The sequence below is a fragment of the Streptomyces sp. NPDC001002 genome, assembly GCF_053599215.1.
Genome location: NZ_JBSFLV010000047.1, coordinates 1 through 55,252, shown reverse-complemented (window position 1 = coordinate 55,252; position 55,252 = coordinate 1). Strand labels below are relative to the sequence as shown.

The window sequence follows — 55,252 nt, the reverse complement described above, 5'->3', positions numbered from 1 at the left end:
AACGCACGGCGGCGCAGGAACGGTTGATCGTGAGCTACGCCGACCTCGCGGACTCGGTGCTGCGGCTGGTCGACGGCAACATGTCGACCCGCTCGGACCGCTTCAGCCCGCACGGCTTCACGTCCCTGGACGAGGCGCTGCGCTGGCTGGACGACGAGTCGAGCTTCATCACCTCGACGCTGCGGCACGCGGAGGGCGTGGACCAGGGGGCGGTGCTGAACCTGCTCGGCGCCCTGTGCGACTACTGCCTGCTGCGCGGCGACCTCTACCGCCTGGGCGAGATCAGCGACCTGGCGCAGGCCGTGGACCAGGGGCTGCTGGTCCGCTCGGTGCAGTGGCGCACGGGCATCGCGGCCCGTCAGCTCGGCGAACTCGACAAGGCGCGGACCACGCTCGCCTCCGTCGTCGACCTCTACATGGAGGCCCATCACGACGCGGGCGCGGCCCGCGCCCTGTGCTCGCTCGGCATCACCCTGCACCACCAGGGCAACCTCACCGAGGCCGCCGCCAAGCTCCGCGAGGCACTCGCCCTCCAGGCACCCGCCGAACTCGCGACCGACCGCGCCTGGACGATGCACGCGCTGGCGGCGGTGGAACGCGACCGCGGCCAGGTCGCCGAGGCGATGCGGCTGCTGACCGAGTCCCTGGTCCTGCACCGCGCCGGCGAGTCCGTGCACGGCGAGGCCTGGGCCCACTTCCAGCTCGGCCAACTCGCCCTGCGCATGGGCGACGTACCGCGCGCGGAGACCGAACTGCACGCGGCCCTCGACCGGTACGGCCGCACCCGCGACGCCCGCGGCGAGGCCTGGGCGCTGACTCAACTGGCCCGGGCCCGGCTGGTCGACGGCGACCCGTCCCCCGCGGTGGAGGGCCTGCGCCAGGCGGCCGCCCGGCACCGCGACAACGAGGACGCGCGCGGTGAGGCATGGACGGTCTACTACCTGGGCCAGGCCCTGGAGGAATCGGGCGACCTGGACCGGGCGGTGCGCGAACTGGAGCGCTCCCGCACGATGTTCTCCCGGATGCGGGACGTCTACGGCCTGGCCTGCGCCCGCCACCACTCGGCCCGCGTCACCCGCGACCAACGGGCCGCCCAGACCGGCTCGTTGCGCAACTCCGGCTTCGCCCGCCAGCTCCTGGTCGACGCCCGCGCCGACTTCCAGCGCATCGGCGTCACCCACGGCGAGGCCTGGACCTGCCTGGAACTGGTCGTCGTGGACGCCGGCAACAACCGCACCCAGCAGGCCCTGGCCCTGTGCGACGAGGCGATCGCCCTCTTCACCTCGTACGCGGACCGCCGCGGCGAGGACTGGGCCCGCTTCCTGCGCTGCACCCTGCTCCCGTACGCGGCCCCCGGCGGCGTCGACGTCGGCACGGCGGTAGCCCAGGAGGACCTCGCCCAGCTCTCCCGCACCGGCCACCCCCTGCGCGACGAAAAGCTGGACGACTACGTCGACACGTACCAACTCCTGCTGGAACGAGGCATCAGCCTGGAGACGGGCTGGCAGGCATGGCGATTGGGGATGGTCCCGAGCCGACATGCGCGGGAGGTCATGGGGGTGGCGGTGGGGGCGGCGAAGTGACGGCCGTCGGCTGACAGGAGTGAACGGGTGACGGCTGGAGCGGGCGGTGCAGGGCGACGGCGGGCCTGCCCCGGCCCGCCCGGCCAGCCCGACCCCGTGCCGCCGACGCCGTCGCGGGCGGGACGGCGGCAGGTCTGGCGGCAGCTGCCACCGGTCCCGTCCCGTTTCCGCACCGCCGTCTGCCCGGCAGGGCCATCGGCTCCTCGGCGGCTACGCCTTGTCCGACGTCTTTCCGGTCGCCCCAGCCGGCGAGGCCTCGGCCGTGGTCGGGTCCGCCTCCTCGCCGGAGGCTGACGTCTCCTTGAAGTCGACCTTGCCCATGTGCTTGCTCATCGACTTCATCAGGGCCCACACCGCCAGGGCCATCACCGCGAAGACGATGAAGCCGAGGACACCGGGGGTGACCTTGTTCTCGTCCACCTCGGCGAGGGGGACGAGGTGTGTCATTGCCAGGCTCACGCTTGCGCTCATGTCAGGCATTGTCGCGGATGCCCGCGAAGAGGTCGTCCTCGGGGAGGGAGGTGTCCACGAGCGACTTCGCGAGCTCGTACTCCTCCGTCGGCCAGACCTCCCGCTGAAGCTCCAGCGGCACCCGGAACCAACCGCCGTCCGGGTCGATCTGCGTGGCGTGCGCGAGCAGCGCCTTGTCCCGGATCTCGAAGAAGTCGGCGCAGGGAACGTGCGTGGTCAGCGTGCGCTCCGTGCGCTCGAACTCGCTCCAGCGCTTGAGCCAGTCCTCGTACGGCGACTCCATGCCGCGCGCCAGCAGCGCGTTGTGCAGCGCCTCGGTGCGCGGGCGGTTGAAGCCCTGGTTGTAGTAGAGCTTCTGCGGCTGGTACGCCGGGCCGAACTCCGACTCCGGGTAGGTCTCGGTGTCCGCCGCGCCCTCGAACGCCACCATCGAGATCTTGTGGGTCATGATGTGGTCGGGGTGCGGGTAGCCGCCGTTCTCGTCGTAGGTGGTGATCACCTGCGGACGGAACGCGCGGATCTTCCGCACCAGCTCCCCGGCCGCCTTGTCCACGTCCTCCAGGGCGAAGCAGCCCTCGGGCAGCGGCGGCAGCGGGTCGCCCTCGGGCAGCCCGGAGTCGATGAACCCGAGCCACTCCTGCTTGACGCCGAGGATCTCGCGGGCCTCGTCCATCTCCTTCTTGCGTACCTCGTGGATGTGCTCCTCGATGTACTTGTCGCCCTGCAGCTTCGGATTGAGGATGGAGCCGCGCTCCCCACCCGTGCAGGTCACGACCAGCACGTCCACCCCCTCGGACACGTACTTCGCCATGGTGGCCGCGCCCTTGCTCGACTCGTCGTCGGGGTGGGCGTGCACGGCCATCAGTCGCAGCTGGTCAGTCAAGACTCAATCCTTGGTCAGTCGGCGCCCCCGGTGTCTTCGGGCGCGATCGGCGGCTTCTATAGTGACCGAATCGGAGGGCGAATAATTCCGGTGCCGAGAGGACGATCATGAGTACGGCGAGTACGCGACTGCCGGAGGGCCGCTACGGCCGCTCCTCGGACGAGCGCGCCGACCACAAGCTCAAGATCGCCGGGGCCGTGCTCGGCGCCCTGCTGCTCGCCCTGATCGGCTACTTCGCCTACCACTACGTCGCCGAGAGCAAGATCAGCGGCGAGGTGATCGCCTTCGACGCGGGCGCGGACTCGGTGCAGGTGCACCTGGAGGTCCGCAAGGACGCCGACGCCACCGGGTACTGCACGATCCGCTCGCAGGCGGCGAACGGCTCCGAGGTGGGCCGGGCCGACTTCCGCTTCACCGGCCACGCCACCCGGATCGACAAGGTCGTCACCCTCCGCACGACCTCACGGGGCACCACGGCCGAGCTGCTGGGCTGTCACCCGAGCTGAGACCGCGGCCCGGTTCTCCCCCGGCGCCGGCCGACGCCGCCCGGCGTCACCCTGAATACGTACCGCCTGACCTGCGTTGACGTGATTCTGATGGTTTATGTCCTCCCCCTTGCGCCGCTGAATTGTTAGGCTCGTGGTTTCGCCCTTCCATGAAGGAACATTCTTCTGGGTAGGGCGATGCTTTGTATTCCCAGTACCTACGAGGAGCACCTGTGACCCAGACCAGCGAAGACGTCACCTGGCTCACGCAGGAGGCGTACACCAAGCTCAAGGACGAGCTGGAGTACCTGTCTGGTCCCGCGCGCGCCGAGATCACCGTGAAGATCGCGGCCGCTCGCGAGGAGGGCGACCTGCGCGAGAACGGCGGGTACCACGCGGCCAAGGAGGAGCAGGGCAAGCAGGAGCTCCGCATCCGCCAGCTGACCCAGCTTCTGGAGAAGGCCAAGGTCGGCGAGGCCCCGGCGTCCGCGGACGGCGCGGTCGCGCCCGGCATGGTCGTGACGATCGCCTTCGACGGTGACGAGGACGACACCACGACCTTCCTGCTCGCCTCGCGCGAGTACGCGAGCTCGGACGTGGAGACCTACTCGCCGCAGTCCCCGCTGGGCTCCGGCGTGATCGGCCACAAGGTCGGCGAGGTCGCGCAGTACGAGCTGCCCAACGGCAAGATGGCCTCGGTGACCATCCTCAAGGCCGAGCCGTACAACGGCTGACCCGGCCGACCCGCCCTTTGCCGAACGTGAGCCCCCGGCGTCCCCGCGACGCCGGGGGCGCTGTCATGCGGTCGCCGAGCGGTACTTGCGTACCGCGAGGGTCCGGAATATCACGATGATCACGGCCGAGTAGATCAGCGAGGCCCAGACCGGGTGCACCATGGGCCAGGCGTCCGACGGGGACTGGCCCGGGTTGGCGAACAGCACCCGGCTGGCCTGGACGGTGGCGCTGAACGGGTTCCACTCGGCGACATGGCGCAGCCACGGGGTCATGTTGCTGGTGTCCACGAACGCGTTCGAGATGAAGGTGACCGGGAAGAGCCAGATCAGTCCGCCGGAGGTGGCGGCCTCGGGGGTCCGCACGGACAGGCCGATCAGGGCGCCGATCCAGGTGAACGCGTACCCGAGCAGGAGCAGCAGGCCGAAGGCGCCGAGCACCTTGCCGGCGTTCGTGCCGCCGTCCGAGCCCACCCGCCAGCCGACGAGGAGCGCGACGACGGCGAGGACGAGCAGGGTCAGCGCCGTCTGCACCAGGTCGGCGAGCGTCCGCCCGGTGAGCACCGCGCCGCGCGCCATGGGCAGCGAACGGAAGCGGTCGATGAGCCCCTTGTGCATGTCGTCGGCGATGCCCGCACCGGAGCTGGCGGTGGCGAAGGTGACGGTCTGCGCGAAGATGCCCGCCATCAGGAAGTTCTTGTAGTCGGTGGCGCTGGTGCTGCCGCCGATCTGCATGGAACCGCCGAAGACGTAGGTGAACAGCACCACGAACATGATGGGCTGAATAAGCCCGAAAATTACCATTTCGGGAATTCTGGACATGCGAATCAAGTTCCGCTTTGCCATGACCAGCGAGTCGCGGACCGACTGGCCGAGCGGGTTGCTGGGAGCCGCGATCGGGGCGGCTTCGGTGACGGCGCTCACTGGTCGGTCTCCTTCTGCGGGCTGCTCTGCCGGCTGTGGTCCTTGGCGTCGGTCTGCTTGCGACCCTTGGCGTCCGCCTTCGCGCCGTTCTCCTCGTCCTCGACCTCGGCCGCGTGGCCCGTCAGGGAGAGGAAGACGTCGTCGAGGGTGGGGCGGCGCAGTCCGATGTCATCTATCTCGATGCCCCGCACATCCAGTTCGCGGATGACCTCGGCGAGCAGCTTCGCGCCGCCGGTGACGGGGACGGTGAGCTTGCGGGTGTGGTCCTCGACGGTGACGTCGCCCTTGCCGAAGCCGGTCAGGACCTCGCGGGCGGTGGGGATGTGGTCGCGCTCGTGCACCACGACCTCGACGCGCTCGCCGCCGGTGCGGGCCTTGAGCTGGTCGGAGGTGCCGCGGGCGATCACCCGGCCGTGGTCGACGACCGCGATGTCGTGCGCGAGGTGGTCGGCCTCTTCCAGGTACTGGGTGGTCAGCAGCAGGGTCGTACCGCCGGAGACGAGCTGCTTGATGACCTCCCACAGCATCTGGCGGTTGCGCGGGTCGAGGCCGGTGGTCGGCTCGTCCATGAACATCACGGGCGGCGAGAGGACGAGTGCCGCCGCGAGGTCGAGCCGGCGGCGCATACCGCCGGAGTAGGTCTTCGCGGTGCGGTCGGCCGCGTCCGTGAGGCCGAACTGGTCGAGCAGTTCGTCGGCCCGGGCCCGCGCGGCCTTGGACTTCATCTGGTAGAGCTGGCCGACCATTTGAAGGTTCTCGCGGCCGGTCAGGTACTCGTCGACCGCGGCGAACTGTCCGGACAGGCCGATGGAGCGCCGTACCTCGTTGGGTTGCTTGAGCACGTCGAGCCCGGCGACGACGGCCTTGCCGCTGTCGGGGCGCAGCAGGGTGGTCAGGCAGCGGACCGTCGTCGTCTTGCCCGCGCCGTTGGGCCCGAGCAGGCCGAGGACCGTGCCCTCGGGGACATCGAGGTCGACGCCGTCCAGTGCCTTTACGTCTCCGAAGGTCTTGACCAGGCCTTCGGCATAGATGGCGCCTGGCATATCAGTCTCCACGTCGTCGGGGATTCTTCGAGAAGCCTAGTTTTGCGTTTTTCGTTCCGCCTGATGGCCGACACGAGACACACCATAACGCGATGTATCGCGTCTCTCAACGGGATTTCCCCGATCGAGTGACGAAGGATTGATGAACCGAGCGTTCCGCTTGAGGCGGCCTCAGTCGATGACCGTGTAACCCGCCTCGCGCAGGGTCCGGCCGACCTCGGCGCAGTGCTCGGGCCCCTTCGTCTCCAGGTGCAGCTCGACCTCCGCCTCCGTGAGCCCGAGCCGGGGATCGGTCCGTACGTGACTCACATCGAGGACGTTAGCGTCCACCACTGACAACGCCCCGAGAAGCGAGGCGAGGGCGCCGGGACGGTCCGTCAGACGCAGACGTACGGCCAGGTAGCGGCCCTGCGCGGCCATGCCGTGGCGCAGGATGCGCTGGAGCAGCAGCGGGTCGACGTTGCCGCCGGACAGCAGCGCGACGACCGGTCCCTCGAAGCCGCGCGGATCGCTCAGCAGCGCCGCGACCGGGCTGGCGCCGGCCGGTTCGACGACCAGCTTGGCCCGCTCGAGGCAGAGCAGCAGCGCGGCGGACAGCTCGTCCTCGGTGACCGTGCGGACCTCGTCCACCAGATCGCGGACGATCCCGAACGGCACCTCGCCGGGACGCCCGACCTTGATGCCGTCGGCCATGGTCGCGGGCTGCTCGATCGACACCGGGCAGCCGGCCGTGAGCGAGGGCGGGTACGCCGCCGCGCCCGCCGCCTGCACGCCCACGATCCGCACGTCGGGTCGCAGGGCCTTCACCGCCACCGCGAGCCCGGCCACCAGGCCTCCGCCGCCGATCCCGACGACGATCGTGCGCACCTCCGGGCACTGGTCCAGGATCTCCAGGCCGACGGTGCCCTGACCGGCGATGACGTCGGGGTGGTCGAAGGGGTGGATGAACACCGCGCCCGTCTCGGCCGCGTACGCCTGGGCGGCGGCGAGCGTCTCGTCGACCACGTGCCCGTGCAGGCGCACCTCGGCGCCGTACTCACGCGTGGCGCTGATCTTGGGCAGCGGGGCGCCCTTCGGCATGAACACCGTCGCGCGCACGCCGAGCAGGGCGGACGCGAGGGCGACGCCCTGCGCGTGGTTGCCGGCGCTCGCCGCGACCACCCCGGCGGCCCGCTCCTCGGGCAGCAGCCCGGCGATCCGCACGTAGGCGCCGCGCAGCTTGAAGGATCCGGTCCGCTGGAGGTTCTCGCACTTGAGGTGCACCGGGGCGCCCACCAGTTGGGACAGGTGCCTGCTCCCCTCCATCGCCGTCACCCGCGCCACGCCCGTGAGCATCTTCTGGGCGCCGCGCACATCGTCGAGGGTCACGGGCCGAAAGGAGTCAGCCGTGCTGTAGCTCATGACTCAAGCATCGCAGTTCACAGCCTCACGCCGTCTCTGTGACCAACCTCCGAGACTGGTTTGCGCAGCGCCGGTACGACCCGCGTCCCGGCCGCGTACTCTGTCCCCCAATCCAGCGCCCCTTTCATGAAGCGAGCCTCCGGCCATGCCCACAACACCTGAAATGTCGATGGACATGACGACCGTCGGTGACATCGGTCTCCTCGACACGTTGCAGCACGAGGTGGCGGTCTTCGCCCGCCGTGCCGAACAGACCCGGCTCGGTGGGGTCGGGCAGGTGCGCAACTCCATGGACCGCGCCGCGTATCTGCTGCTCAACCGCCTCGACAAGGAGGGGCCCATGGGCGTCAAGGCACTCGCCGCGAGCATGGGCATCGACTCGTCGACGGTCACCCGGCAGGTGGCTCCGCTCGTCGACACCGGGCTGGTCAAGCGGACCTCGCACCCCGAGGACGGGCGTGCCGTGGTGCTCCAGCTCTCCCCGCGCGGGCTGGCGCGGCTGGACGAAGTACGGTCCTCCAGGCGTCAGTTGATGGCCGAGCTGACACACGACTGGGCACCGGAGGAGCGCGAGGCGTTCTGCACGCTCCTCACGCGCTTCAACACCGCGCTCTCCACCCGTATGGCGACGCAGGGCCTCCCGGGCGCGGACGGCCCGTCGGAGGCGTGACGTCCTCGCGCGCGTGCCGCACGGTTTCCTCCGGATCACGCGGGTGTCCGCCGAGCCCTTGACCGATGGGCCACCGCTGGCCTCATATGAGACCGGGTCCCGTCGCAGGCGGGTCGGCATCCCGTAGGCGACCGGGCCCCTGTCCTCAGGGTCGCGTCAGGGCGGGAGGCGCGGTGCGACAACGGCAGGCGTCCCAAGGCGCCCGCCGGGCCCGGGAGTTCGAGGCATTCGTCGCGGGCGCGGCAGGGCGGCTCCTGCATGCCGCCACGCTGCTCACGGCGGAGGCGCCCGACGACAACCCGCGCGCGCGGCGCCTGCTGACGCTCGCCCTCGCGCACACGTACGCGCGCTGGCACCGGTTGCGCGGCGAGGACCCCTACGACCACACCCGCCAGTACCTCGCCACCCGTTTCGCCCGCGCGGCCTGGCACCAGTACGGCGCCTTCGGCCGCGCCCGCCCGCACCCCGACAGCGCCCTCGCCGTACTCGCGCCGCAGGAACGCCTGATCCTCGTCCTCAGGCTGTACGAGGGCGTCGCCGAGGCCCAGACGGCGGCCCTGCTCGGCCTGCCGACGGAACGCGTCCGCACGATCTGCGACCGGGCGACGGCGACGATGCTGCATCCGCCGCGGGGGCCGGCACCGACGGTCGGTCCGGCGAAGGTGGTGTCCTCATGAGGGACAGCGGCGACGGGAGACTCCCATGAACCGGGCCCAACGTGAGGCCTCCGTACGGCGGGTCATGGAGCAGACCCCGCCCCCGGTGCCGCCGGAGCTGTATCCGGAGGTGATGCGCCGCGGCGGTCGCATGCTGCGCCGCAGGACCGTCGCCCGACGGCTGTTCTGGCTGCTGCTGTGCTCGGCGGCGGTCGCGTTCTTCGTGTGGGCCATGGTGGCCCGCCCGTGGGTGGAGCCGCCTTCGGAGACGACTCCACCGCTGACGGGGTGGTGAACAGGGCCGGTGAACGGGCGGCCGATCGACCGGGCCGCGCGCCGGCCCGGCCCGACCTGCTATCCGAGCGCCTGCTGCAGATCCCCCAGCAGGTCGTCGATGTTCTCGATGCCCACGGAGAGGCGTACGAGATCGGCGGGCACCTCCAGGGCCGAGCCGGCCACGGACGCGTGCGTCATGCGGCCGGGGTGCTCGATCAGGGACTCGACGCCGCCCAGGGACTCGCCCAGCGTGAACACCTTGGCACGGTTGCAGACCTCGACGGCCGCCTCCTCGCCGCCCGCGACCTGGAACGACACCATGCCGCCGAACGCCCGCATCTGCTTGGCGGCGACCTCGTGGCCGGGGTGCTCGGGCAGGCCCGGGTACAGCACGTTCGTCACGCGCGCGTGCCGGCCGAGCATGTCGGCGACCTTCGTGGCGTTCTCGCTGTGCCGGTCCATGCGCACCGACAGCGTCTTGGCGCCACGCAGCACCAGCCAGGAGTCGAAGGGCCCGGCGACCGCGCCCATCGCGTTCTGGTGGTACGCCAACTCCTCGCCGAGCGTCTCGTCGGCGGTGACCAGCGCGCCGCCGACGACGTCCGAGTGACCGCCCATGTACTTGGTCAGGGAGTGCACGACGACGTCCGCGCCGAGGGCCAGCGGCTGCTGGAGGTACGGCGTGGCGAAGGTGTTGTCGACGACGAGCTTCGCGCCCGCGTCCCGCGCGATCTGCGCGACGGCGGCGATGTCGGTGATGCCGAGCAGCGGGTTGGAGGGGGTCTCCACCCACACGGCCTTGGTCTTCGGGGTGACGGCGGCCCGTACGGCGGACGGATCGCTGGTGTCGGCGACCGACCACTCCACGCCCCACCGCGCGACGACCTTCGCGAACAGCCGGAACGTGCCGCCGTACGCGTCGTTGGGGATGACCACGTGGTCACCGGGGCTGAGCAGCGTACGCAACAGGCAGTCCTCGGCCGCCAGTCCGGACGCGAACGCGAGACCGCGGCGGCCGCCCTCGAGGGCCGCGAGGTTCTCTTCCAGGGCGGTCCGGGTGGGGTTGGCGCTGCGGCTGTACTCATAGCCACCGCGCAGGCCCCCGACGCCGTCCTGCTTGTAGGTCGAGACCTGGTAGATCGGCGGGACGACCGCACCGGTGAGGGGGTCGGCGGTGTTGCCCGCGTGGATCGCGAGGGTCTCGAAGTGCTGACTGATGTGCCTGTCGCTCATGGGTCCCGAGCGTAGTGCGCTCGCGGAACGGATGACGGACGGCGGGGCGTGAGGTGGGGTACTGCGGGGTTTTCCCTCGGTGGGGGGTGGGTTCGCGGGGCGGGTTCGTAGGGGCGCTGCCGGAAGGAGGGCGCGGGAGCGCGGGACGCTGTCGCGGGGCGCGGGGACGCTGCCGTGAGAGCGGCTCGCGGCGTGACCGGCGTCGGCAACCTGCGGCGGCAACCTGCGCGGAGTTATCCACAGGTCCGGTGACCGGTTCGCCATTTGTCGGCGGCGTCTGGAACCCTTGTGGCATGGAGATTCTCTGGGTCCTGATGGCGGCGGTCCTGCTCGGCTTCGTGCTGCTGCCCTTCCTGCGGCGCAGGCGGGGCATGATCGAGCAGGTCCCGGCCGGCCACCCGGACGCCGCCGACCCCGCGAACTACGGCTTCGCGCGGGAGGAGGAGCTGGACGTCCGCATGCCCGGCCCCGACCAGGATCTGCTGGACGTCCTGGACCTGGTGCAGCGCACGCACGACTACCGCGCGGCCCAGCAACTGCTGGCCGGCACGGAGGCGGCGGGTGAGCTGCGCTGGCAGCGGGTGCAGGCGTTCGCGGGGGCGGCCTCGCTGGAGCTGCGGCAGCGGCCGGGCGGGGTCAGCGAGACGCCGGGCGGTCAGTGGCTGCGGGTGTGGCGGGCCGAGCATCCCAAGGATGCAGGCGGCGCGGCGGTGCACGCCGAGTTCCTGGTGCAGCAGGCGTGGCGTACGTCGACGCCGGGCACGGACGAGTTCCGGATCATCATGGAGGAGGCGAGGTCGGCGTGCGGCGACGCGGCGCTGCTCGCGCCGGGCGATCCGATCCCGTACATCGTCGAGTTGTCGGTGGCGCGCGGTCTGGCCTACTCGCAGTCGGAGTTCGAGCAGCTGTGGCTGAAGATCCTGGACCGGGCGCCGGCGCACATGGGTGCGCACCTGGCCGCGCTGCACTACTGGTGCGAGAAGTGGCACGGCTCGCGCACCCTGGCGAACTCCTTCGCGGAGGCGGCCGCGGCCCGCGCACCGCAGGGCTCACTCCTCGCGGCGATGCCCCTGTTCGCGGTCTTCGAGCACCTGCCCGAGGTGAACATGGTCAGCAGCTTCTACCAGAGCGAAGTGGTGACCAAGGCGATACACGGAGCGCTGTTCGCGGTCCACGCCGCCCGCCCCGACGACCCGATGCTGGCGCACGTACGCCACATGCTGGTCTTCTTCCTGGTCCGCGCCGAACGCTGGTCGGAGGCGATGAACCAACTCGTCCACATAGACGGCCACGTGGGCGCACTCCCCTGGACCCTGTCCGCGGACCCGGCGGCGGAGTTCGCGGTCTACCGGGCGCTGGCGGTGGCGGGCTACGAGGCGAACGGCGGGAGCCCGGCGACGCTGCCGCACTGACCTCCGGCGAACTGCCGGGCCACTGGGCTCCTGAGCTACTGGGCTACTGGGCTACTGGGCTACTGGGCTACTGGGCTACTGGACGATCTCCGCGCCGGAATTCCCGCCGCCTGCAGTCCCGTTGGGAGGGATACCCGCTGCGTCGAGGTATCGGTGCATGGCTTCCACGGGCAGGCTCGGATTGCTGAGGGCGCTGGAGGCGATTTCCGGGTTCTCGCAGCAGTCGAGGATGAGATCGACGGGCAGTGCGGCGTGCGCGGCCGCCATGGCACGTACACGATCGTCGTGGTCGGCGAGCAACCTGACCAGCGTGGCGACGGGCGCTTCGGGGTCCAGCGCCGCCAGCCGTCGCTTCTCCGGATCCGGGTCTTCGGCGAAGCGTCGCCCGCTGCCCACGCGCGGGAAGTTCGGGTGGGCCAGTAGAGCGCCCCTGGTGATGACTCGGCATTCCAGATACGTCCGCAGCACCACCTCGCCGTCGACGGTGGGCTGGTTCTCGCACAACAGGAGTCGTACGGGGTGGTCGTCGTCCTTCGAGAGCAACTCGATGGCGTCGGCGGGCAGGTGGGGGCTGTAGGCGGCGCTGCGCCGAAGCAGTGTGTTGGCCGACCTGGCGCACCGGCGCAAGACATCAGCGTCGGCGCAGAGGCGAACCCATTCGACGGGATCGAGTCGGTCGGACGGGCTGATGGTGACGTCGATGGCGCCGCGTTCCGACTCCGTCAGTTCGGGGCGTACCGATATCGCCAGCCGTACGCTGTGCGCGTCGTCCTCCGCCAAGGGCCGGACGATGTCGATGGGAACGTTGAGGTTGGTCGCCAGCGCCCGCCGGTCCTCCGCTTCGGTGCTTGCGGCGAGTTGGACGGCGGTCGCCGTGCTCATGGCGCCGTGACGGATCACATCCCACCGGTGGAGGCCGTCGATCCCTTCGTCGAGAAGACGGTCCGTGGTGGCCGCGTCGTCACGGCAGGCCTTGACCATGGCCGCCCGGCGGACTCCGTCATCAGCGTCCCGGAGCAGACGGCTTCGGGCGTCCTCGGACAGCAGGGCCCACGCGCGGCAGGCCGCCTGACGAAGGTCCGCATCCTGATGGCCGGCGAGCCCGGCGACCAGGTCCGGAGCCGTGTGCCGACAGAAGGCCGCGTTTCGGCGGACCTTCGGTTCCGGATCGGCGAGCAGGCGCCGCTGCGCGGACAGGGGCAGTGGGGGCGTAGGAATGCGGAACCAGTCAGGCCCAATGGCCAGACCGAGGCGGACATGTGGATCGGGATCGTCGACGAGCCTGGCGCGTTGTTCCGCCGGTACCGAGACGTTCTCGGTGAGCAGGCTCCGCACCCTGCGGTCGGGGTGCGCGACGATGATGTCGACCACCTCGTCCGGCAGGGCCCGCCAGGCGAACGCGTCCCGCGCCGCCTCGGCCTCCTCGCACAGCAGCCGGATCAGGACGTCGGCCGGTGCCGCGGGATTCCGCGCGATCGCGACGACGGTCTCACGGTGACCGCGCTCTCCACTCATGGGGTGCCTTCCTGTTCGCCAACGGCCGTCGCGGGTCCGGAGATTGTGCGCGGGTCGGGTATACGGGGTCAATGTCGGTGATCATGTTCTACCGCTCTACCGGCTGACCCGAGTCTGTGACCGGCAGAGGACCGCCGAACGCCGACCGTCACTGCCGATGCGAAATTCAGTGGCCGCCCGACCCGACCGACCCCACGCTGTACGCCATGGAAGAACCGCAACACAGGATCCGCGCGGCCTACTCGGAATCCACGATCACCGTCTACCAGGCGTACTCCCCCGAGATCGGCCTGCCCGCCGCCCGCGAGGGCCGTTTCCCCGGGGCATGGAAGCGGGACAGGATGACGTGGATCAAGCCGTCGTTCCTGTGGATGATGTACCGGTGCGGCTGGGGCGCCAAGGAAGGGCAGGAGACCGTCCTCGCTGTCGAGATCAGCCGTGACGGATTCGAGTGGGCGCTGCGCAACGCATGTCTGTCGAGTTACGTCCGCGGAGTGCACCCCGACCGAGCCACCTGGCAACGCCAGTTGAAGCGCGCGCCCACCCGCGTCCAGTGGGATCCCGAGCGGGACCTGCACCTCCAGCCCCTGCCGTACCGGTCCCTGCAAATGGGTCTCTCCGGTGAGGCTGCACGACGCTATGCGGACGAGTGGACGGTCGCCATCCGCGACGTGACCCCGCTCGCCCACGAGATCCACGCCCTCGTCAGTGGTGGGGACTTGGACTCCGCCGCCCGACTGCTGCCCCAGGAACTCCCCTATCCCGCCGGAGAGGAACCCCTTGCCCACCTCATGGAATGACGGTCCGGCTCACCCGACAGCCGCGAAGATCGCAGAGCTGTTCGCCGCTCTCGGTGCCGAGGACCCTCAGAGCTGGGCGGACTCAGAAGTCGAGGAGGACCTCCCTCAACTGGCCCGGTACCGGCTCCTGCGAGCGCTGTCGCAAGACATCCAGGCCTGGGACACCGCCTCGATCGGCTCCCTTCGCGACGCCATTGATGCCGAAGGAGCCCGGGCCGTGGATCACACGGGGGACATGGAACACATCGCTCGCGCCGTAGCCCGGGAAACGACTTTCCGCGTCCTGTATCGACTGGCGGACCCGGACAGCGACGACCTGCCCGCCGGCCTTCGGAAGCGGATGCCTGGCTGGGTTCTCATGGAGACAACCCCCGCCGGCGAGCTGACGCACCGAGCGATGGATGCCCTGTACGAAGACCTCGACTCCCTGGATTCCCTGGCCGATGCCTCTCGCAGCAGGACCGTCGCGCAGGGCTGGATCTGGGGCGACAACCTCCGCCCCTTCTGTGAATCCCTCGCCGCAGAAGTGGCCTACGACTTCGACGACAGCGACTGGCTGGCCATCGAAACGGCACTCTCCGACACCGACGACGAACAGCCCCGCTCAGCCTGGTACGTGTACCCCCTCGTCGGACACAGCCGCGTGGATCTCCAACTCGCCCGGTCCGTGGGAGGTTCCGAGGTGTCCGTGAGCGTCCAGGGAAACGTGAACAGCCGCGTGCGCGCCCGCCTCGATCTGCTCCTGAACATCATGGCGCGCTACAAGACCGCACCGGCATGAGCGCCAGGCCTCGACGCGGAGCGTGAGTTCCTGTCTCGCTCCAGCGGCATGCAGCCGTATCGCTGCTCCCTCATTCATTCGTTGGAGCAGCCATTGCCACCTCCGCCGCAGCGCGACCCCATGTGACAAACTCGGCGACCAACTCGCCGAGCCAGAAGGGCCGCTGCCTTGTCGGACGTCATGCCCGTGCCGGTTCACCTCGGCAAGGTGGTCGAGGGACTCGCCGGGAACCCCGCCCTGCCGCCCGAGTTCATCCGCCGTCTCTTCGCCCACCGCAGGAGCTTCGGCAGGGTCGCCAAGCGTCCGGACCTGACCGACGACATGATCGCCGAGATCATCGCCATCGACGATCACTGGCTCACGCACTCGCTCGCGCTCAACCCCGGCCTCCCGCACGCCGTCCGGATCCACCTTGCCGAACACCCCGATCCGGGGATACGCGGGGCCCTGGTGATCGGCGCGGGCAGCGCACCGCGAGAGGTGCTCGAGCGGCTGCTCGACGACCCCGATGTGCTGGTGCGTGAGCGGCTGGCGGAGAGCGATCATCTGCCGCCGGATCTGCGCGCACGGCTGGCGGCCGACCCGGAGCCGACCATCCGGGCGACGGTTGCCCAATGCTGGACGCAGGCACCGGAATCGGTGCGCCGGCTCCTGCTGACGGATCCCGAGGACAGGGTGCGCGCGGGAGCCTGCGCGACCTACTTCCGACGGCTTCCCCATCCCGTACCGCCCGCCGACCTGCTTCCGGCGCTGCTGGCCGATCCGGTCACGCGCGCCGGAGCGGTGCGCCACTGCACGATGGACGCCGACACAACCCGCCGACTGGCCGATGATCCGGACGAGGCGGTGCGCCGGGAACTCGCCGAGCACCCCGACCTCCCACCACCTCTGCGCGACCGGCTCGCCGAGGATCCCAACCTGCGGGTCGCGCTCCGCGTCTTCGCCCGTCAGGACACCCCCGAGCCGACCCGCGCCGCGATCCACGCGAAGATCCTGTCCGACGCGCCGCCCGCGGGCTGGCTCACCGACCCCCGGATCCTGGACGACGACACGCTCGCACGGCAGATCACGAACAAGTTGGCGCGCGTGGAACTCGCGACGCTACGCCTGCCCTGGGTGACCTCCGACCCCTTGCCGTACGTGGATTCGCCCTACGCCTGCTTCCGCGCCTCGGCCGCGCGGTCCGGCCGCCTGCCCGCGCCGGTCGTGACCCGGCTGCTCGACGACGAGGAGAGCAGCGTCCGTACGACGACGGCTCTGCACGCCCGTGACCGGATCGACCCCGCCACCGCCGAACGCATCGATCGCACCTACCGCCCGGCGAAGAGGACCCGGTGGCGTCCGGCCGACGAACTCCCCCTCCCGGCGGACGTCCTCCGGCGTCTGGCCACCGATGCCGACCCCAGGATGCGACAGCTGGCCCCACGGGACCTCGACCTCCCGGTGGAACTCGTACGTCGTCTGGCCTGCGATCCCGATGAGACGGTGCGCCGCGTGATCGCCACCCATCCCCGGCTTCCGACCCAGGACCTGACGCAGCTGCTGGCCGACTCATCGGAATGGGTCGCCACCGCGGCAGCCGGCAATCCCGACCTTCCGCCCCGGCACATGCACCAGATCCTCACCCTGGCAGACCTGTGACACCAACGCACGCCAGCCCCAGACTCACGCTCACGCGACCACGCAACGGCAACCCATCGGGGTCCAGCCCATCGGGGTCCCGCCCATCGGGACTCCGCCCACCGCCCTACTCCCCCGGCGGCACCCGGACGAAGCCCTCCGTCCAGCTGTCCTCGTCGAGTTCGCAGGCGTCGAAGTGGAAGCACTCCGGTTCGTCACGGAAGCCCGGAAGCAGTCGGGCCTGACGCACGCGGTCTTCGACCCTGTCGAGGGTTGAGTAGATACCGAGCAGCTTTACGTCGTCGCCGTCCGCCTCGTCGCAGAACACGCCGCTCTCATCGACGTGCACGGTCGAACCGTCGGCGCCGGCTTCGTTCTGGTGGCCGACGTGCCACAGGGGATAGACGATCACGGAAGCCAAGCTAGCGGAACGCCGTCACAGCAGCGCCTCCGGACGGATCGGCAGGTCCGTCAGGCGTTTGCCCGTCGCGTTGAACACCGCGTTGCCGATGGCCGGGGCCACCCCGACGATGGTGATCTCGCCGAGGCCCTTCACGCCGATCGGATCGGCCTGCGGGTCCTCGGTGTTGATGAAGGCGGCGTCCAGGTCGGGCACGTCCGCGTTCACCGGCACGAGATAGTCGGCAAGGCTCGCGTTGATGATGCGGCCGTCCCGGTGGTCCGTGACGGTGCCCTCCAGGAGAGCCATGCCGATACCGCCGACCATGCCGCCGATGGCCTGACTGTGGGCGAGTTTGGGGCTGATCACCCGGCCCACGTCGTACGCCGCGAAGATCCGACGGATCCGGACCAGGCCGAGGAGGGGGTCTACGGAGACCTCGGCGAAGACCGCTCCGTAGCCGTACGTGGAGATCTTCGAATCGGCGTCGCCCGGGCCCCAGTTGCCGGTGATGTCGAGGCTGGGCAGATCGGCGCGGCGCAGGATGTCCCGGTAGCTGTCCCGGGCTCCGCCGGCGGCCGACAGGTAGCCGTCGCTCACGCGTACGTCCGCCGGATTCGCGCCGTGGAGAGGCGAGTTGGCGTCCGCTACCGCCCTGCGGATGAACTCCGCCCTCAGCGCGTTGCACGTCGTGTGCGCGGCCGAGCCGACGCTCGCCATGGTGCAGGCCGCCGCGTGCAGGGGTGCAGTGGGGTAGCTGGAGTCGCCGAGTCTGAAGGTGACCGCCGAGGCCGGCAGGCCCAGCGCGTCGGCGGCGACCTGCATGACCGAGGTGGTGGTGCCGGGGCCCATGTCCGCGGTGGCCGCGAAGACTTCGGCGGTGCCGTCGGCGTGGATCCGGGCCCGCGCGCTGGAGTCGCGTCGGTTGTTGTGGTAGCTCGCGGTGGCCATCCCCATGCCGATGAGGAGGTCGCCGTCCGTGCGCGAGCCGGGCTTGGCGTGCCGCCGGGACCAGCCGAAGCGGCGTGCGCCTGTCTCGTAGCACTCACGCAATTTGCGTGTGGAGAAGGGGAGTTGGTTGACCTCGTCCTGGGTCGGTTCGTTGCGCAGCCTCAACTCGACCGGATCCAGGGCCAGTTCGTGTGCCAGCTGGTCCATCGCCGTTTCCAGGGCGTAGTTGCCGAGCACCACGCCCGGGCCTCGCATGGAGCACGGGGACTGGACGTCGACGGGCGTGACCCGGTAGGCGGTACGGGTGTTGGGGACGCCGTAGAGGAACTGCGGCAGGTCGGTCAGGCCGTCCGTGTAGGTCGAGTAGCGCGCGTTCTCGATACGAACCTCGTAGACAAGGGCGTTGACGCGCCCGGCGGCGGTGCTGCCGAGGGCCATCCGGTGCCGGCTGGCCGGGCGGAACCCGGTGCCGTAGTAGAACTGACGCCTGGTCAGGACCACTTTCACCGGCTTGCCGACCTCGCGCGCGGCGAACGCGGCCAGCATGACATGGTCGTACGTCTGGATTCCGCTGCCGAACCCGCCGCCCAGGAACTCGTTGTGCACGCGCACGTCGCCGACGGCGATGCCGAGCGCGCCGGCCACCGTGCGTGCGGCGCCCTGGGCCCACTGGGACTTGTCCCAGAGCGTCAGCTTTCCGTCCTGCCACTGGGCGATGGTCGAGGGCAGTTCGATGGGGTTGTGGTTCTCGCGGGCGGAGGTGAGGTCCAGGTCCACCTTCACCTGCGCGGAGGCCAGCGCGCCCGCCGGGTCGCCGCGGCTGTAGTCGGGCTCGTCGGCGGGTGTCTGCGAGGGGATGCCGGAGGCGTCGAAGTCCGTTACCGCGTCCTGCCGTTCGTACGTCGCCTCGACCAGTGAGGCGCCGTGGGTCGCCGCCTCCAGGGTCTCCGCGACGACGACCGCGATGGGCTGGCCGTAGAAGGCGATCCGGTCGACGGGGTGGGCGAGGCGCAGGCTGGTGAAGTCGGTCAGGACACGCAGGACGCCCGGGTGGCCGAGCGCCGCGTCCACCGAGATCCGGCTCACCGTGCCGCGGGCCACCGTGCCGTTGACGATCACGCCGTACAACAGGCCCTCGATACGGTGCTCGGCCGCGTAGGTGGCCGTGCCGGTCACCTTGCGGCGGGCGTCGACTCGGGAGAGCCGCTGCCCGACGACGGTCGTCGCCATCACTGTCCTCCGATCGTCAACAGCTGGCGGCGCACGGTCCGTTCGACCAACTGCACCTTGAAGGCGTTCTCGGACAGCGGCTCGGCGCCCTCGGCGGCGAGGGCCGCGGCAGCCGTCCACGTCGCGCGCGCCGCCCGCTTCCCTACGAGCGCCTGCTCCACCTTGGGCAGCCGCCACGGCACGGTCGCCACACCGCCGACGGCCACCCTGGCGCCGCGCACCACGCCGCCCCTGATGTCCAGCGCCACCGCCGCGGACGCGAGGGCGAACTCGTACGACTGCCTGTCGCGGACCTTCAGATAGCCCGAGCGGCGTGTGTGCGGTCCCGCGGGGACGGTCACGGAGGTGATGAGTTCGCCCGACCGGAGCGCCTGCTCCTTCTGGGGTGTGTTCCCGGGGCGGAGGAAGAAGTCCTGGACGGGGATGGAGCGGGAGCCGTCGAGTCCGCGCACATGGACGACGGCGTCCAGCGCCACGAGCGCAACTGCCAGGTCGGAAGGGTGAGTTGCCACGCAGTGGGTGCTCGTCCCCAGGATCGCCTGCATACGGTTGTCACCGTCCCGGGCGTCGCAACCCGAGCCCGGGTCACGGCGGTTGCACGCGGAGTGGATGTCCCGGAAGTACGGGCAGCGGGGGCGCTGCATGATGTTGCCGCCGATGGAGGCCATGTTGCGCAGCTGGGCCGAGGCGCCGAGTTCGAGGGCCTGCGAGAGGAGGGGGTAGGTGGCGCGCACCTCCGGATGCGCGGCGAGGTCGCTCATCCGGACCAGGGATCCGACGTGCACCCCTTGTCGGGTGACCGTGATGTCCTTGTACGGCAGTGCGTTGATGTCGACGACGTGCGCGGGGCGTTCGACGGTCTCCCGCATGAGGTCGACCAGTGTGGTGCCGCCGGCGATGTAACGGCCGTTGCCGGCACCGGCGTTGAGCGCGGCGGTGACGGTGGAGGCTCGGCTGAAGGCGAAGGGGTGCATACGGTCATGCCTCCTTGGCGGTCTGCTCGATGGCGGAGACGATGTTCGTGTACGCCCCGCACCGGCAGAGGTTGCCGCTCATCCACTCGCGGATCTCCGCGCGGGAGCCGGTGTGGCCCTCGGCGATACAGGCGACGCCCGACATGAGCTGGCCCGGTGTGCAGTAGCCGCACTGGAGGCCGTCGTGGTCGATGAACGCCTGTTGGAGCGGGTGCAGTTGATCGCCCCCGTCCCGGGCGAGCCCTTCGACCGTGGTGACGTTGGCGTCCTGGGCCATCACGGCGAGGACGAGACAAGAGTTCACCCTGCGGTCGTCCACGAGCACGGTGCAGGCTCCGCAGGCGCCCTGGTCGCAGCCCTTCTTCGTGCCGGGGAGGTCCAGGTGCTCGCGGAGGAGGTCGAGCAGTGAGGTGCGGTTGTCGACCTGCGCGGTGCGCTGCTCGCCGTTGACCGTCAGACGGACGGTGGAGAGCTGATCGGCCGGGGTGGGTGCGGATGCGGATGCGGACGCCGGCAGGCGATCCGAGGTCAGCAGGGGGAGGCCGGCCACCGCTGTCGACGCCGCGACGAAAGTTCGCCGTTTGAGCGTGGTTGCCTCGTCGAACGTTTCCGACATACGCGATGCACCCTCTCGGTCGAACCCGCGGCATGTGATGACACCTGGTGTCATCGTAACAGTGATGACACCAGGTGTCATGGGTGACGAGAGGGGCGTGGAGAGGCAGGCGGTGGCGGCGGCTATGACCTGCTACTACGGCGGCTACCAGTCATGACTTACGGCGCGAGCGGGGCCGCGATCTCGGCCCTGAGCTCCTCGGCGCATTCACGCAGCAGGGCGTGCAGGTCCTGTGTCTCCGGACCCTCGATCCAGCATTCGCGCGCGGCTCGCCATGCGGCGGCACCCGCCAGGGCGGTCATGAAGGCGGCCCGCGGCGCGACACCGCGCGCGCACAACGCCTCGGTCACGGCCGTACTGGTCTGGGCGAATTTGGTCAGCTGTCGTTCCTGGAGCTCCGGGTTGGCCACGATGACGGCTCGGCGGCGCCGGGCGTTCGCATGCGCCGTGTTCACCATGTCCACGGCGGCGTCGTACCCCGCCAGGACGACGGCGAGCGGCGAGAGGTCGGCGGGCGCGGCGGCCATGGCGTCGACGATCGTCTGGTGGATCCGGGACGAGAGCGGGAACAGCACCTCGCGCTTGTCGGGGAAGTGCCGGAAGAACGTCCGCTTCGTCAGACCGGCCCGTTCGGCGATCTCGGCGACCGTGGTGTCCTCGAACCCGCGCTCCTCGTACAGCTCAAGCGCGGCCCGCGACAGTCGGCCCGCTGCGTCCGGCATCCATCGACCCATGCCGCTCATCCTAGTGATGACACTCAATGTCATCGGATATACGGCGATGACGCCTGGGTCTGCTGGAGCAGTTGGCCGTGCGGATGGGGCAAGTGCAGCGCCTCGCTAATCTTCGGGGGTGATGAAGCGGCTCAAGAGGGCGGCCCCGGAAGAGCGACTCGTTCGTGAGCAGCCGGCGCTCTCCGCGTACCAGCAGGCTCTACGGGATCGGCTCCTCGCCGCCCCGGTGGTGCCCGCGCCCGCCCCCTGGCGGCCCGTCTTCGAGTCCACGTACGGCGTCCCCGTCGGCGGACTGCTCGGGATCGGCTTCGCGTCGCACCCCGAGAGCGGCCGCGACCTGGTGATGGTCGTCTCCAACGACGGTCACGGCCTCTTCGACGCCGTCACCGGGGAGAAGACCGCGAGGGATCGCGACCCCGCCCCCGAGGACAGCACCCCCGACGGGGTCGCCGACCTGGCCTGCCCCGGACTGGGCCCGATCGCCGGCAGCCGCGTGCGCATCGCGGGGCTCTTCGGCGGAGGGCTGCACACCACGACCGGCGACGGCTGGACCCTGGAGGCCGTCACCCCGGACTGGCCCCACCACCGCGTGCTGCTCTCGGCCGACGGCGGACTCCCCCACTCCGGCCCCTACGGCGAGCAGTGGTGGCACATCTTCCACTCCACCTACTCGGAACTACGAGCCTTCGGCTTCTCCCCCTCCGGAGAGACCGTCGCCGTCGCGACGAGCAGCGACCTGTCCCTGTGGACCCGCCGCCCCGCGCAGAGCGGCGGCGACGTTCGGCGCTGACGGCTGGAGATCCATGGTGGCCACCCACGGGTCGTCGCCAACTGTCAAGCATTTCAGTCTCGTTCACAAAGTAGGGCGGTTCCGTCCTCCCCGGCCTACGCTCCCGCACATGCTGATTCGTCGGACATTGCGGATGATCATCGTGCTCGCTGTGGCTCTCGCCGGAGCGATCGGGGGTGGGGCCGGGGCGGCGCAGGCCGAGGGGAGTCGGGGCTCGGGCGACTCGTACGGGCGGCAGTTGTTGTTCTACAACCACTCCTACGGGGTTTTCGACCGGGAGACGGCCGACGCCATCGAACACTCCGACTACCTGCGGGAGTTCGCGAACTTCCAGGTGCGCACCACGACCGGGAGCGGCGGGCAGACCTGGACCGGGCGCTATCTGTTGGGCCGTGAGACCTACGTGGAGCTGTTCGGAGTCGGTGACGTCCCCGGGCAGGACGGCACCCTCGGCTCCGCCGGGCTGGGTCTTTCGCCCGAGAGGGCGGGGGAACTGGCGACGGTCACCGAGCGGCTGAAGGACGAAGGGGTCGCCGAGCCCATCCATTTCCTCCAGACCCGGGACTTCGGTGACGGCGTGCCCGTGCCGTGGTTCGACGCCGTCTTCACCGACACGCAGTACGACGCCTTCGGGGCCTGGGGGATGGAGTACCGGCAGGAGTACTTCGCCGATCCTCGCAGCAACACCGAGCCCGCGAGCTTTCCCGGTGACGTCGGCCGCGAGCGCGTCCTTCCGGACGCCTACCGCACCCATCTGATGCGTGACGTGACCTCCGTACGCATCGCGATCACCGCGGGCGACCTCGGCGACACCGTGCCGCTGTTGCGGGCCGGCGGGTTCACCGTGCGGACCGTGGCGGGCGGTGGCGTCGTCGCGAAGGGCGGCGGCACCACGATCCGCCTCAACGTCGTCCCGCGTGCCCAAGCGGGGTACCAGCGGGTCGAGATGTCGCTCAACCGGCCCGTGAAGGACCGGCATGTGGAGCAGATCGGTCACTCGACTCTCGTCGTCGGGCCCGGCAGCCGCGCGGTGTGGACCTTCGCCGACAACGGCGTGCGGTAGGGGGATGGGGATTTAGACGTACGCCGTGGGTGCGCCCTCTCGGTCAGGGGGCGCACCTTCGCGTCCGGGCAACCGGGCAACCGGGCAACCGGGACAGTACCGGCCGCCGGACATGACCCGGCTCGTCAGTCCCAAATGTTTCCGTAGATGGTCGAGAAAACGGATGCGGGGCCCTCCAGCGTCGCGCTCAGGCAATTCCCGATCCACTCCGAAATACCGCCGTCGCCCTTCGCTCCGAACGCGGATCCGAGAGCCATGAAAGGGACACCGAGCACGAGTCCGGCGGCGGCTCCGGCCAGGCACACAAAGATGATCAGAGCTGAGACGCCGGCGGCAATAGGTAGGGCGAACAGTGATATCAGGGACTTGATGACGACCATGACTCCCCCGCGCACATATTCGATTCCATTCGATGCCATTCGATGCCCGGGAATTCGACTCCCGAGTGGAGGCAACAGTGTAGGAGCGTCGATCACTGGGACCGGACCCGCCTGACACGGGAATACGTCATAGCGCTTCGCACGGCGTCGCATGCTGACGTAGACCACGTAATACCCGCCTGCGGGAGAGGAACAGGTGATCGCCCCGACCGAACGTATTGCGCGGCATTCTCGTGAACCGGGACACTGAACCGGTGGCGGAGGGCTCGCTCGGAGCGAGTCCCTTCCGAGGGGGGTTCATGAAGTCTTCGCCGCGCGCGAGTGCGCCCATGTCTCCGGTCCGGGCCTACCTACGTGAGGTCGACGCCGAGATGTCGCGGAGTGTCGAGCCCGGGCCCAGAGGACAGGACCTGCTGCGGTCGGTTTCGCGGGTATTTCGGGATCTCGGGGTGGTGCGGCTGGAGAGGGTGGGGTCGGCGCGTTGCGGTACGAGCGTTTCCGGGTTCAGCGATGTCGACGTGCTGGTGGTCTTCGTCGATCCGATTCGGAATCTGCTGTCGACTCCCGGGTGGTTGCGTGATGTGGAGGACGGCACGTGGGAGCCGGCGGCCGGGAGTCTGCCGTACTCGCTGCCGGATGTTCTGAGCGCTCTGGCTCAACCGCCGTCCGTCGAATCGTCGTCGTTGCGCCCGTCGATTTCCGGTCCACCCGATCCGGCTCGCGTCTTCGACGAATTCGTCGAGCGGTTCACCGGCCCCAGGGCATCCGTCGAGGGATTCGCCGCTCCCCGGCCCGACTTCCCGGCCGTCACCTTCGTATCCGAGTGCGGTGAGCCGTCGATCGAACTGGTACCCGGGCTGGAGGCCGACTTCCTGTGGGACGATCCGGAACAGGCGCCGTCCTCCGGGCTGTCCTTCCGGGTGTTTCCGGGTACGCGTGAACGATGGCTGGGGACGCATCCGGAATTGCACGACAGCACTCTGACGTTGAGTCCCGGCGGGGACGACTACACCTGCCGGGAGATGATCAGGCACGTGAAGTTGTTGCTGAAATACTCCGGGGGGCTGCCTCTCCGGTCCTATTTCATCGAGTTGTTCGTCCTGCGCTGGGTCGAGGGCTCGCATGATCTGCCGGCTCGTACCGTCGAAGACATCCTGGACCGGATGGCCGCTCTGGGCCGGAGGCCGTACGCGCACACCAGGCAATTCACCGACGACATCCGGGCGCTGCTCGACGCGTTGTCCGGGCAGTTGAGGACCTGTGCGGCCGAGGGGCGGATGCTGGACACGGTGGATCTGACCACTCCGGAGACGCAGGGGCAGACCGAGGCCTGCGCGAGCATGAGCGCCTTGCGCGAGTGCGCGGAAGGTGTCGCGCGCATTCGGGAGGTGGTCGTCCGGGCCCGGTACGCCGAGGAGGCCGGTGACGTGGAGGCCGCGGTCGCGTTGTGGCGGCGGCTTCTTCATCCCGTTCATCCCGCACCGCACCAAGGTCCTGCCGCCGGCGGTCAAGGCCGTGTTGCCGGCGGTCAAGGTCGTGCTGCTGGCAGTCCATGAACTCGGCGTCCTAGACTGACGTTTCGCTGCTTCCGCCCATCTCCGAGCGCCTCGCGCGGTGTTGGCCAAATGAGGTGTTCGTGTCCCTCTTGCCTCGCGACCTACCCGCCTCGCACCACGCCATCGCGCAAGAGGCCGACCGCATCCACGAGAGTGCGATGTGGAGCGCCCAAGGACAGTTCGAGCAGGCGAAGTTGTGGCGGCTCATCAATCTGCTGCTCGGTATGCCGGCGGCGGCGCTGGCTGCCGTCTCCGGCGGAACCGCGCTCGCCGGGGACGTCGGTATCTGGCCGGGGATCCTCGCCCTGGCCGCCGCCGCGCTCAGCGCGATGCTGACCACCGTGAACGCCTCGCGCCGGATGACCCAGGCCCAGGCGTCGGCGAACGCGTATCTCCAACTGCAGACCGCCACACGGCAGTTCCTCACGATCGACATGGTCGGAATGGATCACGAAACCGCCCGGGAAGCCTTGCGCGCCTTCACGAACACCCGCGACGAACTCAACCTGACAGCCGATCCGCCGGGGCGCCTCGCGCACCGGCTGGCGGGCCGGAACATCGGCTCCGGCGGTCAGCGTTACGCCGCGGACGGGGAGTAGCGCCGGCGTTTTCAGCACGCCGGAGCCTTCGGCGCACCGGCGTTGTCAGAGGCTCCGCATACGCTCGGTCTCCTTCGAGGTGAGGCTTCGGTGGAGGGGTGGCATGAGTTTCGATCTGGCAGTGTGGTTCGAACCCGGGCGGATCTCGGCGTCGACGGCGGCCGAGACGTACAAGTCGCTGTGCGACGGAGGCACTTCGGCGGCGAGCGCTGTCGCGAACGACGCGGTGACCGCGTTCTACCGGGCGCTGATCGCGGACTTCCCCGAGCTCACGGACTCGGCAGCGGACACCCCTCAAACCGAGGCATCCCCGTGGACGGCGGCTCTCGATGTGTCCGACGCACACGTGATCATGCCGATCTCGTGGGGGCGGACCGATACGACCGCGCCCGCGGTGCTGGCCCTCGCCGGCCGCCACGGGTTGGTCTGTTTCGACCCGCAGGCGGAGGTGCTCCACCTGCCGCCCGCGCTGCGTGCGACGGAGGGGCCGAGTCTTCAGCCGTGTGCAGGGCTGACCGTCGAGGACCCGGACCTCGACGTGATCGAGCGCGCCGTCCGCCGACTGTCCGAGGAGAACTGGTTCCTGATCCTCGAAAAGCCCCACGGCCGCTTCGTCCAGGTCGGCCAGGGCCCCAACGCGGGTGTGCAGGTGGGCGAGTTCGCCGTCGAGCACCGGGACGGTTCGATGGAGCGGCACTTCCGGTGCGTGCTGAACGACCGGGACCAAGTGGTCACGATCTTCACGGAGTTCGCGTCAGGCGCGGAGACCTGGAGCGTCGATGTGCGGTGGGAAAGCATGTGGGCGTAGGGGCGCGCCCCCTCGGCTCTCGCCGTCACCCTCGGCTCCCGCCGTCACCCTCGACCTCCCGCCGTCACCCCCTGCCTCTCGCCGTCACCCTCACGCCGCCCGCCCCACTCCCCCGAAATTCAGTTGCCCCCACCCCGCCCCGGCGGGCTGAATACGAACCATGGCCGACATCCAGGGCTCCTACGACGATCTCTTCAACGCCGTGCCCAGCGCACTGGCCGCTCTGCTCGACGAGGGGGACGCCGGTGGGGCGGTGGCTGTCTTCGTGGACGGGGAGCCCGTGGTGGACGTGTGGGGCGGGTTCGCGGACGCGGACCGCACCGTGCCGTGGCAGCGGGACACGCTCGTCAACGTCTACTCCGTCACCAAGACCATGACCGCGCTCACCGCACTGGTCCTCGCCGACCGCGGTGAACTGGACGTGGACGCGCCCGTCGCCCGCTACTGGCCGGAGTTCGCGGCGGCGGGCAAGGACGGCGTGCTGGTACGGCATCTGCTCTCGCACACCGCCGGCCTGCCCGACTTCGAGGGACAGTGGTCGGCCGAGGACGTGTACGACTGGTCGTCCGCGACCGCCCGGCTCGCCGCGCAGGCACCGGAGTGGGAACCGGGCACCGCCGCCGGGTACCACTCGCTCACCCAGGGCTTCCTGGTCGGCGAGGTCGTACGCCGGATCACCGGGCGCACCCCGGGTGAGTTCTTCGCCGACGAGATCGCCGGACCGCTGGGCGCGGACTTCCACATGGGCCTGGCCGCCGAGCACGACCACCGGGTGGCGCTCACCGTGCCGCCCCCGTCCCACGACGAGGACTACAAGGCCAGCGCGCCCGGCATCAACGCCCCAACTCCGGCCGACGGTACGGGAATCCGCGTCCGCGACGGCAACAGCGTGGCCTGGCGCCGCGCCCAGATCCCCGCCGCGAGCGGCTTCGGCAACGCCCGTTCCGTCGCCCTCGTGCAGTCGGTGATGGCCTGCGGCGGAGAGGTGGGCGGCGTACGGCTGTTGTCGCAGGCCGGGTGCGACCGGGCGTGGGTGGAGCAGTACCAGGGCCAGGACCGCCTCCTGGGCATGCCCGTCCGATACGGCCTGGGCTACGGCCTGTTCGGCAACACCTACGGCTGGGGCGGCTGGGGCGGCTCCCTCGTCATGATCGAACCCGAGGCCCGCGCGACGATCGCCTACGTCACCAACCAGATGCGCGAACCCGGCGACGACAGCCGGGGGTTGGAGATGGTGATGGCGGCGTACGACGGACTGCAGGGGTTGCGGGCGAAGGCGGGAAGGTGAGCGAGGGGGCGTCGTCGGCCGACAGGCTCACCGACGTTTTCGTCACCGATCCCGAACTCCGCCGTATCCACCACCCGTACGACGGCGGCGCGGACCTCGTCCTCACCACCCCCGAGGAGCGGGACGCGCTCCGCGGCCGGCATGCCGACTGGCTGCCCCGCGACTCGGCCGGTCTCTGACCCACGCCCCGCACGGACACGAACACCCGCGCCTATCCGAGGCGTTCCGCCAAGAACTCCTCCCACGTCCGCTTCCCCCGCTCCGCCCCCTCCAGCGTCAGATTCGCGCCCGCCCGGTACGCCCGACCCACCTTCCCCGGTACCCGCACCGGCAGGGTCGGGCGGTTTCGGTGGCCGAGGAGTTGGCGGTACGGGCAGACCAGGGCGGGGAGGTCGTAGAGGGTGGGGCCGGTTAGGTCCGGGACCGGGCCGGCAGGGGCGGCCAGGGTCAACTCCGCCAGCCGCGCAGCGACTTCGCGGGCGTCGACCGGTTGGAGGCGGAGGCCGCCGGGGGCCGGGAGGACGGGGAGCTTCGCCATCTTCTCGACCATGGTCAGGGCCAGGTCGTGGAACTGGGCCGCGCGCAGGGTCGTGAACGGGATGCCCGAGTCCGCGATCGCCCGCTCCGACGCCAGCTTCGTCCGTAGCCAGGCCAGTGGGATCCGGTCCGCGCCGACCACCGAGATGTAGATGAGGTGGCCGACGCCGGACGCTCGGGCCGCCCGCACCAGGGTGCAGGTCGCCTCGTCGTCGCCCTTCGGGCCGCCGGACAGGTGGAGGACGGTCTTCGTGCCGGCGAGGGCCGCCGCCACCCCCTCCCCCTTGAGCAGGTCTCCCGTGACGTACTCGATGCCGTCCTCCGTCGAGGGGCGGTCGTGGCGGGTCAGGACCCGGACCTCGTGGCCGGCCGACCGGAGAAGGGGGACGACGTGGCGGCCGAGCGTGCCGGTTCCGCCGGTGACCAGGATGGGTGTTGTCGGCATGGTCTCTGCTCCCTGTTCGTCGTTCGTCGTAATTCCTCGTGAGGCTCGGTGCCTCACCGACATGACCCGGGAGCGTCGAGGAATGTGACAGACGAGAGGGAGAAGTTTCCGGCGAGGATCAACCTCCGCTGCCGTACGGCCTGGTGAGGATCTCCAGGCTGTGGCCGTTCGGGTCGTCGAAGTACGTACCGCGGCCGCCGTCGTTGTGGTTGATCTCGCCGGGGTGGTGGTGGAAAGGGTCCGCCCAGTAGGTCAGGCCCGCTGAACGGACGCGGGCGAAGATGGTGTCGAAGTCGTCCTCCGAGACCAGGAACGCGTAGTGCTGCGGCGTGATGGCACCGTCCGTGTCCATGTAGTCGAGGGTCACGCCGTTCGGGATCTCGACGGGGATGAACGGGCCGTACTGCGGGCTCACTTTCAGTCCCAGAATGTCGGCGAGGAACCGGGCCGACGTCTGCTTGTCATGTGCGGCGACGATGGTGTGGTTCAGCTGCACGGTCATCGTGTGGGCCTCCTCACGCCCAACATACTCCGCCGGGAAGTTAAGGTAAGGCTTGCCTTAACGGGATCAACGGCGATCCTCGTGATCGATGTGTTCGATGTTCGATGTTCGATGTGATCGACGTGTATCGGAGTAGCAGTCGTGCGTGCAGTGGGATTGAAGGCCGTCGTGGCCGCGACCGTCGTCGGAGGGCTGCTCGCCGGGTGTTCCTCCTCGGACAGCGGTGACAGCGGCGACAGCGGCACCGAGAAGAAGGCCGGCGCGCAGAACAAGGTCATCGGCGCCTCCGAGGGACCGTCCGCCGCCCCCAGCGCGCTCGCCGACGGCATGGGCGCCGAACCGGACACGGACGGGACGTTCCCCCGTACGGTCACGCACTTCGAGGGCAAGACGACCATCAAGACCGCGCCCAAGAAGATCGCCGTGCTCAGCACCGGTCAGCTCGACGACCTGCTCTCGCTGGGGACCGTGCCGACGGCGACCACGCGCGCCGACAACGCCGGGCTCGTACCCGACTATCTGGCGGACGCCTTCCCCAAGTACAAGGCGCAGCTCGCCGACATGACCGACGCGGGCACGCGGCAGGCGCCCAACCTGGAGACGCTCGCCGCCGCCAAGCCCGACCTGATTCTCGCCAACGACTCGCTCGGCGACCTCTACCCCAAGCTGTCGAAGATCGCGCCCACCGTGATCACCGCGGGCAACGGCATCAACTGGAAGCGCGACCTGCTGCTGGTCGGCGCGGCCATCGGCAAGGGCCGGCAGGCGCAGACGCTGCTCGACGGCATCGTCGGCGACGCGGCCGCGAAGGGCAAGACGGTCACTGGCGACCCGACCGTCTCCATGGTCCGCTTCACGCCCGACCGCACGCGTATGTTCGGCGTCTCCTCCTTCACCGGTTCCATCGCCGTCGACATGGGGCTCAAGCGGCCCAAGTCCCAGCAGTTCACGGCCATTTCGGAGGACCTCGGCGCGGAGAGCATCGACACGGCGGACGGCGACTGGATCTTCTACTCCGTGCAGGGCGACGCGGGCAAGACCGACGCCGCGTCCGTGCTCGCCGGGCCGCTGTGGAAGTCGATGGCCGGCGTCAAGGCCGGGCACGCGGTCAAGGTCGACGACGACCCCTGGTACCTCAACGCCGGTCCCACCGCCGCCCGTCTGGTCGTGACGCAGCTCGCCGAGCACCTCGGCAAGTGATCCGACGCCTCGCCTGGCCGGCCGCCGCCCTCGTGGTGGCGGCCGCCGCGCTGCTCAGCCTCGCCGTCGGCACCCGGGCGGTGCCGCCGTCCGCGGTGCTCGACGCCCTTGTGCACGGCGGGAGTTCACCGGACGCGCTGGTCGTACGGTCGCTGCGGCTGCCGCGTACCGAGGTCGGACTGACGGCCGGCGCGGCGCTCGGTCTGGCGGGCGCCGCGCTCCAGGCCGTCACCCGCAACCCGCTCGCCGACCCGGGCATCCTCGGGCTGAGCCAAGGGGCGGCGGCGGGCGTGGTGTTCGCCATCGCGTTCGGGGCCGGGGGGTACGGATTCGGCGGCTACGTCTGGTACGCCTTCGCCGGTGCGGTCGTGGCCGCGTTCCTCGTGTACGGGATCGCCTCGCGCGGGCGGGGAGGCGCGTCGCCGGTCAAACTCGCGCTCGCCGGAACCGCGTTGTCCGCGATGACCGCCGGTGCGACGACCGTCGTCCTCACGTCCAGCTCCGCGACGCTCGACCAGTTCCGGTTCTGGCAGGTGGGGTCGCTCAGCGGGCGGTCCACGGACACGGTCGTACGCATGCTGCCGTTTCTGCTTGTCGGGGCGGTGCTGGTGATCGGGTGTGCGCGGGGGCTGGACGCGTTGGCCCTCGGGGATGAGACGGCTCGGGCGTTGGGGCATCGGGTGGGGGTGGTGCGGGGGTGTGCGGCACTCGGCGCGACGCTGCTGACCGCCGCGGCCGTGGCCGCCGCGGGGCCGATCGCGTTCGTGGGGCTCGCGGTGCCGCATCTCGCGCGGCGGTTGGTGAGCGGGGGGTACCGGGCGGTGCTGCCGTTGTCGGCGTGGCTGGGGGCGGGGTTGTTGGTGGGGGCGGACGTTTTGGGGCGGGTGGTTCGGGCTCCGGCGGAGGTGCCGGCCGGTGTGATGACGGCTCTGGTGGGTGTGCCGGTGTTGGTGGTGCTGGTGCGGCGTAAAGGGGCGGCCAGTTGAGTGTCACCCGGCGTCGGAGCGAAGGGGTGGGTCACGCAGCCCGGCGTTTGCGGGGTGCCGCTGCGCCCACCCGTGCCGCCCCAGCGGCACGAATGCCCGCAGTTGGGGTGACGGTTGGTATTACCGTTCTCCGCCCCCACCCCCGTATCTCCCTTCTCCTGCACCGCCGTTCCGCCGCCGTCGCCGCTCTCCTCCTCTTCCTCCTCGCCACCGTCATGCTCGCCTCCGCCTGTCTTGGGCAGACGTACATCTCGCCTGCCGAGGTGTGGCACACCCTGCGTACCGGAAGCGGGCCCTACGAACTCGTCGTCTCGGAGCTGCGGGTCCCCCGAATCGTGCTCGGCGCCCTCGTCGGCGCCGCGCTCGGGCTGTCCGGGGCCCTCGTGCAGACCGTCACCCGGAATCCGCTGGCCAGTCCCGATGTGATCGGGGTCGGGCATGGGGCCGCCGCCGCGACCGTGCTGGCGTTGTCGAGTGGGGTCATCGCCTCGCCCGGGGCGTTGCCGATCGTGTCCGTGGTGGGCGGGCTGGTCGCCGCCGCGCTCGTGTATGTGCTGGCGTGGCGGCACGGCATGCAGCCGAGCCGGTTCGTGCTGACCGGCGTGGGGATCGGGGTCGCGCTGTCCGCCGTCGTGCAGCTGTATCTCACCGACAGCGAGCTGGAGGCCGCCGAGCAGGTCAAGCTGTGGTTGACCGGGAGCCTGAACGGACGCGGCTGGGAGCAGGCCGGGCCGCTGGGTGTCGTACTGCTGCTGTCGCTGCCCGCGCTGGTGTGGGCGAGCCGGGCGACGCGGCCGCTCGGGCTCGACCCGGAGACGGCCGCCGCGCTCGGGGTGCGGGTGGACCGGGTCCGGCTCGGGCTGACCGTCCTCGGTGTCGTGCTCGCCGCGACCGCGACCGGGGCGGCGGGGCCGATCGGGTTCGTCGCGCTGACCGCGCCGCAGCTGGCCCGCCGGCTCACGCGGACGCCTCAACTGCCCTTGCTCAACGCCGCGTTGACGGGGGCCGTGATCCTCGTCGGGGCCGATCTCGTGGCCCGTACCGTGCTGCCCCCGCTGGAGGTGCCGGTCGGCGCGCTCACCTCGCTCGTCGGTGGGCCGTATCTGCTGTGGCTGCTGGGGCGGCGTACGACGACGTACTGACGGCCCCGGAGGAGTGCGCCTCCGAGGCCGTCAGGTCTAGAGGGTCTGTTCGACCCGGGGTGCGATCAGATCGTCGCCACGTCGATCACGAAGCGGTACCGGACATCGCTGTTCTGCACCCGCTCGTACGCCTCGTTGATCTCGGACGCGCTGATCAGCTCGATCTCCGCGCCGAAGCCGTGCTCGGCGCAGAAGTCCAGCATTTCCTGGGTCTCGCGGATGCCGCCGATGCCGGAGCCCGCGAGGGTCTTGCGGCCGCCCATCAGCGAGAAGAGGTTGAGGGAGACGGGCTCCTCGGGAGCGCCGACGTTCACCAGGGCGCCGTCGGTGCGCAGCAGCGAGAGGAAGGCGCCGAAGTCCAGCGGGGCGGAGACCGTGGAGAGGATCAGGTCGAAACTGCCGCGCAGTTCCTCGAAGGTCTTCGGGTCGCTGGTGGCGTAGTAGTGGTCGGCGCCCAGCTTCAGGCCGTCGTCCTGCTTGCGCAGCGACTGGGAGAGGACCGTGACCTCCGCGCCGAGCGCGTGCGCGATCTTGACGGCCATGTGACCCAGGCCACCGAAGCCGACCACGGCGACCTTCTTGCCGGGGCCCGCGTTCCAGTGCTTGAGCGGGGAGTACGTGGTGATGCCGGCGCACAGGAGGGGGGCGGCCACGTCGAGGGAGAGGCCGTCGGGGATCCGTACGACGAAGTTCTCGTCGACGACGACCTTCTCGGAGTAGCCGCCGTAGGTGGGCTCGCCGTCCTTGCCGACGGCGTTGTACGTGCCGACGTTGCCGTTCAGGCAGTACTGCTCCAGGCCGGCCTTGCAGTTCTCGCATTCGCGGCAGGAGTCGACCATGCAGCCGACGCCGACGCGGTCGCCGACCTTGTGCCTGGTGACGCCGGGGCCGACCGCGGAGACGATGCCCGCGATCTCGTGGCCCGGGACCATCGGGAAGATCGCCTCGCCCCAGCCCTCGTGGACCTGGTGGATGTCCGAGTGGCAGATTCCGGCGAACTTGATGTCGATCAGGACGTCGAACTCGCCGACCGGGCGGCGTTCGATGGTGGTGCGCTCCAGCGGCGCCTTGGCGGCGGGGGCGGCGTACGCGGCAACGGTGGTCATGCCGGGGTCTCCTAGCGGGGATATGTGCCCGGTCGCCTTCAGATGTCTTTCTGACCGGGCACGACGTCCACGTTGCTCCTCCCGCGGGGATTCGCCCAGGCCTCCCTTCGGCCTACGTCCAGTGTGCCTACCACTGGCGGGGACAGGCTGGTGTGCGTACGACCGGGAATACTGGACGTATGGATGGACAGCCAGATCCCGTGCAGGAGCCGGCCGGCTCCCTCGACCCTCGGGCCGAGCTCAGCGAGTTTCTGCGCACCCGGCGGGCCCGGCTGAAGCCGGAGGACGTGGGGCTGCCGGACTTCGGGCGGCACCGGCGGGTGCCGGGGCTGCGGCGCGAGGAGCTGGCGCAGCTGGCGGGTGTCTCGGTGGCGTATTACACGCGCCTTGAGCAGGGCAACGGGCGGAACGTGTCGGCGGAGGTGCTGGACTCGATCGCGCGGGCGCTCAGGCTGACCAACGCCGAGCACGAGCATCTGACGCATCTCGCGAAGCCGAAGGTCAAGAAGAAGCAGTCGGCGGCGTGCGCCCAGCAGCAGCAGGTGCGGCCCGCGCTGCGGGGGCTGCTGGACACGATGGACAGCGTGCCCGCCTACGTCTCGGGGTGGCGCACCGAGATCCTCGCCTGGAACCGGATGGCGGCGGCGGTCTTCGGCGACTGGGGCGAGCTGCCGCCGCAGGAGCGGAACTGGGCGCGGCTGGTGTTCCTGCAGCCCGACTACAAGGACCTCTTCGTCGACTGGGAGCAGAAGGCGATCGACATCGTGTGCATGCTCCGGATGAACGCGGGCCGGTGCTCGGACGACCCCCGCCTCGCCTCCATCGTCGGCGAACTCTCCGTCAAGAGCGAGGACTTCCGCCGCCTGTGGGCCACCCACGACGTCAAGGAGAAGAGCTTCGGCGTCAAGCGCCTCCACCACCCGCTGGTGGGCGACCTCGCCCTCCAGTACGAGTCCTTCCGCCTGGCCGACGGCAGCGACCAGAACCTGGTCACCTACCACGCGGAAGCGGGCACCCAGAGCGAGGAGTCCCTGCGCCTGCTGGCGAGTTGGGGAGCGGATACGCGAGCCTCCGGCAGCGGCAGGGTGGCCCCGTCGGTCTGAACGGAGCGCCGTCGGCCCGAAGCGCGCCGATCGTACGCTCACCGCTGACGCAGTCGGCTTCCGGCGTCAGCGCGGACGCGGCGGGTTCGCCCGGCCTCGGAGAGCAGAGTGAGAGCCGTGCGTGAGGACAGGATCTCGACGGCCCTGCGCTGGAACCAGTCGGATCCGGCGGTGACTTCCTCCGGTCCCCATGGCTCCCCCACGGCGATCGCTCGCAGCAGGACCCATTCACGCAGCCGCCGAGCGAGGAACTCCCGTCCCGCGCCGACCTCGGCCATCGTGTGGGCCCAGGCGGTGAACCCGTCCTCGGTCAGCAGCCGCGCGGCACGACGGTCGAGGTGGCGGACGACGGCCGACTGCGCCATCGTCGCGTCGGGGTCGCGCAGGACCCCGGCCACGAGAGCGGCCTCGTCCTCGTCCTTGACGACGGCCAGTTCGTGCAGGTAGCGCGCGAATCGCCGGTGCTCGTCCGGTGCGGAACGATCGTCGTCGCTGCGGATGCCCTTCACCCTTGGTACGGAGGCATCGCGCCCCAGCCCCATTTCGGCACCGGCTGCTCGGCCGGTGGCTGGGCGTTCGGGCCCGAGAAATAGACCGCCAGCCTCGTCCCCCATTCCACGTACGCCAGGAACGCCGAGCGGAACTCCGCGTCCGTGGGGAGGGACGCCTCGTCGGCCGCGTCCTGGATGAGGTTGACCCAGCGGCGGCGCTGGGGCTCGGTGATGTGTTTGGCGGCGTGCATGGCGACCATGTGGTTGTGGCCGCCATGGGTGTGCGAGTAGGTGGCCGGGCCGCCGAAGACCTCGCCGAGCCAGACCGCGACGTGCTCCGCGTGCTCGGGGGCCAGGTCGGCGAAGAGCGGGGACAGGAGGTCGTCCTTGAGGACCTTGTCGTAGAAGGCCGAGGTCAGGCGGGAGAAGGCCGCGGCGCCGCCCGCCCAGTCGAACAGCGTCGGCAGCGCCGAACCCGTGCCGCGTACCGGCGTCGGGGCGTAGTGACGCATCTCCTCGATGTTCTCGATGTACGGGCGGATCTCCGCGAGGAAGCCGGGGAACAGCTCCGAGGTGCGGAAGCCCTTCAGGTGCTCCTCGGTCGAGGTCCAGGTGATGCGCAGGACGAAATACGCGTCCTCCTCGACGGCCTCTCCGACGTCCTGCCCGGTGGCCTCCTGAGCGTTCTCCTCGCGGCGCGTCAGTTCGTAGTCGACGCACTGGGGCGCCGCCGCCAGCTGGGCCGCCGCGCGCGTGTACGCGGCCACGAACTCGGCCGTGCTGGTCTGCGGGATGCGGTAGCGGATGTACTCGACGGTCTGTGTGGTCATGCGCTCACCGAAACACGCGGGGCCCACCGGACGCGGATCTTCCGGCGGGGGCTTCGCGCGTGTCAGCGCTGGGCGTAATGGATCAGCGCGACCTCCAGTTCCAGGGTCACCTTGTCGGCGAGCAGACGGCCGCCCCAACTCACGTTCCAGTCCCTGCGGTTGAGGATTCCCCGGCCGGTGAAGGCGACGGGGGTGCCGGCACTGCCACCGGTGTCGGTCAGTTCCAGGTCCACGGTGACCGGGCGGGTCGTGCCGCGGACCGTCAGGTCACCGGTGACCGTGAAGCGGGTCGTGCCGGTCCGGCGTACGCGCGTCGACGTGAAGGTGATGTCCGGGTGGTGGTCGCCGTCCAGGAAGTCGGCGCCGCGCAGGTGCTCGTCCCGGCGGGCGTTGCCGGTCCGCAGCCCCTGCGTGCGGAGGGTCAGCCGGACCTCCGACTTCGACGGGTCCTCCCCGTCCAGATGCGCCCTGCCCTCGAACTCCTCGAACCGCCCGCGCACCGTGCTGATCAGCATCGCCCGCGAGACGAACCCGATCCGGGTGCGGGTGGCGTCGAGGACGTAGTCGCCGGTGAGCGCGGTCTGCTCCGGCAGTTCGTTCATGGTCTTCCTCCCTGGGGTGTCACAGGGGTACGACGAGAGGGGCCCCGGGAATGTCAGGCGCCGTCCGCCCGACCTCACATTCCGGGCCGCCGTGTCGTCGTATCCATGAAGGTGATGACCTGCGATCCGTGAGGGAGGGACCGGTGTGAGTGAGGACTCGGCCGAGGCGGGGCTCGACGCGGTCGTGAGTGAGCGGCGTCAACTCATCAATCTCGGCTACCGGTTGCTCGGTTCGCTGGCCGACGCCGAGGACGTCGTGCAGGAGACGTACGCCCGGTGGTACGCGCTCCCGGTGGCGCGGCGGGACGCCGTCGCCTCGCCCGGCGGGTGGCTGACCACGGTCGCCAGCCGTATCTGCTTCGACCTGCTGCGCTCGGCGCGGGCCCGCCGGGAGCGGTACGTCGGTGAGTGGATCCCGGAGCCGGTGCCCGACCGTACGGAGTGGACCGGTGGCTGGTCCGGCGGCGCGGCGGCGGATCCGGCCGACCGGGTCACCCTCGACGAGTCGGTCAACATGGCCTTCCTCGTCGTGCTGGAGTCGATGACCCCGGCCGAGCGCGTCGCGTTCGTCCTGCACGACGTCTTCCGGTTCTCCTTCGCCGACGTGGCCGAGATCGTCGGCCGTACGCCGGGCGCGTGCCGCCAGCTGGCCTCGTCCGCCCGGCGTCGTATCCGCGCGGCACAGTCGTCGGCCGCCCCGGCGACCTCGGGGGCCCAACGCGCCGATGTCGTCCGACACTTCAAGGAGGCGTGGGAGGCCCAGGACATCGACGCCCTCGTCCGGCTCCTCGATCCCGACGCCACGGCGACCGGTGACGGCGGCGGTCTCGCCAGTGCCGCACCCCACCCGATCCGGGGCGGCGAACCGGTCGCGCGCTTCTTCGCCGACCTGATGGCCAGGGCCCCCGCCGAGGTGATCGTCCTGGAACGTACGGTCAACGGCCAGGCGGGGCTGGTGGCGCAGGTGAACGGCGTCACGGAGGTGGTGCTGGCCTTCGATGTGACCGGCGGCCTGATCCGGCACGTCTGGGGCGTGCGGAACCCGGAGAAGCTCCGCTCCTGGAGCTGAGCCCAAGTCAGAGGAACGCGAAAGGCCCGTCGGAGGCCGAACCTCCGACGGGCCCTGCGGTCACGTACGAGCTATCGGCTCACTTGCCGTAGTACGCGTTGTAGATCGAGACCGTCGACTTGTTGTTCTTCTTGTCGGTGATCTTGGCGTGGAAGGAGATGGCCTTCCCCTTCGCCGGGTTCTTGACCTTGATCTTGCCGCCCACGACGCTGACCTTCTTCCAGGTCTGGCCGTAGTCGTAGGAGACGTACACCGACAGCGACTTGAGGTTGCTGCCCTTGGCCGAGCCCTCGACGGCGACCGGGATGGAGACCGTCTTGCCGGCCTCGACCCGGTTGTCCAGACCCGTGGTCGCGTTGAAGCGGACCGTGGAGGCCGGGAGCTTGGTGAGGTTGGCGCCCTTCTTGGAGCGGAACGTGAAGCTCGCGTCGATGCGGGTGGAGGCCGCCGCGATCTTGACGCTGCGCTTGACCGAGGTGGTCAGCTTGTAGTCGGCCGCGGCCGACGGGACCGTGAACAGGTCGTCGCCGAACAGCGGGTCCTTGTTGGAGGAGACCTTGTGGCCGTTGCGGTACAGGGTCGTGTCGACCGAGGTGAAGGTCGACGAACCCGGGTGGCCCTTGCCGTCGGCGAACAGCGGCACGATGCCGAAGATGCTGTTGCCGTCGCGGTACAGGCCGAACTCGGAGGTCAGGTGCGGTCCGAAGACGGCCGTGTTGAAGGTCTTCGAGTACGACTTGCCGCCCTTGAAGGTCTGCAGCGCGCCGATCGTGTAGTAGGCCTCCGAGAGCGGGAAGCCGTCCGGGTCGACACCGCCATACTGCTCGAAGCCCATGTCCCACTTGACGCCACCGCCGGTGGACAGGTGCAGGGTGCGGGTGCCGGGCAGGTTCTGCGACATGCCGATGCCGGAGGCGCCGCTGCTCTGCGGCAGCCAGCCGATGGCGCTCACGGCGCCCTTCTTGCCGCTCGCGCCCGAGCCCAGGCCCACCTTCACCTTGGCCAGTTCACTCGCCTTGTAGTGCTTGGTGTAGCCGTTGGCGAGCTGCTTGACGACTCCGCCGACCGTGGTGTTGTACTCCTCGGCCGCCCCCTTGGTCCAGTGCCCGTCCCACTGCTGGGTGAGCGAACCGTCGGTGATCTGGGCGCCGAGGCCCTTGGAGCGGAAGTTCTCGAAGGTGTCCAGCCACCAGCCGAAGCCGTAGCCGGAGTTGCCGACCTGGATCGCGTAGTCCGCGGAGGCGAACACCGACGTGGCGCCGGTGTCCGGGATGGTGATGTCCACGGGCTTGGCGGTCCGCGCGTCCAGCGTGATCGCCGTGTTCTTGGTGACGTTCAGCTTCGGCTGGGCCAGCCAGTCGATGCCCTTGGTGGCGTCCTTCGGGTCCACGAAGATGCCGGTGTCCAGGACGTAACCGCCCTTGGGCACCCGGGCGGTCACCGTGCCGGAGGCGTCGTAGGGCGTGAACCACTTGTCCTGGCCGAGGCCGGTGACCCCGGTCAGGCTCGCGTTGTAGTACGGCGCCGGCTGACCGTCACGGCCGATGAGCTTCAGCGTGACGTCGTACGACTCCACCTCGCGCTGCACGGCCGCGGCCGTCCGCACGCTCTGGCCGTCGCCCGTCGCGGTCACGTACGCGGAGTACGCGCCGTCGAGCGTGCCGCCCAGCTTGGTGTTGACGGTCAGGTCCACGGAGGCCTTGCCGCCGGCCGGGACGGTGACCGTGGTGGCACCGAGCTTGAAGAAGCCGGCCGGAGCGGCCTGCCCCTTCGGGTTGGTCGCGGTCGCCGCCAGCTTCAGCGTGACGTCCTTCGTACCGAGGTTGCGGTACGTGACCTGCTTGGTGACCGGGGTGTCGTCGGTGTGCGGCCACTGCTGGGTGCCGAAGCTCACCGACACCGGGTCGGCGATCACCGTCTGCTTGATGGCCTTGTCGACCTGGATGCGGCCCGAACCCTGCTGGAACGGCGTGTACTTGCCGCCCTTGGTGGATCCGGTCAGCGCGCCCTTCAGCTCGGCGAAGCCCCAGTCGGGGTGCTGCTGCTTCAGGATCGCCGCCGCGCCCGCCACGTGCGGGGTCGCCATCGACGTACCGGAGATGGTCAGGTAGCCCGGCGGCTTCTCACCGACCTCCTTGTCGATGACGCTGCCCGGGGCCGCGGCCGCGGTGATGTCCACGCCGGGGGCGGTCACGTCGGGCTTGATCTGCCCGTCGAGGCCGGGACCACGGCTGGAGAAGGAGGCCAGTACGTCCTTGTCGTCGACGGCGCCGACGGTCAGCGCGTCGGCGGCGGTGCCCGGCGAGCCGATGGTCTGGTCGCCGAAGTCGCCGGAGTTGCCGGCGGCGATGGCGAACAGGATGCCCTTCTCCTCGGACAGCTTGTTCACCTCGGCTTCGAGCGGGTCGATCTCCGGGGTGTCACCGCCGCCCAGGCTCAGGTTGACGACGTTGGCGCCCTGCTCGGCCGCCCACTCCATGCCCGCGATGATCTGCGAGTCGTCGCCGTAGCCGTCGTCGCTGAGCACCTTGCCGTTGAGCAGCTTGGCACCCGGGGCGACGCCCTTGTACTTGCCGTTGGACTTCGCACCCGTGCCGGCCGCGATGGACGCGACATGCGTGCCGTGACCGAACTTGTCGGTCGCGTCCGGCGAGGTGGAGAAGTTCTTGGCCGCGATCACCTGGTCCTTGAGGTCCGGGTGGGTCGCGTCGATGCCGGTGTCGAGGACGGCGATCTTGACGCCCTTGCCGTCGTAACCGGCGGCCCACGCGGTGGGGGCGCCGATCTGCGGCACGGACTTGTCGAGGCTGGCCTTGCGGACGCCGTCGAGCCAGACGTGCGCGATGCCGGAGGCGGTGCTTGAGCCGTTGGTCACCGCGTCCCACAGCGCGGGCGCGTCCTGCTTCGGCGTCTGCACCGCGTCCGCGTTGAGCGTGGTGAGGGTGTGCCGGAGCGTGCCCGCGTCACGGACGTCGGCCTTGGTCGCCGCGGCGGCGCCCTTGTAGCCGACGATGACCTTCAGCCCCTGCTTCTGGGACTTACGGGTCGTGGCCTTGTTCAACTCCGTTACGTCGAACAGCCGTTGGTCGACCTTGCCGGTCGCGATCATGCGGGCGACGTCGGCCGGTACGACCAGGGTGTGGCCGTCGGTCTTGCGGATCTGGACGGGTATGTGCTCGCGCCCCTTCGCCGGCTCCAGGCCGACGACCCGGCCCTTGGCGTCGACGGAGACGCGGTCACCGGTGATCAGGGTGATGCGGTGCTTGGTCGAGAGCGACGACTTGGCCGCCTGGACCGAAGTGGTGCCCGCTTGCTCGGACTTGGCCTGCGCCGGGCTGGTCATGCCCGCCGCGAGGGCCACGGCGGCGGCTGCGGCGATCGTGCCCGCGCACGCCTTTTTCACTTGTCTGCGCAAAACTCCCCCTAGCAGAAGTACCGGGCGAATACTCCCCGTTCACCCGGCCGGGGGTGGTCCCGCACATGCGTGCGCCCCCCGGAATACGCAGTATGCCGGGGGGCGATCAGGCACCTCAAGAGATGAGAGGAGGGTAAGAAGCCGGTTGGAAGACTGTTACGCGACCGCGGGAAACCCGTTACGTTTTCGCGCGGTTCACGCGCCGTCATGCCCCCGCGTTCTCCTTGACAGTGATGCGTCCCTTGCGGATGGTCGCGACCCGCGGGGCCTTCTTCGCGATCGAGGAGTCGTGGGTGACCATGATGAAGGTCAGCCCCAACTCCTTCCACATGCGCTCCAGTACGTCCATGATCTCGTCGCGCATCGACTCGTCGAGGTTGCCGGTGGGCTCGTCGGCGAGCAGCACCTTCGGTTCCTTGACCAGTGCGCGGGCGATCGCGACGCGCTGCTGCTGACCGCCGGACATCTCGGACGGCAGATGCCCGAGGCGTTCGCCGAGCCCGACCGACTTCAGCGCCTCGGCGGCCCGTTCGCGGCGGTCCTTGCCCTTGATGCCGAGGGGGACGAGGGCGGTCTCCACGTTCTCCTGGGCGGTGAGGGTGGGGATGAGGTTGAAGGACTGGAAGACGAAGCCGATGTTCTCGCTGCGGACCCTTGTCAGCTTGGCCTCGGAGAGCTTGGCCAAGTCGGTGCCGTCGAGGGTGACTTCACCTGTGGTGGGCCTGTCGAGGGCGCCGAGCATCTGGAGCAGGGTGGACTTGCCGCCGCCGGTGGGGCCCTGGATGACCAGGCGGTCGCCGTCTGCGATGTTGAGGTCGACGTTGTCGAGAGCGACGACCACTTCTTTGCCGCGGGTGTAGCGCTTGGTGACGCCTCTTAGTTCGTACATGGTGGCTCCTGGGAGGATTTGGGGTGGTGCGCTTCGTCGTTTGCTGCCGGCCTGTGGGGGCTGGTCGCGCTCACGCGGCGGAGCCGCAAATTGATACAGCCCCGCGCCCCTTAGGCCAGCTGCGGAACCGTTACTCGACTCTGCGCAGGGCATCCGCCGGGCGGAGCCTGGACGCTCGCCAGCCGCCGAACGCTCCGGCGATCAGGCCGCCCGCCACCGCGAGGCCTACCGCGAGGACCACGGTCGTGACGCTCACCGGGGCCGTCAGGGCTACGTCGAGGGTCTTGGCCGCCGCGCGGCCGGGGCCACCGAAGCCGCCGCCACCACCGCCGGGACCGCCCGCGCCACCGCCGCCGGTGCTGCCCGTCTGGGCGGTCAGGGTGGGGCTGATGGCCGTCACCACGTACGCGCCCGCGAGGCCGACGGCGATACCGAGGGCGCCGCCGAGGAGGCCGTTGACGACCGCTTCGCCGACGACCTGGCGGGTCACGCGGCCCGACTTCCAGCCGAGGGCCTTGAGGGTGCCGAACTCGCGCACGCGGCGGGAGACGGCGGAGGAGGTGAGGAGACCTGCGACCAGGAACGCGGCGATCAGGACCGCGATCGACAGCCACTTGCCGACGCTGGTGGCGAGCGAGGAGGCGGTGGAGAGGGAGCCGGAGACGGTGTCGGCGAGGTCGGCGGAGGTGGTGACCGTCGTACCCGTGACGTTCTTCTGGATCGTCGACTTGACCGAGTTGATCTTCTGGGAGTCGGTCGCCTTGACGTAGATCGTGGTGACCTTGTTCTTCGAGTCACTGAGGGTCTGCGCCTGCGTGAGCGGGATGTACAGGTTGGCGGCCGAGTCGCCGCTGTCGGCGGTGGCGATGCCGATCACCTTGAACTTGACCTTCTTGATGGTGATCGTGGAGCCGACCTTGTACTTCTTCTCCTTGGCGTAGGCCGAGTCGACGACGACGACCTTGGCGTCGGTCTCGGTCGTCTTGAAGGTACGGCCGCTGGTGATCTTCGACGAGGTGAGCGGGCCGAGGGCCGGCTTGGTGACGTCGGCGCCGTAGACGGAGTAGCTGTTGACGTCGAAGTTGGCGCCGCCGCCCTGGACCTCGCCCTGCGGCTGACCGCCGCCGCCACCGTTCTGACCGCCGCCGTTCTGGCCGCCGCCGCCCTGCTGCTGGAACTGGCCGCGGGTGAACTGCCCGTTGACCTTGATGACTTGGAGGCTCAGCCCGCCGACGGCGTCGGAGACACCGCTCTGCGAACCGACCTTGGAGACCGTCGTGGTCGCCAGGGTCTGGAAGCCCTGCACCATGACACGGTCACTGCTCTGCTCGGAGTCGGAACCGTCGGCCTGCGCGTCGAAGTTGAAGCGCGGGCGGTCCGTGGTACTCGTGGAAGCGGCGGCGGCCTTGGTGACCGTCATGTCCGTACCGAGGCCGTACAGCGACTGAAGGACCTTGTCCTGCGCCTTCCCCATGCCGGACGACACGGAGTTGACCACGATGACGAGCGCGATACCCAGCGCGAGCCCGGAGGCGACGACGAGGGCCGCCTTTCTGCGGCGGCGCAGTTCGCGCCTCAGGTAGGTGAAGAACATGGCCGCAAGCTAGGTACACCGCGTGATGACTGAATAAGGCCGACATAAGAGAACGATGAGAAGGCTGTCGGTGGGCCAAGTGCGGGCCGGGGCGGGGCTGTCAGGGAGACGTCTCGTCGCTACCGCGCGCCGAGTCGAAGACGTACCGCACCAAATCGCTGTCCTTCTTCGGAACCGCCACGTCGTACGTCCCGTCGGCCGTGGCGAGTTCGTAGCGGTCGAACTTCGGCGCCATCGGCACCTTCTCGCCGGTGGCCTTGAGCAGGAAGGGCGGTCTCAGTGTCGCGCTCCCGCTGCCCCGCCGGTCGTTCCAGACCGGGTCCTCACCGACGGCGAGGCGCAGCTGCCCCGACCTGGTCCGCGCGATCTGCTTGCCCTTTCCCACCGAGACCATGGCCGCTCCGCCGATACTGCGCGTGAACGCCGCGATCTGGAGGACCTGCCCGTCCCGGAGGTCCGCGATGTCCTGCGCGGATGTACGGCGCCGGATCCACGCCCAGCGCAACAGCACGTCCAGCATCGTTTCCGTCCCGGCAGAACGCCGAACCGCCCGCATTTCCCGCCCCATTGATTCCCGCCTCGAAGTCGAAGATCCGCAACAGGAGAACACTGAAGGCGGCCGCTCCGCAGAGCAACCGCCTTCAGTCAAGCGCGAGTCAACAATCGGTCGGATCAGACCGCCGAACCGGCCTTCCAGTCCGCCCAGCTCAGGTTCCAGCCGTTCAGGCCGTTGTCCGGGGAGACCGTCTTGTCGCCGGTGTTCTGGACCACCACCACGTCGCCGACGATGGAGTTGGTGTAGAACCAGTAGCCCGCCGTGCCGGTGTCGTTGGCGCCCTTCGTGTCGGACAGGCCCACGCAGCCGTGGCTGGTGTTGACGCTGCCGAAGATGGACTTGGCGCCCCAGTAGTTGCCGTGCACGAAGGTGCCGGAGTTGGTGAGGCGGATGGCGTGGGGGACGTCCTTGATGTCGTACTCGCCCTTGCCGTCGTCGTCGGTGAAGCCCACGGTCGCGCCGTTCATGCGCGTCTCCTTGAACTTCTCCGACATCACCATGATGCCTTCGTAGGTCTTGTTGTCCGGCGAACCGGCCGAGATCGGGATGGTCTTGATCGTCGCGCCGTTGTGCGTGATCTTCATCTGCTTGGTCTTGGCGTCGACGTAACTGACCTGGTTGCGGCCGATCTTGAAGGTGACCGTCTTCTGCTGCACGCCGTAGACACCGGACGCGCCCTCCACGCCGTCGAGCGCGAGCTTCAGCGTGACGGTGGAGTTCTCCGTCCAGTACTTGTCGGGGCGGAAGTCGATGCGGTTGGCGTTGAACCAGTGCCCGACGACCTCCTGACCGCTGCTGGAGGAGACCGTGATGCCCTTCTGGACGTCGGCCTTGTTGGTGATCGCCTTGTCGAAGTTGATCGACACCGGCATGCCCACACCGACGGTCGAGCCGTCCTCCGGCGTGAAGTTCCCTATGAAGCTGTTGGCCGGGGAGACCGTGGTGAACGACGCGTTCTCGTGGGCGACGCGGCCGTCGGAGTCCTTCGCGGCGGCGGCCAGCTTGTAGGTGGTCGAGCGCTCCAGCTGGGTGGTCGGCTTCCAACTGGTCTTGTCGGCCGACAGCTCGCCGGCGACCTTCGCGCCGTCCGCCGTCGTCATCGACACAGTCGTGAGCGTGCCCTTGCTGACGGTCACCGCGGCCGAGTTGTTGATCGACGCGTTGTCCGAGCCGTCCTTGGGCGTGATCTTGATGTCGGCCACGGACGTCTTCTTGGCCGCCGCCTCGTCCGCCTTGGCCTGCGAGGACTCGTTGCCCCCGCTGGAGGCGTCGTCGTCACCGCCGCTCGAACACGCCGAGAGCACCAGCACACCGCCGAGCAGCGCGGCCGCGACCGAAAGGCCCCTGCGCCGCTTACTGTCCGTCATCACACGCTTCTCCATCGCTGCCGATATCCCCAAAACCCCGAGAGTCCTCGCCCGCCCGAGGGTCCCCGCTGACCCCGAAGGCCCTCGCTGACACACAACCCCCGTCAACGAACTTCAACGCTACGGCCGGTTCGTCCCGTTCCACATTCCTGTTACGTGTGGGGCACGCCACGTCCGCCGGGGCGGGTGGTGCGGATGTCGGTCCGTGCGCCACCTGAGACGACGAAACCCCGGCCGGCGGTTGCCACCCGGGGTCACGTTTTCCCCAAGTCGCGTCAGGAGGCGCCGCGCGTCCCCTCGCCGCCCTCGTCACCGTCGTCGTCGACATCTCCTTCGTCATCATCCTCGTCCAGATCCCAATCCGGCGAATCGGGGTCGTAGTCGATCGGCTCGCTCGACCAGGAGGCCTGCGCGAGCTCCACCCCGGGCACCTCGCTGACCAGGTCGAACGGATCGACCAGATACGCGAGCGCCTCGGCGGTGTCTTCCGTCACAGCGTCTTCGGCGTGTACCCGCTCATCGGCCGGCATATCGTCCTCCGCGGCGATCCGGCGCAGTGCGGCCTTCGTCACGGCGTCCGCGTCGTCGACTTCGAGGACGAGCTCCACGCGAAGCCGTACAAATCGTGAGGTCTCTTCAAGGCTCATGCCGGGAGCGTAAGGCCCACAGCTCCCGTGACTTTCCCGTGACCCGCTCCTTTCACTAACATCGGCCCACACGGCCAATTCGCCAGCACCACAAGGGGATCGATATTCCGTGTCATCCGTTCGCCGTCCGTTGCTGACCGCCACCGCCGCGGGGACCCTGCTGGGTGCCCTGTGGTTCGTCCCGTCCGCCAACGCGACACAGGACACCCCGGTCAGAGACCAGCCCTCGGCGACCGCTACGACGCAGGCCAGGGCCACTTCGCAGACCGACGGGCAGACCGCCGCGCACACCGACTCGGCGGCCGAGGAGGCGCTCGGGAGCGAGACGCGGCTGGCCGACACCGGCTCCTTCGACACGACCCCGTACGTCGTCGGCGGGACCGTCTTCCTCACTCTGGGTGCCGGGTTCGTCGTCTACTCGGTGCGTCGCGAACGCCTCGGGTTCTAACCCGCTTGACGTTTCCTTGACCAGGACTTCATAGTCCGCTCATGAAGAGATCATCGAGGGTGCGCATAGGCGTCACCGCGACGGCGGGAGCGCTGTCGCTCGCCCTCATCACGGGGTGCGGCGGGGAGTCCAAGGAGACCGGGAGCGACAGCTCCTCGGCGGACAAGGACTCCTCGTCGACGACGGCCGCCAAGGCGCTCAGCGCGGCCGAGTTGGGGAAGCTGATCATCGCCAAGGGCGATCTGGACGGGTACGACGTCGAATCCGCCGACACCGGGGGCAAGTTCGCCGCGTCCAAGGACAAGGTGAAGGTCGTCGACGCCAAGTGCGCGCCGCTCGCCTACGTCCTCACGGGCTTCGCGCCGGGCGCGGACGAGAGCGCGTACGTGAACCGGATGGCCACCGAGAAGAGCACCGAGCCGACGCCGACGGGCACCTCCGACGAGGACCTGGACGCCACCATGGACAACCTCCAGGACATCCTCGACTCGACGATGACGGTCGTCTCGCTCTCCTCGTACGACGGTGAGGGCGCCGAGGAGACGCTGAAGTCCGTGTCGGACGCGGTCACCGGCTGCGCGAGCGGGTTCACGGTCTCGGCGCCGGACCAGGACACCCAGAAGTTCACGAAGGTCGTCGCCGAGAAGGCCTCCGGCACCGGTGACGAGTCCGTCGCCTTCGCGGTGTCGGGACCGGTCGAGGGCGACATGACCACGGTGCACGGCGAGGTCGTGCGGCACGGCTCCACGGTCGCCGCGTACTACTCGCTGAGCCTGGCGGCGATGGCCGGCGAGAAGGCCACGTACGACATCCCGGCGGAGCTGATCAAGGCCCAGGCGGCCAAGCTCAAGTAGCCCTGCTCCGGGGCCCGTTCGACGAGGAACGGGCCCCGGGTTCCACCCGTGAGTCCCTTACTGCAGCGGTCCGGTGACCGTCTCCGCCGCGGCCACCAGTGCTCCCTCGCGCACGAACACGTCCGCCGCGGCCAGGTCCGGCGACAGGAACCGGTCGGGGCCAGGACCCTGGACACCGGCGGCCCGCGCGGCCTCGATGACGGCACGCGAGGCGGGCGCGGGGGTCAGGCCCTCGCGCAACTCGACCGCGCGGGAGGCGGCGTAGAGCTCGACGGCGAGCACGCGCGCGAGGTTGTCGACGGCGGTACGCAGCTTGCGGGCCGCCGACCAGCCCATGGAGACGTGGTCCTCCTGCATCGCGGAGGACGGGATCGAGTCCGCCGACGCCGGTACGGCCAGCCGCTTCAACTCGCTGACCAGCGCGGCCTGCGTGTACTGCGCGATCATCAGACCCGAGTCGACACCGGCGTCGTCGGCGAGGAACGGCGGCAGCCCGTGGCTGCGGTTCTTGTCGAGCAGCCGGTCGGTGCGGCGCTCGGCGATGGAGGCGAGGTCCGCTACCGCGATGGCGAGGAAGTCGAGAACGTAAGCGACCGGCGCGCCATGGAAGTTGCCGTTGGACTCGACCCGACCGTCGGGCAGCACAACGGGGTTGTCGACGGCCGACGCCAACTCCCGTTCCGCGACCAGGCGGGCGTGCGCCATGGTGTCCCGGCCGGCGCCGGCGACCTGCGGGGCGCAGCGCACCGAGTAGGCGTCCTGGACGCGCGGGGCGTCGTCCTGGTGGTGGCCGGTGAGCTCCGAACCCTTCAGCACGGCCAGCATGTTGGCGGCGCTGGCGCCCTGGCCCGGGTGCGGGCGGATGGCGTGCAGTTCGGGGGCGAGCACCTTGTCCGTGCCGAGCAGGGCCTCCAGGGAGAGGGCCGCGGTGATGTCGGCCGACTTGTAGAGGCGGTCCAGGTCGGCGAGGGCCATGACCAGCATGCCCAGCATGCCGTCGGTGCCGTTCAGGAGGGCGAGGCCCTCCTTCTCGCGCAGTTCGACGGGCGCGATGCCGTGCTCGGCGAGCAGCTCACCGGCCGGCCGTACGACCCCGTCGGGGCCTTCCGCGTCGCCCTCGCCCATCAGCGTCAGGGCGCAGTGCGAGAGCGGGGCGAGGTCGCCGGAGCAGCCGAGCGAGCCGAACTCGTGGACGACCGGGGTGATTTGGGCGTTCAGCACGTCGGCCATGGTCTGCGCGACCTCGGGCCGCACGCCCGTGTGTCCGGAACAGACGGTCTTGAGCCGCAGGAACATCAGCGCCCGTACGACTTCACGCTCGACCCGCGGGCCCATGCCGGCCGCGTGCGAGCGGACGATGTTGCGCTGCAACTGGGCGCGGAGTTCGGGGCTGATGTGCCGGGTCGCCAGGGCGCCGAAGCCGGTGCTGACGCCGTAGACCGGCTCGGGCTTGGCCGCCAGCGCGTCCACGATCGCGCGGGCCGCGGCGAGGGCCGCCACCGCCTCCGCGGAGAGCTCGACCCGGGCGCCGTCGCGCGCCACGGCGAGAACGTCGGACGCGGTGACCCCGGACGTCCCCACCACCACAGTGTGCATATCCATATTCAGGAGCGTACGCAGTGAAGACGGAGATGTCACTACTGGGTCGGGGTTACGACCCTTACACGATCCGGGGCTTGCGAAGACCGCTGTTCGTCAGGGAGAGGGGCGTCATCAGGTGTGCCGCCCCCGGAACCGGCGCCGCTCCGCCGGAGCCGACGGCGCGGGGGTGTCCGCCAGCCGCACGACCGGGTCGTCGACGCCCTCCCGCCCGGCCACCACCGGCCGGTCCGCGTGCAGCGCCTTCGCCCGGTACTGGGCGGCGTCCGCGAGCCGGAAGAGCCGGCGCGCGGAGCGGACCGGACCGATCGGGTCCGCGGTGGACGCGACTCCGCACGCCACCCCGTCGCCCAGCTCCAACTCCCCCGCGCGGCGGCAGAGTTCACGGGCCGCCTCGACCACCTCGTCGGCGGCCGGGCCGACCGCGAGCAGACAGAACTCGTCCCCGCCGAGCCGGGCCGCGAGCGCGCCGGGCAGCATCGCCCCGCACAGCGAGAGGACGGACCCGAAGCGCTCCAGGAGCCGGTCGCCGACCGCGTGCCCCTGGGTGTCGTTCACGCGCTTGAGGCCATTCAGGTCGCAGACGACGAGGCTGACGACGGTCCCGTCGACGCGGTGCCGCTCGACGGCCTCGTCCAGCCGCAGATCGACGGCACGGCGGTTGGCGAGCCCCGTGAGGGCGTCGGTGAAGGCGAGCCTGCGCGCCTCCTCAAGGCGCTCGGTCTGGGCGATCCCGGCGGCCACGACGGAGGCGAGGACGGTCGCGAAGTCGGCGTCGGCCCGCGCGAAGACGGGAGCGCCGGTCGGCCGGGCCACGTACAGCTCGCCCCAGGCCCGTCCGTGCAGCACGATCGGCGCGACGACACAGGAGCCGCGGCCCCGGCGGCGCAGGGCGGCGACGCGCTGATGGACGTACCCGGGACGGCCCCCGGCGGCAGGCCCCTCGGCCGTCTCCACCCAGGCGTTGGGCTCGCCCCCGCCCGCCCACCGCTCGTGCAGGAACTCGGTGATCTCCGGGAACTGGTGGACGGGGTAGGACTCCTCGTCCGGGAACTCGTCCTCGTCCTCGGCCCGCTCCCCCACGTTGACGAGGACCCGCAGCCGGCTGCGCTCGCGCTCCCACACCGACAGCGCGGCGAAGCTCCCGCCGAGCGCCCGGCAGGCCCCGGCCGCCGCCGCCCGCCACGCCTCGCGCGAGCCGTGGGCCGCCGCCATGCCCTGCGCCAACGCGACGACGGCCGTGAGCCGGTTGTCCTCACCCATTACCCCAGGCTAGGGAGGTTTGGGTGGTTATGTGACTCTGGTGCGGCGGTGGGGTGAGTGGCCGTCGGTCGACGGGTTGCCCGGCGAGCAGCCGAGCCTCCGGACACCGAGTCGCCCGGCACCCGGCACCCGGCCCGCCGAATTACCCGACTACTCCCCCGGCCACTGCGGCTTCCGCTTCTCGTTGAAGGCCGCGACCCCTTCCGCCCGGTCCCCCGAGAACGCCACCGCCCGCCAGGCCGCGTCCTCGACCTCAAGGCCCGCCCGCAGATCGAGCCCGTGCCCGAGCCGCAACGCACGCTTGGCCGCGCGCAGGCCGACGGGCGAGTTGGCGGCGATTCGGGAGGCCAGCGCGAGCGCCGCCTCGCGGTCCTGCCCCGCCTCCACCAGTTCGTCGACGAGCCCCAACTCCCGTGCCTCCGCGGCCTCCAGGCGCCGCGCCGTGAAGATCAGCTCGGCCGCCCGCGCGGCCCCGACCCGCCGGGGCAGCAACTGCGTACCACCCCCGCCGGGAATCACCCCGACCGACACCTCCGGCAACCCCACCACGGCCGTCCGGTCGGCCACGATCAGGTCGCACGACAAGGCGAGCTCGAAGCCGCCGCCCAGCGCGAAGCCGTGCACGGCGGCGACGGCCGGGACGGGGAGTTCCAGTACGCCCGTGTAGGCGGCCCGCGAGCCAGGGCGCTGGCGCAGCATGTCGGCGTCGCTGAACGAGTTCCGCTCCTTGAGGTCCGCGCCGACGCAGAACGCCCGCTCGTGCGTCGAGGTCAGCACGACCGCTCGTACGTCCCGGTCGGCGCCCAGCGCGGCGCAGCCCGCGGCGATCGAGCGGGCCATCTCGATCGACACGGCGTTCATGGCCTTGGGCCGGTCCAGGACGAGCTCGGCGACATGCCCGTCCCCGTGCCGCCGTACCAGCACGAACTCCCCGAACCGCTCCTCACTCATGACACCCTCCGGTTAACGCGGGTTAACAACAGCTCCGGCCCCGATCATCGCAGGCGCGCGGGGGCGGGGGAAGGCCGAGCAGCCCGTGCCGGTTCAAGTCCGGCTCCGGGCTGGCTCCCGTCCTCGCTTCCGTCCTCGCTCCGGAGCCGACTCCCCGTTCGAGTGACAAGCCGCCCAACTCCCGCCGCACCGCCCACGGCAGCGCATAACGTGCGTCCGCCACGGCGCACCGGGGGCGCGCGGGCAGCGGGGAGGGATCGCGATGACGGACACCGAGGTCAGGGCGGGCAGGGAGACGGGTAACGGGGTCACGGGTGGCGGGGAGACCGGCGGCGGGGACACGGTGGGCGGCGGCCCCGCCCTCGGCCCACGTCTCTTCGGCTCCACCGGCCGGCACCGCAGGCCACGCCCCCGCAAGGTGCTCTTCGCGGCGGGCGGCATCGCGCTCGCGGCCGGTGTGCTGAGCCTGGTCCGGCTCGGGCCGGAGCCGGGCGGCGGCGGCATCGGCGCGGCGGAGGCGGAGCCGGGACACCAGCTCCCCGACATCGGGACCGACCGTGCGACGAACGCGGCCGCCACCCTCGCGGCGAGCCCGATCCCGTCGGCGACCTCCGTGATGGGCGGGGAGAGCGCAGCGCCCACGGCCCTCCCGATGCCGACGGCCACGACGTCACCGACCGTCCTGCCGGGAGCAGGTGCGGCAGCAGGCGTCACCTCGGTTCCCACGACCATCCCGGAGGCGCCCAACGCCCCGACGACCGCGCCCAGGGCCCCGGCCCCCGCGACGACCGCCCCCGCGCCGCGGCCGACACCGACCGCGACTCAGGCGCCGGCCCCCGCGCCGGCCCCGACCCACACCACCGCGCCACAACCGTCCCCGCAGCCCACGCACGACCCCGGCCTGTGCGTGCCGATCGTCGGCGTGTGCGTGGGCCTGCTGCACCACTGACGCTCCCTCTCGCGAGGGATGGTGGACTACGCCGTCCCGGCCCGCCGCGTGAGCAGCCAGGGCTCGACCACGCCCAGGCCGCGCACCGGGCGCTGCCACATCGGCTGGAGTCCGAAACGGTAGGTCGGCGGTTCCTCGCCCTCCTTCTCGGCGGTGGCCGCGGCCTCGGCGGCCTCCGCCTCCGAGGCGGGCGACTCGCCGCTGCGGATCAGCTCCTCCGCGAAGGCGCTGTCGACCAGCACCGCGTCCCGAGGAGCTATCGACGTCAGCCGCGAGGCCAGATTCACCGTCGTACCGAAGACATCGCCCATACGAGTGGTCACCGTGCCGAAGGCGATGCCGACCCGCAGCTCGGGCATCGTCTCGTCGTTCGCCATGGTCTCGATCAGCCGCAGCGCGATCTCCGCGGCGATCCCGGCGTCGTCCGCCGAGTACAGCACCTCGTCGCCGAGCGTCTTGATGAGCCGTCCGCCGTGCGCGGCCACCAGGTCGGCGGCGGTCGTCTCGAAGGCCTCGACGAGTTCGCCGAGCTCCTCCTCCTCCATGCGCCGGGTCAGCCGTGTGAAGCCGACCAGATCGGCGAAGCCGACCGCGAGCCGCCGGTCCACCATCTCCTCGTCGTCGGCCGCCTGCACGACCCGGCCGGTCGCGGCGGCCAGCTGGCGCCGCCAGACGTAGACGAGGAACTCCTCCAGCTCGGGCAGCAGCAGCTCGATGAGGGGGTACGTCACCTCGGTGCGCGTCATGCCCGGCTCGGGCGGCTCGGTCAGGCCCTCCAGAAAACTGTCGATCTGCCACTCGGCCAGCCGGGCGGTGGTCTGCCCGGTGGACCGGGCCACCTGCACCGCCATCGCCTCACTGAGCAGGCCCGCCTCCACCAGACCGGCGAGCCGGCGCAGGGCCAGCACGTCCGCCTCGGTGAGCGCCTTGGCCTGACCGATGTCCGCGAAGCCCATCGCCCGCCAGAAACGCGAGGCCAGTTCCATGGAGACACCCGCGCTGCGCGCCGCCTGGAAAGGGGTGTAGCGCCGCTCCGCGCCGAGGATGAGCCCTTCGAGGCGCAGGGCGAGCGGGTCCTCTCCAGGGGTCTCGCCGGGGTTGTCTGTGAGGTCGCCGGGGTTGTCGGGCGGGTCAACCCGGCCGTCCGCGCCCGCGCCGGAGCCCGTGTCGTCGACGGTCACGCCTGCTGCCCTTCCGATCTGCCGCGGTCAGGTATCGACCGGCCATAACTCTACGGCAGCTGTGCCGTAGCTCACTCCGTGGAGCGGAGGGTTGTACGACCACTCAACGACAAAACCCTCACGCCGGGCGCAGGTGGACGATGTCTCCCGCCCCCACCGGCTCCTGCACCCCCTCCGCCGTCGCGAGGACCAGGCGGCCGTCGCCGTCGATGGCGACCGCCTCGCCGGTGATCGACCGGTCGCCGGGGAGTTCGGCGCGTACGACCCGGCCGAGCGTGGCGCAGCCGGCCGCGTACGTCTCCTGGAGGCCGCTCGCCGCCGGGTCGCCGTCGGCCGCGCGCCAGCGGCCGTACCACTCCTCCAGGGAGCGCAGGACGGCCCGCAGCAGCGGGTCGCGGTCCGTGGTCACCGCGCCGGCCAGGGCCAGCGAACCGGCCTGCGGGACCGGCAGTTCGCTCTCGCGCAGGGTGACGTTGATGCCCACGCCGACGACCACCGCGTCGTCGCCCGCGCGCTCGGCGAGGATGCCGCCGGCCTTGCGTTCCTCGCCGGCGATCGTCACCAGGAGGTCGTTGGGCCACTTGAGGGCGGTGTCGACGCCGGCGGAGCGGGACAGGCCCGTGGCCACGGCGACGCCGGTGAGCAGGGGCAGCCAGCCCCAGCGGGTCACGGGGACCTCGGTGGGCCGGAGCAGGACGGAGAAGAAGAGACCGGAGCGGGCCGGTGCCGTCCACTGCCGGTCGAGGCGGCCGCGGCCCGCGGTCTGCTCCTCGGCGACCAGGACCGAGCCCTCGTCCGCCTTGCCGGACGCAGCCAGGGCGACCAGGTCGGAGTTGGTGGAGCCGGTGCTGCGCACCACCGTCACATCGCGCCACAGCCCGCCCTCCCGCACCAGCCCGCGCCGCAGCGCGACGGCGTTGAGGGGCGGCCGTTCGAGATCGGACCAGCGGCTGTCGTCTGAGGCATCACGCGGCGTCATGCAAGCCACCCTAGGTGTGGCAAACGCCGCACTGCCGATTGGTAGGCACACCACTACGCTACGGATGAGTAACCGTCCCCCCTTTTGAGCAGGCAGGGAGCCGCGATCCCGATGTCCGAGCCGGAAGAGCGCCACGAGATCCAAGAGACCCGAGGGACCGAGGGCACCCCTGGGATCGACATCCACACCACCGCGGGCAAACTCGCGGATCTCCAGCGCCGGATCGACGAGGCGACGCACGCCGGCTCCGCACGCGCCGTCGAGAAGCAGCACGCCAAGGGCAAGTTGACGGCCCGTGAGCGGATCGAGCTGCTGCTCGACGAGGGCACCTTCGTCGAGCTCGACGAGTTCGCCCGCCACCACTCCACCAACTTCGGCCTGGAGCACAACCGCCCTTACGGGGACGGCGTGGTGTCCGGCTACGGCACGGTCGACGGCCGCCCGATCGCCGTGTTCTCCCAGGACTTCACCGTCTTCGGCGGCGCCCTCGGCGAGGTCTACGGCCAGAAGATCGTCAAGGTCATGGACTTCGCCCTGAAGACCGGCTGCCCGGTCATCGGCATCAACGACTCGGGCGGCGCCCGCACCGACCCGGACGGCACCGCCCGTACCGTGCAGTTCCGCAAGATGGTCAAGTCGCTGAACGAGGACGGTCTGCGGGTCGTCATGGACGT

General features: G+C 70.2%; 56 protein-coding genes (1 of these 56 cut by a window edge). 26 read left to right on the top strand and 30 right to left on the bottom strand.

From position 1 onward, the window contains the following. On the top strand, positions 1-1,583 hold the final stretch of the coding sequence (locus tag ACWDR3_RS22375) for a tetratricopeptide repeat protein (RefSeq protein ID WP_450354276.1). The gene continues 1,618 nt to the left of window position 1, outside the view; 1,583 of the gene's 3,201 nt are visible here — the last part of the coding sequence; the start codon falls outside the window, past its left edge; the stop codon is at positions 1,581-1,583. 210 nt (positions 1,584-1,793) lie between these two features. Here the strand turns inward: ACWDR3_RS22375 and ACWDR3_RS22370 are convergent, their stop codons facing one another. After that, the gene (locus ACWDR3_RS22370) at positions 1,794-2,063 is read right to left on the bottom strand and encodes a hypothetical protein (protein WP_450354275.1); all 270 of its coding nucleotides are present in this window, start codon (positions 2,061-2,063) and stop codon (positions 1,794-1,796) included. Next, a complete protein-coding gene (gene mca, locus ACWDR3_RS22365) occupies positions 2,056-2,916 on the bottom strand; it encodes a mycothiol conjugate amidase Mca (RefSeq protein ID WP_450354288.1) in 861 nt (286 codons plus the stop codon). Before mca ends, ACWDR3_RS22370 begins: the two co-directional genes overlap by 8 nt. A 128-nt stretch (positions 2,917-3,044) precedes the next feature. Here mca and ACWDR3_RS22360 point away from each other — a divergent pair, with 128 nt between their 5' ends. Continuing rightward, positions 3,045-3,443 carry a DUF4307 domain-containing protein gene (locus ACWDR3_RS22360; protein WP_450354274.1) on the top strand — a complete coding sequence of 133 codons (399 nt, stop codon included), beginning with the start codon at positions 3,045-3,047 and terminating at the stop codon, positions 3,441-3,443. A 212-nt stretch (positions 3,444-3,655) separates the two neighbouring features. Beyond that, a complete protein-coding gene (greA, locus tag ACWDR3_RS22355; RefSeq protein ID WP_123998068.1) occupies positions 3,656-4,156 on the top strand; it encodes a transcription elongation factor GreA in 501 nt (166 codons plus the stop codon). Between the two features lie 63 nt (positions 4,157-4,219). On the opposite strand, the gene ACWDR3_RS22350 is transcribed toward greA, so the two are convergent. The 3 genes from ACWDR3_RS22350 to ilvA all read right to left on the bottom strand — a co-directional run bounded on the left by ACWDR3_RS22350 (position 4,220) and on the right by ilvA (position 7,521). Beyond that, complete coding sequence (locus tag ACWDR3_RS22350) at positions 4,220-5,077, bottom strand: ABC transporter permease (protein ID WP_401713590.1); 858 nt, start codon at positions 5,075-5,077, stop codon at positions 4,220-4,222. Beyond that, the gene (locus ACWDR3_RS22345; RefSeq protein ID WP_450354273.1) at positions 5,074-6,120 is read right to left on the bottom strand and encodes an ATP-binding cassette domain-containing protein; all 1,047 of its coding nucleotides are present in this window, start codon (positions 6,118-6,120) and stop codon (positions 5,074-5,076) included. The genes ACWDR3_RS22350 and ACWDR3_RS22345 overlap by 4 nt, the downstream gene beginning before the upstream one ends. A 171-nt stretch (positions 6,121-6,291) precedes the next feature. Then, the gene (ilvA, locus tag ACWDR3_RS22340; RefSeq protein WP_450354272.1) at positions 6,292-7,521 is read right to left on the bottom strand and encodes a threonine ammonia-lyase; all 1,230 of its coding nucleotides are present in this window, start codon (positions 7,519-7,521) and stop codon (positions 6,292-6,294) included. A 163-nt stretch (positions 7,522-7,684) separates the two neighbouring features. Between ilvA and ACWDR3_RS22335 the strand changes: the two genes are divergently transcribed. The 3 genes from ACWDR3_RS22335 to ACWDR3_RS22325 all read left to right on the top strand — a co-directional run bounded on the left by ACWDR3_RS22335 (position 7,685) and on the right by ACWDR3_RS22325 (position 9,142). Further along, positions 7,685-8,191: a MarR family winged helix-turn-helix transcriptional regulator gene (locus tag ACWDR3_RS22335; RefSeq protein ID WP_401714403.1), complete on the top strand. Its 507-nt coding sequence runs from the start codon at positions 7,685-7,687 to the stop codon at positions 8,189-8,191. Positions 8,192-8,364: 173 nt separating this feature from the next. Further along, positions 8,365-8,868 (top strand): sigma factor-like helix-turn-helix DNA-binding protein, encoded by a 504-nt coding sequence (locus tag ACWDR3_RS22330; protein ID WP_450354271.1) that lies wholly within the window; start codon positions 8,365-8,367, stop codon positions 8,866-8,868. A 25-nt stretch (positions 8,869-8,893) separates the two neighbouring features. Then, positions 8,894-9,142: a hypothetical protein gene (locus ACWDR3_RS22325; protein ID WP_450354270.1), complete on the top strand. Its 249-nt coding sequence runs from the start codon at positions 8,894-8,896 to the stop codon at positions 9,140-9,142. 59 nt (positions 9,143-9,201) lie between these two features. On the opposite strand, the gene ACWDR3_RS22320 is transcribed toward ACWDR3_RS22325, so the two are convergent. Next, positions 9,202-10,356, bottom strand: coding sequence for a cystathionine gamma-synthase (locus ACWDR3_RS22320; protein ID WP_450354269.1), 1,155 nt, complete (start codon positions 10,354-10,356; stop codon positions 9,202-9,204). Between the two features lie 293 nt (positions 10,357-10,649). Between ACWDR3_RS22320 and ACWDR3_RS22315 the strand changes: the two genes are divergently transcribed. Continuing rightward, positions 10,650-11,768 carry a hypothetical protein gene (locus tag ACWDR3_RS22315; protein WP_450354267.1) on the top strand — a complete coding sequence of 373 codons (1,119 nt, stop codon included), beginning with the start codon at positions 10,650-10,652 and terminating at the stop codon, positions 11,766-11,768. 75 nt (positions 11,769-11,843) lie between these two features. On the opposite strand, the gene ACWDR3_RS22310 is transcribed toward ACWDR3_RS22315, so the two are convergent. Continuing rightward, positions 11,844-13,283: a hypothetical protein gene (locus tag ACWDR3_RS22310; RefSeq protein WP_450354266.1), complete on the bottom strand. Its 1,440-nt coding sequence runs from the start codon at positions 13,281-13,283 to the stop codon at positions 11,844-11,846. Between the two features lie 206 nt (positions 13,284-13,489). Here ACWDR3_RS22310 and ACWDR3_RS22305 point away from each other — a divergent pair, with 206 nt between their 5' ends. From ACWDR3_RS22305 to ACWDR3_RS22295, 3 genes are all read left to right on the top strand, one after another. After that, positions 13,490-14,083 carry a DUF4291 domain-containing protein gene (locus ACWDR3_RS22305; RefSeq protein ID WP_450354265.1) on the top strand — a complete coding sequence of 198 codons (594 nt, stop codon included), beginning with the start codon at positions 13,490-13,492 and terminating at the stop codon, positions 14,081-14,083. 358 nt (positions 14,084-14,441) lie between these two features. Continuing rightward, a complete protein-coding gene (locus ACWDR3_RS22300) occupies positions 14,442-14,864 on the top strand; it encodes a hypothetical protein (protein WP_450354264.1) in 423 nt (140 codons plus the stop codon). Positions 14,865-15,044: 180 nt separating this feature from the next. Next, complete coding sequence (locus ACWDR3_RS22295) at positions 15,045-16,505, top strand: hypothetical protein (RefSeq protein WP_450354263.1); 1,461 nt, start codon at positions 15,045-15,047, stop codon at positions 16,503-16,505. A gap of 106 nt (positions 16,506-16,611) precedes the next feature. Here the strand turns inward: ACWDR3_RS22295 and ACWDR3_RS22290 are convergent, their stop codons facing one another. The 5 genes from ACWDR3_RS22290 to ACWDR3_RS22270 form a co-directional block, all read right to left on the bottom strand. Then, complete coding sequence (locus tag ACWDR3_RS22290; RefSeq protein WP_450354262.1) at positions 16,612-16,896, bottom strand: hypothetical protein; 285 nt, start codon at positions 16,894-16,896, stop codon at positions 16,612-16,614. A 24-nt stretch (positions 16,897-16,920) separates the two neighbouring features. Then, on the bottom strand, positions 16,921-19,065 hold the full coding sequence (locus tag ACWDR3_RS22285; RefSeq protein ID WP_450354261.1) for a xanthine dehydrogenase family protein molybdopterin-binding subunit: 2,145 nt from the start codon (positions 19,063-19,065) through the stop codon (positions 16,921-16,923). Next, positions 19,065-20,039 carry an FAD binding domain-containing protein gene (locus tag ACWDR3_RS22280; RefSeq protein ID WP_450354260.1) on the bottom strand — a complete coding sequence of 325 codons (975 nt, stop codon included), beginning with the start codon at positions 20,037-20,039 and terminating at the stop codon, positions 19,065-19,067. Before ACWDR3_RS22280 ends, ACWDR3_RS22285 begins: the two co-directional genes overlap by 1 nt. 4 nt (positions 20,040-20,043) lie before the next feature. After that, a complete protein-coding gene (locus ACWDR3_RS22275) occupies positions 20,044-20,655 on the bottom strand; it encodes a (2Fe-2S)-binding protein (RefSeq protein WP_450354259.1) in 612 nt (203 codons plus the stop codon). A gap of 158 nt (positions 20,656-20,813) precedes the next feature. Further along, the gene (locus ACWDR3_RS22270) at positions 20,814-21,389 is read right to left on the bottom strand and encodes a TetR/AcrR family transcriptional regulator (RefSeq protein WP_450354258.1); all 576 of its coding nucleotides are present in this window, start codon (positions 21,387-21,389) and stop codon (positions 20,814-20,816) included. A gap of 121 nt (positions 21,390-21,510) precedes the next feature. Between ACWDR3_RS22270 and ACWDR3_RS22265 the strand changes: the two genes are divergently transcribed. Beyond that, positions 21,511-22,179, top strand: a complete 669-nt coding sequence (locus tag ACWDR3_RS22265; RefSeq protein WP_450354257.1) for a hypothetical protein — start codon at positions 21,511-21,513, stop codon at positions 22,177-22,179. A 133-nt stretch (positions 22,180-22,312) separates the two neighbouring features. Further along, on the top strand, positions 22,313-23,242 hold the full coding sequence (locus tag ACWDR3_RS22260) for a DUF5829 family protein (RefSeq protein ID WP_450354287.1): 930 nt from the start codon (positions 22,313-22,315) through the stop codon (positions 23,240-23,242). A 125-nt stretch (positions 23,243-23,367) separates the two neighbouring features. Here the strand turns inward: ACWDR3_RS22260 and ACWDR3_RS22255 are convergent, their stop codons facing one another. Further along, entirely contained in the window at positions 23,368-23,622 is a 255-nt protein-coding gene (locus tag ACWDR3_RS22255) for a hypothetical protein (protein ID WP_450354256.1), read from the bottom strand. A gap of 299 nt (positions 23,623-23,921) precedes the next feature. Here ACWDR3_RS22255 and ACWDR3_RS22250 point away from each other — a divergent pair, with 299 nt between their 5' ends. The 5 genes from ACWDR3_RS22250 to ACWDR3_RS22230 all read left to right on the top strand — a co-directional run bounded on the left by ACWDR3_RS22250 (position 23,922) and on the right by ACWDR3_RS22230 (position 28,052). After that, positions 23,922-25,178: a hypothetical protein gene (locus ACWDR3_RS22250; RefSeq protein WP_450354254.1), complete on the top strand. Its 1,257-nt coding sequence runs from the start codon at positions 23,922-23,924 to the stop codon at positions 25,176-25,178. An 80-nt stretch (positions 25,179-25,258) separates the two neighbouring features. Next, complete coding sequence (locus ACWDR3_RS22245) at positions 25,259-25,777, top strand: SLATT domain-containing protein (protein ID WP_450354253.1); 519 nt, start codon at positions 25,259-25,261, stop codon at positions 25,775-25,777. Between the two features lie 103 nt (positions 25,778-25,880). After that, positions 25,881-26,585, top strand: coding sequence for a hypothetical protein (locus ACWDR3_RS22240; RefSeq protein WP_450354252.1), 705 nt, complete (start codon positions 25,881-25,883; stop codon positions 26,583-26,585). Between the two features lie 160 nt (positions 26,586-26,745). Beyond that, positions 26,746-27,873, top strand: a complete 1,128-nt coding sequence (locus tag ACWDR3_RS22235; RefSeq protein ID WP_450354251.1) for a serine hydrolase domain-containing protein — start codon at positions 26,746-26,748, stop codon at positions 27,871-27,873. Beyond that, on the top strand, positions 27,870-28,052 hold the full coding sequence (locus ACWDR3_RS22230; protein ID WP_450354249.1) for a DUF3885 domain-containing protein: 183 nt from the start codon (positions 27,870-27,872) through the stop codon (positions 28,050-28,052). Before ACWDR3_RS22235 ends, ACWDR3_RS22230 begins: the two co-directional genes overlap by 4 nt. A 32-nt stretch (positions 28,053-28,084) precedes the next feature. Here ACWDR3_RS22230 and ACWDR3_RS22225 read toward each other — a convergent pair whose 3' ends face one another. Both ACWDR3_RS22225 and ACWDR3_RS22220 read right to left on the bottom strand, forming a co-directional pair. Next, a complete protein-coding gene (locus tag ACWDR3_RS22225; RefSeq protein WP_450354248.1) occupies positions 28,085-28,855 on the bottom strand; it encodes an SDR family oxidoreductase in 771 nt (256 codons plus the stop codon). Between the two features lie 118 nt (positions 28,856-28,973). After that, positions 28,974-29,357 carry a VOC family protein gene (locus ACWDR3_RS22220; protein ID WP_450354246.1) on the bottom strand — a complete coding sequence of 128 codons (384 nt, stop codon included), beginning with the start codon at positions 29,355-29,357 and terminating at the stop codon, positions 28,974-28,976. A gap of 141 nt (positions 29,358-29,498) precedes the next feature. Here ACWDR3_RS22220 and ACWDR3_RS22215 point away from each other — a divergent pair, with 141 nt between their 5' ends. The 3 genes from ACWDR3_RS22215 (at position 29,499) to ACWDR3_RS22205 (ending at position 32,685) form a co-directional block, all read left to right on the top strand. Continuing rightward, entirely contained in the window at positions 29,499-30,557 is a 1,059-nt protein-coding gene (locus ACWDR3_RS22215; RefSeq protein WP_450354245.1) for an ABC transporter substrate-binding protein, read from the top strand. After that, positions 30,554-31,543: a FecCD family ABC transporter permease gene (locus ACWDR3_RS22210; protein ID WP_450354244.1), complete on the top strand. Its 990-nt coding sequence runs from the start codon at positions 30,554-30,556 to the stop codon at positions 31,541-31,543. Before ACWDR3_RS22215 ends, ACWDR3_RS22210 begins: the two co-directional genes overlap by 4 nt. A 92-nt stretch (positions 31,544-31,635) precedes the next feature. Continuing rightward, the gene (locus ACWDR3_RS22205; protein WP_450354243.1) at positions 31,636-32,685 is read left to right on the top strand and encodes a FecCD family ABC transporter permease; all 1,050 of its coding nucleotides are present in this window, start codon (positions 31,636-31,638) and stop codon (positions 32,683-32,685) included. 65 nt (positions 32,686-32,750) lie between these two features. Here ACWDR3_RS22205 and ACWDR3_RS22200 read toward each other — a convergent pair whose 3' ends face one another. Then, complete coding sequence (locus tag ACWDR3_RS22200; RefSeq protein WP_450354242.1) at positions 32,751-33,791, bottom strand: NAD(P)-dependent alcohol dehydrogenase; 1,041 nt, start codon at positions 33,789-33,791, stop codon at positions 32,751-32,753. 179 nt (positions 33,792-33,970) lie between these two features. Between ACWDR3_RS22200 and ACWDR3_RS22195 the strand changes: the two genes are divergently transcribed. Further along, positions 33,971-34,894 carry a helix-turn-helix domain-containing protein gene (locus ACWDR3_RS22195; RefSeq protein WP_450354241.1) on the top strand — a complete coding sequence of 308 codons (924 nt, stop codon included), beginning with the start codon at positions 33,971-33,973 and terminating at the stop codon, positions 34,892-34,894. A 38-nt stretch (positions 34,895-34,932) separates the two neighbouring features. Here ACWDR3_RS22195 and ACWDR3_RS22190 read toward each other — a convergent pair whose 3' ends face one another. The 3 genes from ACWDR3_RS22190 to ACWDR3_RS22180 all read right to left on the bottom strand — a co-directional run bounded on the left by ACWDR3_RS22190 (position 34,933) and on the right by ACWDR3_RS22180 (position 36,817). Further along, on the bottom strand, positions 34,933-35,403 hold the full coding sequence (locus ACWDR3_RS22190; protein ID WP_450354240.1) for a hypothetical protein: 471 nt from the start codon (positions 35,401-35,403) through the stop codon (positions 34,933-34,935). Further along, positions 35,400-36,215: a globin domain-containing protein gene (locus tag ACWDR3_RS22185; protein WP_450354239.1), complete on the bottom strand. Its 816-nt coding sequence runs from the start codon at positions 36,213-36,215 to the stop codon at positions 35,400-35,402. The genes ACWDR3_RS22190 and ACWDR3_RS22185 overlap by 4 nt, the downstream gene beginning before the upstream one ends. Positions 36,216-36,277: 62 nt before the next feature. Further along, complete coding sequence (locus ACWDR3_RS22180; protein ID WP_450354238.1) at positions 36,278-36,817, bottom strand: YceI family protein; 540 nt, start codon at positions 36,815-36,817, stop codon at positions 36,278-36,280. A 145-nt stretch (positions 36,818-36,962) separates the two neighbouring features. On the opposite strand from ACWDR3_RS22180, the gene sigJ reads away from it, so the two are divergent. Further along, positions 36,963-37,886 (top strand): RNA polymerase sigma factor SigJ, encoded by a 924-nt coding sequence (gene sigJ, locus ACWDR3_RS22175; protein WP_450354237.1) that lies wholly within the window; start codon positions 36,963-36,965, stop codon positions 37,884-37,886. Between the two features lie 79 nt (positions 37,887-37,965). Here sigJ and ACWDR3_RS22170 read toward each other — a convergent pair whose 3' ends face one another. The 6 genes from ACWDR3_RS22170 to ACWDR3_RS22145 form a co-directional block, all read right to left on the bottom strand. Further along, positions 37,966-41,289 (bottom strand): S8 family peptidase, encoded by a 3,324-nt coding sequence (locus ACWDR3_RS22170; protein ID WP_450354236.1) that lies wholly within the window; start codon positions 41,287-41,289, stop codon positions 37,966-37,968. Positions 41,290-41,506: 217 nt separating this feature from the next. Beyond that, positions 41,507-42,190: an ABC transporter ATP-binding protein gene (locus ACWDR3_RS22165; RefSeq protein ID WP_450354235.1), complete on the bottom strand. Its 684-nt coding sequence runs from the start codon at positions 42,188-42,190 to the stop codon at positions 41,507-41,509. 130 nt (positions 42,191-42,320) lie between these two features. Further along, on the bottom strand, positions 42,321-43,784 hold the full coding sequence (locus ACWDR3_RS22160; protein ID WP_450354234.1) for an ABC transporter permease: 1,464 nt from the start codon (positions 43,782-43,784) through the stop codon (positions 42,321-42,323). A gap of 100 nt (positions 43,785-43,884) precedes the next feature. Next, positions 43,885-44,304, bottom strand: a complete 420-nt coding sequence (locus tag ACWDR3_RS22155) for a hypothetical protein (protein WP_450354233.1) — start codon at positions 44,302-44,304, stop codon at positions 43,885-43,887. Between the two features lie 152 nt (positions 44,305-44,456). Then, positions 44,457-45,722: a L,D-transpeptidase gene (locus ACWDR3_RS22150; protein WP_450354232.1), complete on the bottom strand. Its 1,266-nt coding sequence runs from the start codon at positions 45,720-45,722 to the stop codon at positions 44,457-44,459. A 260-nt stretch (positions 45,723-45,982) separates the two neighbouring features. Further along, positions 45,983-46,354, bottom strand: a complete 372-nt coding sequence (locus ACWDR3_RS22145; protein WP_450354231.1) for a hypothetical protein — start codon at positions 46,352-46,354, stop codon at positions 45,983-45,985. Positions 46,355-46,463: 109 nt separating this feature from the next. Between ACWDR3_RS22145 and ACWDR3_RS22140 the strand changes: the two genes are divergently transcribed. Beyond that, on the top strand, positions 46,464-46,802 hold the full coding sequence (locus ACWDR3_RS22140) for a hypothetical protein (protein ID WP_450354230.1): 339 nt from the start codon (positions 46,464-46,466) through the stop codon (positions 46,800-46,802). 41 nt (positions 46,803-46,843) lie between these two features. Beyond that, the gene (locus ACWDR3_RS22135) at positions 46,844-47,656 is read left to right on the top strand and encodes a hypothetical protein (protein WP_450354229.1); all 813 of its coding nucleotides are present in this window, start codon (positions 46,844-46,846) and stop codon (positions 47,654-47,656) included. 57 nt (positions 47,657-47,713) lie between these two features. Here the strand turns inward: ACWDR3_RS22135 and hutH are convergent, their stop codons facing one another. The 3 genes from hutH to ACWDR3_RS22120 form a co-directional block, all read right to left on the bottom strand. Beyond that, positions 47,714-49,252: a histidine ammonia-lyase gene (gene hutH, locus ACWDR3_RS22130; RefSeq protein WP_450354286.1), complete on the bottom strand. Its 1,539-nt coding sequence runs from the start codon at positions 49,250-49,252 to the stop codon at positions 47,714-47,716. A gap of 117 nt (positions 49,253-49,369) precedes the next feature. Continuing rightward, the gene (locus ACWDR3_RS22125; RefSeq protein ID WP_450354228.1) at positions 49,370-50,518 is read right to left on the bottom strand and encodes a diguanylate cyclase domain-containing protein; all 1,149 of its coding nucleotides are present in this window, start codon (positions 50,516-50,518) and stop codon (positions 49,370-49,372) included. A 150-nt stretch (positions 50,519-50,668) separates the two neighbouring features. Continuing rightward, on the bottom strand, positions 50,669-51,469 hold the full coding sequence (locus ACWDR3_RS22120) for an enoyl-CoA hydratase/isomerase family protein (protein WP_450354227.1): 801 nt from the start codon (positions 51,467-51,469) through the stop codon (positions 50,669-50,671). A 262-nt stretch (positions 51,470-51,731) separates the two neighbouring features. On the opposite strand from ACWDR3_RS22120, the gene ACWDR3_RS22115 reads away from it, so the two are divergent. Beyond that, on the top strand, positions 51,732-52,418 hold the full coding sequence (locus tag ACWDR3_RS22115) for a hypothetical protein (protein WP_450354226.1): 687 nt from the start codon (positions 51,732-51,734) through the stop codon (positions 52,416-52,418). A 26-nt stretch (positions 52,419-52,444) separates the two neighbouring features. Here ACWDR3_RS22115 and ACWDR3_RS22110 read toward each other — a convergent pair whose 3' ends face one another. Together ACWDR3_RS22110 and ACWDR3_RS22105 are read right to left on the bottom strand one after the other, a co-directional pair. Beyond that, complete coding sequence (locus ACWDR3_RS22110; protein ID WP_450354225.1) at positions 52,445-53,599, bottom strand: adenylate/guanylate cyclase domain-containing protein; 1,155 nt, start codon at positions 53,597-53,599, stop codon at positions 52,445-52,447. Between the two features lie 118 nt (positions 53,600-53,717). Next, entirely contained in the window at positions 53,718-54,578 is an 861-nt protein-coding gene (locus ACWDR3_RS22105; protein WP_450354224.1) for a biotin--[acetyl-CoA-carboxylase] ligase, read from the bottom strand. Between the two features lie 111 nt (positions 54,579-54,689). On the opposite strand from ACWDR3_RS22105, the gene ACWDR3_RS22100 reads away from it, so the two are divergent. Next, positions 54,690-55,252, top strand: a 563-nt coding sequence (locus ACWDR3_RS22100; RefSeq protein WP_450354223.1) for a carboxyl transferase domain-containing protein, incomplete at its 3' end; no start/stop codon positions are given.

Bases quoted from the DNA above. Each gene is read 5' to 3' on its own strand.
- ACWDR3_RS22370 (WP_450354275.1), bottom strand. From the start codon at position 2,063: ATGCCTGACATGAGCGCAAGCGTGAGCCTGGCAATGACACACCTCGTC.
- mca (WP_450354288.1), bottom strand. From the start codon at position 2,916: ATGGCCGTGCACGCCCACCCCGACGACGAGTCGAGCAAGGGCGCGGCC.
- ACWDR3_RS22360 (WP_450354274.1), top strand. From the start codon at position 3,045: ATGAGTACGGCGAGTACGCGACTGCCGGAGGGCCGCTACGGCCGCTCC.
- ACWDR3_RS22345 (WP_450354273.1), bottom strand. From the start codon at position 6,120: ATGCCAGGCGCCATCTATGCCGAAGGCCTGGTCAAGACCTTCGGAGAC.
- ilvA (WP_450354272.1), bottom strand. From the start codon at position 7,521: ATGAGCTACAGCACGGCTGACTCCTTTCGGCCCGTGACCCTCGACGAT.
- ACWDR3_RS22335 (WP_401714403.1), top strand. From the start codon at position 7,685: ATGTCGATGGACATGACGACCGTCGGTGACATCGGTCTCCTCGACACG.
- ACWDR3_RS22325 (WP_450354270.1), top strand. From the start codon at position 8,894: ATGAACCGGGCCCAACGTGAGGCCTCCGTACGGCGGGTCATGGAGCAG.
- ACWDR3_RS22320 (WP_450354269.1), bottom strand. From the start codon at position 10,356: ATGAGCGACAGGCACATCAGTCAGCACTTCGAGACCCTCGCGATCCAC.
- ACWDR3_RS22315 (WP_450354267.1), top strand. From the start codon at position 10,650: ATGGAGATTCTCTGGGTCCTGATGGCGGCGGTCCTGCTCGGCTTCGTG.
- ACWDR3_RS22310 (WP_450354266.1), bottom strand. From the start codon at position 13,283: ATGAGTGGAGAGCGCGGTCACCGTGAGACCGTCGTCGCGATCGCGCGG.
- ACWDR3_RS22305 (WP_450354265.1), top strand. From the start codon at position 13,490: ATGGAAGAACCGCAACACAGGATCCGCGCGGCCTACTCGGAATCCACG.
- ACWDR3_RS22300 (WP_450354264.1), top strand. From the start codon at position 14,442: ATGGAGACAACCCCCGCCGGCGAGCTGACGCACCGAGCGATGGATGCC.
- ACWDR3_RS22295 (WP_450354263.1), top strand. From the start codon at position 15,045: ATGCCCGTGCCGGTTCACCTCGGCAAGGTGGTCGAGGGACTCGCCGGG.
- ACWDR3_RS22285 (WP_450354261.1), bottom strand. From the start codon at position 19,065: ATGGCGACGACCGTCGTCGGGCAGCGGCTCTCCCGAGTCGACGCCCGC.
- ACWDR3_RS22280 (WP_450354260.1), bottom strand. From the start codon at position 20,039: ATGCACCCCTTCGCCTTCAGCCGAGCCTCCACCGTCACCGCCGCGCTC.
- ACWDR3_RS22275 (WP_450354259.1), bottom strand. From the start codon at position 20,655: ATGTCGGAAACGTTCGACGAGGCAACCACGCTCAAACGGCGAACTTTC.
- ACWDR3_RS22270 (WP_450354258.1), bottom strand. From the start codon at position 21,389: ATGGGTCGATGGATGCCGGACGCAGCGGGCCGACTGTCGCGGGCCGCG.
- ACWDR3_RS22265 (WP_450354257.1), top strand. From the start codon at position 21,511: ATGAAGCGGCTCAAGAGGGCGGCCCCGGAAGAGCGACTCGTTCGTGAG.
- ACWDR3_RS22260 (WP_450354287.1), top strand. From the start codon at position 22,313: ATGATCATCGTGCTCGCTGTGGCTCTCGCCGGAGCGATCGGGGGTGGG.
- ACWDR3_RS22255 (WP_450354256.1), bottom strand. From the start codon at position 23,622: ATGGTCGTCATCAAGTCCCTGATATCACTGTTCGCCCTACCTATTGCC.
- ACWDR3_RS22250 (WP_450354254.1), top strand. From the start codon at position 23,922: ATGAAGTCTTCGCCGCGCGCGAGTGCGCCCATGTCTCCGGTCCGGGCC.
- ACWDR3_RS22240 (WP_450354252.1), top strand. From the start codon at position 25,881: ATGAGTTTCGATCTGGCAGTGTGGTTCGAACCCGGGCGGATCTCGGCG.
- ACWDR3_RS22235 (WP_450354251.1), top strand. From the start codon at position 26,746: ATGGCCGACATCCAGGGCTCCTACGACGATCTCTTCAACGCCGTGCCC.
- ACWDR3_RS22225 (WP_450354248.1), bottom strand. From the start codon at position 28,855: ATGCCGACAACACCCATCCTGGTCACCGGCGGAACCGGCACGCTCGGC.
- ACWDR3_RS22220 (WP_450354246.1), bottom strand. From the start codon at position 29,357: ATGACCGTGCAGCTGAACCACACCATCGTCGCCGCACATGACAAGCAG.
- ACWDR3_RS22205 (WP_450354243.1), top strand. From the start codon at position 31,636: ATGCCCGCAGTTGGGGTGACGGTTGGTATTACCGTTCTCCGCCCCCAC.
- ACWDR3_RS22200 (WP_450354242.1), bottom strand. From the start codon at position 33,791: ATGACCACCGTTGCCGCGTACGCCGCCCCCGCCGCCAAGGCGCCGCTG.
- ACWDR3_RS22195 (WP_450354241.1), top strand. From the start codon at position 33,971: ATGGATGGACAGCCAGATCCCGTGCAGGAGCCGGCCGGCTCCCTCGAC.
- ACWDR3_RS22185 (WP_450354239.1), bottom strand. From the start codon at position 36,215: ATGACCACACAGACCGTCGAGTACATCCGCTACCGCATCCCGCAGACC.
- ACWDR3_RS22180 (WP_450354238.1), bottom strand. From the start codon at position 36,817: ATGAACGAACTGCCGGAGCAGACCGCGCTCACCGGCGACTACGTCCTC.
- ACWDR3_RS22165 (WP_450354235.1), bottom strand. From the start codon at position 42,190: ATGTACGAACTAAGAGGCGTCACCAAGCGCTACACCCGCGGCAAAGAA.
- ACWDR3_RS22160 (WP_450354234.1), bottom strand. From the start codon at position 43,784: ATGTTCTTCACCTACCTGAGGCGCGAACTGCGCCGCCGCAGAAAGGCG.
- ACWDR3_RS22155 (WP_450354233.1), bottom strand. From the start codon at position 44,304: ATGCTGGACGTGCTGTTGCGCTGGGCGTGGATCCGGCGCCGTACATCC.
- ACWDR3_RS22150 (WP_450354232.1), bottom strand. From the start codon at position 45,722: ATGGAGAAGCGTGTGATGACGGACAGTAAGCGGCGCAGGGGCCTTTCG.
- ACWDR3_RS22145 (WP_450354231.1), bottom strand. From the start codon at position 46,354: ATGAGCCTTGAAGAGACCTCACGATTTGTACGGCTTCGCGTGGAGCTC.
- ACWDR3_RS22135 (WP_450354229.1), top strand. From the start codon at position 46,844: ATGAAGAGATCATCGAGGGTGCGCATAGGCGTCACCGCGACGGCGGGA.
- hutH (WP_450354286.1), bottom strand. From the start codon at position 49,252: ATGCACACTGTGGTGGTGGGGACGTCCGGGGTCACCGCGTCCGACGTT.
- ACWDR3_RS22125 (WP_450354228.1), bottom strand. From the start codon at position 50,518: ATGGGTGAGGACAACCGGCTCACGGCCGTCGTCGCGTTGGCGCAGGGC.
- ACWDR3_RS22120 (WP_450354227.1), bottom strand. From the start codon at position 51,469: ATGAGTGAGGAGCGGTTCGGGGAGTTCGTGCTGGTACGGCGGCACGGG.
- ACWDR3_RS22115 (WP_450354226.1), top strand. From the start codon at position 51,732: ATGACGGACACCGAGGTCAGGGCGGGCAGGGAGACGGGTAACGGGGTC.
- ACWDR3_RS22105 (WP_450354224.1), bottom strand. From the start codon at position 54,578: ATGACGCCGCGTGATGCCTCAGACGACAGCCGCTGGTCCGATCTCGAA.